Origin of the sequence: Fischerella thermalis PCC 7521 (genome assembly GCF_000317225.1) — a bacterium.
Taxonomy (GTDB): Bacteria; Cyanobacteriota; Cyanobacteriia; order Cyanobacteriales; family Nostocaceae; genus Fischerella; species Fischerella thermalis.
Genome location: NZ_AJLL01000010.1, coordinates 1 through 57671 on the forward strand (window position 1 = coordinate 1; position 57671 = coordinate 57671).

40 protein-coding genes and 1 pseudogene (1 of these 41 running past the window's edge) are annotated in these 57671 nt (G+C 40.1%); 16 read left to right on the top strand and 25 right to left on the bottom strand.

Annotated elements, in window-relative coordinates; translation table 11 throughout:
* The first annotated feature begins 189 nt into the window (after positions 1–189).
* A complete protein-coding gene (locus UYK_RS0102620) occupies positions 190–705 on the top strand; it encodes a GNAT family N-acetyltransferase (RefSeq protein WP_016870856.1) in 516 nt (171 codons plus the stop codon).
* 137 nt (positions 706–842) lie between these two features.
* On the opposite strand, the gene UYK_RS0102625 is transcribed toward UYK_RS0102620, so the two are convergent.
* Complete coding sequence (locus UYK_RS0102625; protein ID WP_016870857.1) at positions 843–1739, bottom strand: phytanoyl-CoA dioxygenase family protein; 897 nt, start codon at positions 1737–1739, stop codon at positions 843–845.
* Positions 1740–2280: 541 nt separating this feature from the next.
* Here UYK_RS0102625 and UYK_RS0102630 point away from each other — a divergent pair.
* The 3 genes from UYK_RS0102630 (at position 2281) to metK (ending at position 7874) form a co-directional block, all read left to right on the top strand.
* The gene (locus UYK_RS0102630; RefSeq protein WP_009455660.1) at positions 2281–2685 is read left to right on the top strand and encodes a hypothetical protein; all 405 of its coding nucleotides are present in this window, start codon (positions 2281–2283) and stop codon (positions 2683–2685) included.
* Positions 2686–3581: 896 nt separating this feature from the next.
* Entirely contained in the window at positions 3582–6620 is a 3039-nt protein-coding gene (locus UYK_RS0102635; protein WP_009455663.1) for a cation-translocating P-type ATPase, read from the top strand.
* Positions 6621–6689: 69 nt separating this feature from the next.
* Positions 6690–7874, top strand: coding sequence for a methionine adenosyltransferase (gene metK / locus UYK_RS0102640; RefSeq protein ID WP_009455664.1), 1185 nt, complete (start codon positions 6690–6692; stop codon positions 7872–7874).
* Positions 7875–7958: 84 nt separating this feature from the next.
* Here the strand turns inward: metK and UYK_RS0102645 are convergent, their stop codons facing one another.
* Positions 7959–8384, bottom strand: a complete 426-nt coding sequence (locus UYK_RS0102645) for a hypothetical protein (RefSeq protein ID WP_009455666.1) — start codon at positions 8382–8384, stop codon at positions 7959–7961.
* A 138-nt stretch (positions 8385–8522) separates the two neighbouring features.
* Positions 8523–9509 carry a GTP 3',8-cyclase MoaA gene (gene moaA / locus UYK_RS0102650; RefSeq protein WP_016870858.1) on the bottom strand — a complete coding sequence of 329 codons (987 nt, stop codon included), beginning with the start codon at positions 9507–9509 and terminating at the stop codon, positions 8523–8525.
* A gap of 322 nt (positions 9510–9831) precedes the next feature.
* Here moaA and UYK_RS0102655 point away from each other — a divergent pair, with 322 nt between their 5' ends.
* Positions 9832–11013 carry a phosphoserine transaminase gene (locus tag UYK_RS0102655; protein ID WP_009455669.1) on the top strand — a complete coding sequence of 394 codons (1182 nt, stop codon included), beginning with the start codon at positions 9832–9834 and terminating at the stop codon, positions 11011–11013.
* A 322-nt stretch (positions 11014–11335) separates the two neighbouring features.
* Entirely contained in the window at positions 11336–12367 is a 1032-nt protein-coding gene (locus UYK_RS0102660; protein WP_009455670.1) for a hypothetical protein, read from the top strand.
* A 122-nt stretch (positions 12368–12489) separates the two neighbouring features.
* Here UYK_RS0102660 and UYK_RS0102665 read toward each other — a convergent pair whose 3' ends face one another.
* The 4 genes from UYK_RS0102665 to UYK_RS0102680 form a co-directional block, all read right to left on the bottom strand.
* Complete coding sequence (locus tag UYK_RS0102665) at positions 12490–12852, bottom strand: DUF2237 family protein (RefSeq protein WP_009455671.1); 363 nt, start codon at positions 12850–12852, stop codon at positions 12490–12492.
* Between the two features lie 348 nt (positions 12853–13200).
* Positions 13201–14064 carry a tetratricopeptide repeat protein gene (locus UYK_RS0102670; protein WP_009455672.1) on the bottom strand — a complete coding sequence of 288 codons (864 nt, stop codon included), beginning with the start codon at positions 14062–14064 and terminating at the stop codon, positions 13201–13203.
* A gap of 196 nt (positions 14065–14260) precedes the next feature.
* The gene (gene pgmB / locus UYK_RS0102675; protein ID WP_009455673.1) at positions 14261–17197 is read right to left on the bottom strand and encodes a beta-phosphoglucomutase; all 2937 of its coding nucleotides are present in this window, start codon (positions 17195–17197) and stop codon (positions 14261–14263) included.
* A gap of 112 nt (positions 17198–17309) precedes the next feature.
* Positions 17310–19724, bottom strand: a complete 2415-nt coding sequence (locus UYK_RS0102680; protein ID WP_009455674.1) for a sucrose synthase — start codon at positions 19722–19724, stop codon at positions 17310–17312.
* A gap of 495 nt (positions 19725–20219) precedes the next feature.
* Between UYK_RS0102680 and UYK_RS0102685 the strand changes: the two genes are divergently transcribed.
* Positions 20220–20594, top strand: a complete 375-nt coding sequence (locus tag UYK_RS0102685) for a hypothetical protein (RefSeq protein WP_009455675.1) — start codon at positions 20220–20222, stop codon at positions 20592–20594.
* Between the two features lie 661 nt (positions 20595–21255).
* On the opposite strand, the gene UYK_RS0102695 is transcribed toward UYK_RS0102685, so the two are convergent.
* The 12 genes from UYK_RS0102695 to UYK_RS0102750 all read right to left on the bottom strand — a co-directional run bounded on the left by UYK_RS0102695 (position 21256) and on the right by UYK_RS0102750 (position 36224).
* Positions 21256–22686, bottom strand: a complete 1431-nt coding sequence (locus UYK_RS0102695; protein ID WP_009455677.1) for a sugar transferase — start codon at positions 22684–22686, stop codon at positions 21256–21258.
* A gap of 145 nt (positions 22687–22831) precedes the next feature.
* Entirely contained in the window at positions 22832–23998 is a 1167-nt protein-coding gene (locus UYK_RS0102700) for an endo-1,4-beta-xylanase (RefSeq protein WP_009455678.1), read from the bottom strand.
* Positions 23988–24740, bottom strand: a complete 753-nt coding sequence (locus UYK_RS0102705; RefSeq protein ID WP_009455680.1) for a WecB/TagA/CpsF family glycosyltransferase — start codon at positions 24738–24740, stop codon at positions 23988–23990. The genes UYK_RS0102700 and UYK_RS0102705 overlap by 11 nt, the downstream gene beginning before the upstream one ends.
* Positions 24741–24878: 138 nt before the next feature.
* Positions 24879–25976, bottom strand: a complete 1098-nt coding sequence (locus UYK_RS0102710) for an exostosin domain-containing protein (RefSeq protein ID WP_016870861.1) — start codon at positions 25974–25976, stop codon at positions 24879–24881.
* Positions 25977–26135: 159 nt separating this feature from the next.
* Positions 26136–27236, bottom strand: a complete 1101-nt coding sequence (locus UYK_RS0102715; RefSeq protein ID WP_016870862.1) for an exostosin domain-containing protein — start codon at positions 27234–27236, stop codon at positions 26136–26138.
* A gap of 110 nt (positions 27237–27346) precedes the next feature.
* Positions 27347–28513 carry a glycosyltransferase family 4 protein gene (locus tag UYK_RS0102720; protein WP_009455686.1) on the bottom strand — a complete coding sequence of 389 codons (1167 nt, stop codon included), beginning with the start codon at positions 28511–28513 and terminating at the stop codon, positions 27347–27349.
* A gap of 106 nt (positions 28514–28619) precedes the next feature.
* On the bottom strand, positions 28620–29516 hold the full coding sequence (locus UYK_RS0102725) for a glycosyltransferase family 2 protein (protein ID WP_016870863.1): 897 nt from the start codon (positions 29514–29516) through the stop codon (positions 28620–28622).
* Positions 29517–29570: 54 nt separating this feature from the next.
* Positions 29571–30824 carry an O-antigen ligase family protein gene (locus UYK_RS0102730; RefSeq protein ID WP_016870864.1) on the bottom strand — a complete coding sequence of 418 codons (1254 nt, stop codon included), beginning with the start codon at positions 30822–30824 and terminating at the stop codon, positions 29571–29573.
* A 110-nt stretch (positions 30825–30934) separates the two neighbouring features.
* The gene (locus tag UYK_RS0102735) at positions 30935–31888 is read right to left on the bottom strand and encodes a hemolytic protein HlpA (protein WP_016870865.1); all 954 of its coding nucleotides are present in this window, start codon (positions 31886–31888) and stop codon (positions 30935–30937) included.
* A gap of 146 nt (positions 31889–32034) precedes the next feature.
* A complete protein-coding gene (locus UYK_RS0102740) occupies positions 32035–33396 on the bottom strand; it encodes a flippase (RefSeq protein WP_009455694.1) in 1362 nt (453 codons plus the stop codon).
* Positions 33397–33472: 76 nt separating this feature from the next.
* Positions 33473–35671 (bottom strand): GumC family protein, encoded by a 2199-nt coding sequence (locus UYK_RS0102745; RefSeq protein ID WP_016870866.1) that lies wholly within the window; start codon positions 35669–35671, stop codon positions 33473–33475.
* A gap of 127 nt (positions 35672–35798) precedes the next feature.
* Positions 35799–36224: a hypothetical protein gene (locus UYK_RS0102750; RefSeq protein ID WP_009455696.1), complete on the bottom strand. Its 426-nt coding sequence runs from the start codon at positions 36222–36224 to the stop codon at positions 35799–35801.
* A 1961-nt stretch (positions 36225–38185) separates the two neighbouring features.
* On the opposite strand from UYK_RS0102750, the gene UYK_RS0102755 reads away from it, so the two are divergent.
* On the top strand, positions 38186–40096 hold the full coding sequence (locus UYK_RS0102755; protein ID WP_016870867.1) for a bluetail domain-containing putative surface protein: 1911 nt from the start codon (positions 38186–38188) through the stop codon (positions 40094–40096).
* Between the two features lie 273 nt (positions 40097–40369).
* Here the strand turns inward: UYK_RS0102755 and aspS are convergent, their stop codons facing one another.
* From aspS to UYK_RS0102770, 3 genes are all read right to left on the bottom strand, one after another.
* Positions 40370–42157 carry an aspartate--tRNA ligase gene (gene aspS, locus UYK_RS0102760; RefSeq protein ID WP_009455698.1) on the bottom strand — a complete coding sequence of 596 codons (1788 nt, stop codon included), beginning with the start codon at positions 42155–42157 and terminating at the stop codon, positions 40370–40372.
* Positions 42158–42455: 298 nt separating this feature from the next.
* Positions 42456–42854 carry a hypothetical protein gene (locus UYK_RS0102765; RefSeq protein ID WP_009455700.1) on the bottom strand — a complete coding sequence of 133 codons (399 nt, stop codon included), beginning with the start codon at positions 42852–42854 and terminating at the stop codon, positions 42456–42458.
* Between the two features lie 70 nt (positions 42855–42924).
* Positions 42925–43800: a zinc metalloprotease HtpX gene (locus tag UYK_RS0102770; RefSeq protein ID WP_009455703.1), complete on the bottom strand. Its 876-nt coding sequence runs from the start codon at positions 43798–43800 to the stop codon at positions 42925–42927.
* A 578-nt stretch (positions 43801–44378) separates the two neighbouring features.
* On the opposite strand from UYK_RS0102770, the gene UYK_RS0102775 reads away from it, so the two are divergent.
* Positions 44379–45233 carry a hypothetical protein gene (locus UYK_RS0102775; protein ID WP_009460377.1) on the top strand — a complete coding sequence of 285 codons (855 nt, stop codon included), beginning with the start codon at positions 44379–44381 and terminating at the stop codon, positions 45231–45233.
* Here UYK_RS0102775 and UYK_RS0102780 read toward each other — a convergent pair.
* The gene (locus UYK_RS0102780; RefSeq protein ID WP_009460376.1) at positions 45225–45443 is read right to left on the bottom strand and encodes a hypothetical protein; all 219 of its coding nucleotides are present in this window, start codon (positions 45441–45443) and stop codon (positions 45225–45227) included. The two genes, UYK_RS0102775 and UYK_RS0102780, sit on opposite strands and share 9 nt — an antisense overlap.
* 228 nt (positions 45444–45671) lie before the next feature.
* Positions 45672–45826 (bottom strand): annotated as a pseudogene (gene psb34 / locus UYK_RS25890) (photosystem II assembly protein Psb34).
* A gap of 241 nt (positions 45827–46067) precedes the next feature.
* Between psb34 and bchH the strand changes: the two are divergent.
* The 4 genes from bchH (at position 46068) to psb28 (ending at position 53410) form a co-directional block, all read left to right on the top strand.
* On the top strand, positions 46068–49802 hold the full coding sequence (bchH, locus tag UYK_RS0102785; RefSeq protein ID WP_009457817.1) for a magnesium chelatase subunit H: 3735 nt from the start codon (positions 46068–46070) through the stop codon (positions 49800–49802).
* 497 nt (positions 49803–50299) lie between these two features.
* Positions 50300–51076, top strand: coding sequence for an RNA methyltransferase (locus UYK_RS0102790; RefSeq protein ID WP_009457814.1), 777 nt, complete (start codon positions 50300–50302; stop codon positions 51074–51076).
* 372 nt (positions 51077–51448) lie between these two features.
* On the top strand, positions 51449–53038 hold the full coding sequence (locus tag UYK_RS0102795) for a serine hydrolase (RefSeq protein WP_009457812.1): 1590 nt from the start codon (positions 51449–51451) through the stop codon (positions 53036–53038).
* A 6-nt stretch (positions 53039–53044) separates the two neighbouring features.
* Positions 53045–53410 (top strand): photosystem II reaction center protein Psb28, encoded by a 366-nt coding sequence (gene psb28 / locus UYK_RS0102800; protein WP_009457810.1) that lies wholly within the window; start codon positions 53045–53047, stop codon positions 53408–53410.
* 130 nt (positions 53411–53540) lie between these two features.
* Here psb28 and UYK_RS0102805 read toward each other — a convergent pair whose 3' ends face one another.
* A complete protein-coding gene (locus UYK_RS0102805) occupies positions 53541–54425 on the bottom strand; it encodes an alpha/beta fold hydrolase (protein ID WP_016870868.1) in 885 nt (294 codons plus the stop codon).
* Between the two features lie 169 nt (positions 54426–54594).
* On the opposite strand from UYK_RS0102805, the gene UYK_RS0102815 reads away from it, so the two are divergent.
* The 3 genes from UYK_RS0102815 to UYK_RS0102825 form a co-directional block, all read left to right on the top strand.
* Positions 54595–55902, top strand: a complete 1308-nt coding sequence (locus UYK_RS0102815; RefSeq protein WP_016870870.1) for a protein kinase domain-containing protein — start codon at positions 54595–54597, stop codon at positions 55900–55902.
* A 183-nt stretch (positions 55903–56085) separates the two neighbouring features.
* Complete coding sequence (locus tag UYK_RS0102820; protein WP_009457804.1) at positions 56086–56355, top strand: Ycf66 family protein; 270 nt, start codon at positions 56086–56088, stop codon at positions 56353–56355.
* Between the two features lie 10 nt (positions 56356–56365).
* Positions 56366–57671, top strand: partial view of a CIA30 family protein gene (locus tag UYK_RS0102825; protein WP_009457802.1) — the 5' portion only. The gene runs 197 nt beyond the window's last position; the window shows 1306 of its 1503 coding nt (coding positions 1–1306); its start codon is at positions 56366–56368; the stop codon falls past the right edge of the window.

The window sequence follows — 57671 nt, forward strand, 5'->3', positions numbered from 1 at the left end:
GAGGGGTGTCCGATAGGACGGGGTGAGGTTAATTTAAAGTCAGACGAGTGGAAAAAAACTTAACTATATTAGAAAAAGTAAATACGGACAAAACTTTTTTACCAATGACAAATGATAACCCTAACTAGTAGAGACATGCCATGGCACGTCTCTACATTCGTGCCCACCTAATTTATTATTGAAAGGTTAATGATTGATATTATTCCAGAAAGTAAGAAAGAAATCTTAGCAATTCGCCAATTAATCACAGAAGCTTTTGAGCAAGCTAAGGTAGCTGAACTTGTAGATATTATTCGGAAATCGGAGAATTTTATACCTGAACTATCATTAGTAGCAGTAGAAAAAGAAGAAGTATTAGGACACATTCTTTTTAGTCAGATTATCATTAAAACACCCAATCAAACTATTCCAGCACTAGCACTAGCACCTTTAGCAGTAAAACCATCACACCAGCACCAAGGTATTGGTAGCAGATTGGTGCAAGTGGGTTTGTCAAAATGTCGCGAATTAGATCATGCGATTGTTATTGTTGTTGGCGATCCACGTTATTATCAACGCTTTGGTTTCAAAACAGCAGGGAACTTTGGCTTACAATCATCATTATCTCTTCCTGATGAAGTTTTTATGGCGTTAGAGTTGCAACCTGCTGCTTTGAAAAATATTAGTGGTACTGTGCTATATCCTGCGTATTTTCAAAATCTTTAATTAGTAAAGATAAATCTAAGTTCAAACCTCAAAAAAGAACCTATTTTCTTTACATTTTTAATTTACTAGCCCCAAGTCCTAATCTCTGCTGTTGTGTGGTGGAGCGTATGCAGCAGATAATAGCTAAAACTTAATTTTTACAGACTTGGACGCCAAAAAACACACTGCTTTTGGTGTTCGGAAAGATTTGCTTTTGCTGCTAGTGATAGTAAGTCTTCCCAAGGCAGGGATGACTTGCAATAGAATGGATATGTAGGTTGTCTACTTGTATAGTCAAAAAAGATTGTGAATCTATCTTGATCTATAGGAATTTTCCCCCTGTGAAAAACTTTGGAAGTAGCTGCAAAAACTACTGTACCAGCCGAACCAGTACATGATTTCCAAAAAGATGGGGATAAAACATTTTGCAATCTTTTTTCTTGAATGTAACCATGTTTATATCTTAAAGAATGAGCTACAGTCGAAGTTAAAGATTGTGGAATATATTGAAAAGAACCACTATTTTCATCTACATCATTTAAATACACGATTATCTTGAGAATTTTTCTGTCTTCTACGTCTATATGCCACAGTCTAGATTTTCGCTCAACAGAGTTAGCAAGATCTCTGCGAAAATATGCTCCATGGTAGGCTACAGGTAGACCAATATAATTCTCAACTATATCGAGTAAACGTTTTTCCAGCCCCCATATAAATATTTCTGGATGCTGCATCATTTGTTCAGAATTAGCATGAACAACATATTCATGTTCTTCTGCACACACACTCTTTGCTACTTCTGGTATCAACTTTTGTGCAGCCAAAAACATTTTCCCTGTCTGTGGAATAGATAAAGCTTCTAGTGAAGTTACTACTACTCCTTCACGTCTGATAGATTCAACTAAACTAAAATCAGCTACTGAAAGAACAGGTAAATTTACTGAGTGCTGCTTAACAGCAGCTTCATAAGTCTGCTCAGCTTGATTTTGCAAGAACGAAATTTGATACAAATTCTTTAAAACGTGATTTCGTAGCTTTTTAACAAAAGTACTCATATTTTCAGTTAATTTTTTTGATGAAACAGTGAGTAATGCATAATGTTTTTTTGTGAAGGTTGTCACCAGGCAAAGCATAAGCATTTTTTTTAGTTCAATACCTACTTTATAGGCTGGTGTTTATTTTTTCGTTCTACTTAGTTTTGATGTATTGTAAGTAGTATTAAGTGTACTTGTCTAATCAATCATAATGGTTTTCATGAAAAATTTATCGTTACTTTACAAAAATGAACTAGGTGATTACCGTATCATGTAAAGATGAGTATTAGTATCTGCAAAATTAATATTGTGAACTAAAGTTTTAGAAAGATTTTATACTCATCAATGCATATTTAAGTGTACGGTTAATATCATGCTAACTGCTGTCATAGGTGTTAATTTTTCCAGGAGAAATAGCAATTAAATTCATTAGAAAGAGAAAATTAATACGTATGGATTTGAGTTCAGATTCAGTCTGTAGTTTGGTATATCCTACAGGAAGAGTAGTATAAATTCCTGATTTACCCCTAAAACTTTGTTTTTGGCAGTTATACGGCAAAAAATGCGGCTAACAATCATTGTCATTGTGCTATTGGTACTGACTGCATGTACTACCAGCGTACTTACACCACCTCATGAGTTAGTGGAAAAAGCGATCGCACTTCAGTTGGAGAAAACCCAACAGCAACTCAACCAACAGTTGGATCTTGATTTTCAGGGATTTCAAATTAACCACCTGTCAATTACCCAAGAAAAACCTTTGACTATTGAAAATCTGATTACCTACCAAGTTCGTGGAAGCTACGATTTCACCTTCAAGCTACCGAAACGAAAATTAACACAACTAAACAAACCGTTTGAAGTGTATCTGCAACTGCAAAAAGAGGGTAAGACGTGGCGGTTACTACTTCCAGAACAGAGTCGTAAAGATACTGAAGCCGTTTGGCACAGTTATCTGATTGAGTAGTGTTTCGGTAAAGCATCGGAATAATATATTTTTTAACGCAAAGGAACGCAAAGGTTCACGCAGAGGGACGCAGAGTTGAGATATGTTTTGGAAGAAAAGTTTTTTTATCTTTTGGGGTAGAAGGGGTACGCACAGATAAATTTTAAGTTAACAAAAGGTTATTAATGAGTAATCTGATTTTGAGCAGTACCTGAAAAATTTCATCACACATTCTTTATTTATCGGTTCTTTTACCTTTACGCATAACTTTAATTTTGCCTAATATCAAGTTCGGCTAATTGCTTACGATATTATGCTTAGTTGTTGGGCATTGAGCATTGAGCATTGGGCATGGGAAAATGATTAGTCAGTATCTTTATTACCTATTACCAATTACCCATTACCAATTACCAGCCTACGCAACAGTATAAGTATTCAAGTGAACATGATATAACTACTTGGTGTGATAATTTCTAAAATTTGAAGTTAAACCTAAAGGCTGATGGATTAAGTATGAAACCTGATTAATCTTTTATATGATTGGTGTTTGTTTCAGAGTAAGTTTTCAGATGGCATCTACATTTGATTGGGAACAAATTAATCTACGGAAGTTGTGGAGAGTATCACGGGGTTAATTTTTTTCACCCGTAATTATTCCTCTAGCTGCTGGGATTAAGTGCGATCGCTTTACGGCAATTGTTGGTTAAAGGGTTGCAAATCGATGAAATACCTTGGTATACGTTGGCTTGCTATGCTTTTGATTCTTTTGTCAAGTTAAATTCCACAAATGAATCACAAAGTAAAAATTAAGAAGAAATCTTCAATATTTTTTTGCTAATAGCTAACTTATTGGTTATAAAAATCATGCTGTTGAAAGTTCTCTTTATACTTGTGAAGTAGCAGGAGTGAGTATTTCTGTGGTTAAAATTATTCACAATCAAGTCAAAGGCAGAGCTAGATATAAAGTTAAAGAACTTTACCGCTCAGAATCTCTCAAAAAATATCTTGAGCGATCGCTATCAGAAATGTCAGGAATTAATTACGTATCTGCCAATCCATTGACTAGCAATATTCTGGTTATTTTTGAAAAAGAATATAGTGCTGACAAGGTAGCATTATTAATTGAGCAAAATATTTCCCAATATCAAAAATTAGCTAATAAATCATTAGAAAAATATTCATCGAAAACTAAAAAAGAATTAACAAAAGCAACACAAAAGCCAATTGTTAATGCCCAAGCACAAAGAATAAAGAACTGGCATCTCATGGAAACAGATGCTGTTCTAACTGCATTTAATACTTCAAAACAGTCAGGATTATCTAGTAAGTCTGCTGCTGAAAATTTAAATAAATATGGTCCGAATTTTTTAGCAACAGCAAAAACTCGTTCTGATTTGAGTATTTTGATTGACCAATTCAAGTCTTTGCCAGTTGCTTTGTTGGGGGTTGCTGCGGGTGTTTCTGTTTTCACCGGAGGACTGATTGATGCCTTAGTGATTCTGGGTGTTGTTGGTTTGAATGCTGCGATTGGTTATAGAACAGAAAGTCAGTCAGAAAGAATTATTCACTCTCTCGGCAGTCATCAGGAGACCTCGACTTGGGTAATTAGAAATGGTAAGCAAATCGAAATTCCCATAGAAGATGTTGTTATTGGCGATATTTTAGTTCTGAAAACTGGTGGTTACATAGCAGCAGATGCCCGGTTGCTAGAGGCAGAAAATCTCAGTGTTGATGAGTCGGCTTTGACTGGGGAAAGCATACCTGTAACTAAATCAACATCATCCTTAACAGGTGAAGATATTCCTTTGGCAGATCGTACAAACATGGTCTACAAGGGAACTCTGGTAACTGGTGGTCAAGGCTTGGCTGTGGTAGTAGCAACAGCCAAATTTACGGAGATGGGCAAGATTCAACAATTGGTAGGCGAAGCAACTACAACCGAAACTCCCTTAACCAGACAACTCAATCAAGTAGGTAGCCAACTAGTAGCAATTGGTATGGGAATTTGTGGTCTGGTTTTTGGCATTGGGGTATTGCGGGGATACGGTTTGCTGCAAATGCTGCAATCATCTATATCCCTAGCGGTTGCTGCCGTTCCGGAAGGATTACCCACCATTGCCACTACAACCTTGGCTTTGGGCATCCAAGATATGCGCCAGCGTAATGTCCTCGTCCGCAGTCTCAGCGCTGTAGAAGCTTTGGGTTCGGTGCAAACGATTTGCTTGGATAAAACCGGAACAATTACAGAGAACCGCATGTCTGTCGTCGAAGTGCATACAGACAGCCAACAAATTAATGTGTCTGAGGGAGAATTTATTGCCAACGGCGAGAATATCAACCCCTATGCTTGTGATCAACTATTAAAACTGATTCATGTATCGGTTCTCTGCAATGAAAGTGAAGTGAACCAAGACCAAGACGGCGAGTATAGCATCAAAGGATCAGCAACAGAAAATGCCTTGATTCACATGGCGATCGCTGCTGGGGTAAATGTCACCCAACTCAGACAAAAGTATAAGTTGCTGCAAACTAATCTGCGTTCAGAGAACCGGAATATTATGAGTACGGTTCACACAACTGAGAATCACCATAACTTGGTAGCTGTGAAAGGTAGTCCCGGAGAAGTTGCCCAGATCTGCAAATTTTGGTTCAAAGACGGAGAAATCACAACTTTAACAGAACAAGACAGGCGGGCAATAGAAATAGAAAATGACCGCATGGCAGGAAAAGCACTGAGAGTGCTGGGTATAGCTTATACAATTCTCGATGAAAACAACAACAGGCAAAATCCGGAGCAAGACCTGACATGGCTTGGTCTTGTGGGTATGGCAGATCCAGTTCGCAAAGGTGTCAAAGAGTTAATAGCTCAATTCCACGAGGCTGGTATTGATACGGTGATGATTACCGGGGATCAAAGTCCTACTGCCTATGCGATCGCTAAGGAATTAGAATTAAGCCGAGAATCACAACTAGAAATTCTTGATTCTACCGACCTCAATAATCTTACCCCAGAAGCACTGACAGCACTCGCTGATAAAGTAGATGTCTTTGCCCGCATCAGTCCCAGCAATAAACTGCAAATCGTCCAAGCATTACAAAGCGCCGGACAAGTAGTGGCGATGACAGGCGATGGTATTAATGATGCCCCAGCCTTGAAAGCAGCCCAAGTCGGTGTAGCAATGGGCAAAGGCGGAACAGATGTAGCGCGTGAAGTTGCAGATATCGTCCTGGAAGATGACAGGCTAGAAACAATGATTGTTGCCGTTAGTCAGGGTAGGACAATTTACAACAACATCAGAAAATCGGTGCATTTCCTGCTTGCTACCAACATCAGCGAAATCATTGTCATGACAACCGCCACCGCCGTCGGTATTGGTGAACCACTGAACGCCATACAACTGCTTTGGCTGAATTTAGTCACCGATATTTTCCCTGGTCTTTCTCTCGCCTTGGAAGCACCAGAACCAGATGTTCTGAGTCAGCCTCCCCGCAACCCAGAGGAACCAATCGTTAAGCATTCCGATTTTGGCAGAATCGCTTTTGAGGCTGGAAGCATATCCCTCAGCACTCTAACAGCTTATGGATACGGCATCCGCAAATATGGCATTAGTCCCCAAGCCAGCACCATTGCCTTTATGAGTCTGACATCAGCCCAACTATTACATACAATTAGCTGCCGTTCGGAAAAACACAGCATATTTAATTCAGAAAAAATCCCCAATAATCCTTATTTAAATGCTGCCATTGTCGGTTCTTTTGCGATCCAACTTCTGGCGATTGCTCTTCCACCATTGCGGAGTCTTTTGAAGCTTACGCCTATTAATATTGTGGATGGTCTTGTAATTGGTGCTAGTGCTTTGTTGCCCTTGTTGGTAAATGAAAGTACGAAGAATATGAGCTTAGGTGAAAATCACAACACGCTGCCTTACCTGCACAAACACAGCTTGCCTAAATAAGCTTTTATACTCTTAGTCAGCCTGCGCGGACTTTGTTTTTTTAGCTGCGACTTCTAGTCGCCAGGAACTATGAAAAAAGACTTCATGTTTACATCAGAATCTGTAACAGAGGGACATCCTGATAAACTTTGTGATCAAATTAGCGATGCGATCGTAGACCGTTTTCTTCAGCAAGACCCTTATGCGCGGATCATTACAGAATGTGCTGTATCTACGGGTATTGTGTTTATTGCAGGTAGATTTGAACCTAGTGCCAACGTAGATTTTACTAATGTTGCCAGAAAAGTAATTGATCAGGTAGGCTACGAACATACAGAATTTAATGGCAGAACTTGCAGTATTTTGACTAGTCTTTCGGAATTGCCAGTAGATCAGACTTATTCTTTTCGTGAACAGGAATTATCTGATGAACAGATAGAGCAAATTCCTGTGAAAAATCAAGCTACAGTTTTTGGTTTTGCCTGCAATCAAACTTCTGTTTTAATGCCTTTACCAATTTGGTTAGCTCATAAACTGGCAAAGCAAATTAGTGAAGTCAGACGTGAAAATATACTCTCTTATCTCACTCCCGATGGTAAAACTCAGGTAGGAGTTGAATATCGCAATCGCCGGCCTTATAGAATTCATAGCCTCACAGTTATTGCCAGCCAAAATAAAGCTAAATATCCTGATTTACAACAACTTCGTGAGGATATTTACGAAACAGTAATTAAACCAGTATTTGAAACTGAAGAAATTAAACCAGATGAAAAAACAAGGATATTTATCAATCCTGATGGGCAATTTATTAGAGGTGGCCCTGCTGCTCATTCTGGGTTAACAGGCAGAAAAAATGCCATAGATACTTATGGAGAATATGCACAGCATAGTGGTTCTGCTCTGAGCGGCAAAGATCCAATTAGAATAGATAGAGTCGGGGCTTATGCTGCCCGTTATGCAGCTAAAAATGTTGTAGCAGCAGGTCTTGCTGATGAATGTGAGGTGCAGTTAAGTTATTCAATCGGGATTTCTCGACCAGTTAGCATTCAGGTAGAAACTTTTGGCACAGGCAAAATTCCAGATGAAGAAATTACACAACTGCTAGAAAAACATTTTGATTTTCGTTTAGCAGGAATTGTTAAAGAATTTAATTTGAGATTTTTACCTTCGATGCATAAAGGTGGTTTTTACAGAAAATTAGCTGTTTATGGTCATGTAGGTAGAAATGATTTGGAACTACCTTGGGAAAAAATAGATAAGGTTGGTGTGTTTTAAAAGTTCATAGTCCAGAGTCAATAGTCCATAGTCCATAATCCATAGTAGTAACTATTAACGATTGACTATTGACCATTGACAAACTTAAGCAGGTTGTTGCTCTTTTTGACGATAAATATAATCGCAATATACTGCCCAAGTAGCGCCAAATAAACCTGTTAAAGAACCTGCGATCGCTGCTGCAATACCCCAACCGGCTGGCCCAAACCAGTCTGTAATTTCACACAATATTGCTGTGGTTGCTTTGGAAACAATATAAGCTGTTCCTACTGCTGCTACTGTTACTAAACCTAACTCTGCCAACATGTCTATTAATTGTTTGTTGGATAATTCTTCCTGAAAATAGATTTTCCAGATCGAAGTGTACATGGCAATATCAGAGGTCGTTAAGACAACCTGCTTCGGAACTTCTACGCCAGGAGTCGGCGCAGCTGAAATACCACCACCACCAATGGCGCAAGCAGCGATCGCAATCGCTACATCTAATCTTTTTTTGCCCAAACTACTCACCGCATGATCTCCTGTAAATTTTGTCTAGTTTCTAGAGTAGATAAAAACAAGTTTGAGTCCCCCAGATCCCCGACTTTTCTAAAAAATTGGCAATCTTGAAGAGATTAGAATTTGAATATATCTTGAATATATCAACGACTATCCACCTATTTGCGACATGGTACGAGTATAGGCGCCTGTTGTGCCTGAATCACGTGACTTAAAGTTGATTTCTGGCTTAATGGCTAGTAACTCTCTCACCTTTTGCCGAAGTTCAGTGGTACTAACTCCAGTTCGTAAAGCTGTTTTTAAATCTATTTGCCCAGTTTCATTTAATAAACACGGACGTAACCAACCATCAGCAGAAAGACGCATCCGATTACAACGATCGCAAAAACACTCGGACATCTGACTGATAAAACCCAACGTCCCCTTTGCTCCCGGAATTTGAAATATATCGGCTGGACCGCTACCACGAACTTGTGATTCTGTCAATCCCCAGCGTGCGTGGATGCGTTGCCTGAGTTCGGCAGAAGATATCCAACCGCGATCGCCAAATAATGACAGATTACCAATTGGCATAAACTCGATAAAGCGGACATGCCATTGTTTGTCAATGGTCAATGCTGCTAGATCCAAAATTTCCTGGTCGTTAACATCAGGGATAACCACAACATTTATTTTCAACGGGTCAAATCCGACACTATAAGCCGCTTGAATTCCATTCCACACATCTTGCCAACGAGAACGACCACGATTGCCAATAATTTGGTCAAAAACCTCAGGATCGAGAGAATCCAAGCTAATATTAATCCGCCGTAATCCAGCATGGTAGAGACTTTGCGCCATCGGGGCGAGTAAAAAGCCGTTGGTTGTCATCGAGAGGTCTTGTGTTTCCCGAAAAGAAGCGATCGCCCTCACCAATTCCACCACACGCGGACGTAACAAAGGTTCTCCCCCTGTTAAACGAAACCGGGTAAATCCTACAGGTATAAAAACTTTTTGAATGAGGGTGAGCAATTCCTCATCAGTCAATAAATCTTGCTTGAGGATATAGTCTAGTTCTGTCCCCTCTGGCATACAGTATTGACAGCGGAAATTACAGCGATCAATTAAACTAATCCGGAGGTAATCAACCTGGTTCATGATTTAATAGAGTTATCTGATTGTCTCTATAAATAAAGACACAACTTTGTCAAGATAAAATTTCTAGTTATTTTGTAAATTTTACTGACTTTCTTTTAAGCTAGCTTGAATTTGACTAGTTTGCTAATTGAGCTTTGCTCAATAAAAATACTAATTATGCGAACACCGCATACTTTTGCCTATATTCTTCTAAACAAACGTGTATTTAATCTGGCATGATCGTTCCATTAGTTTCTGATTTTTTATTGAATATGTAGAGACCCGGTTTCCTTATAGGAACCGGGTTTATTGTCCCCCATTTGTGATTTTGCAACTTCAACCAATGTCAGCACCTCTTACTCCTCCAACCACCAAGCCTCGCCGTCCGCATTTTTCCTCTGGCCCGTGTGCCAAACGTCCTGGCTGGTCTGTTTCTGCTCTACAAGATGCTTATGTAGGGCGCTCTCACCGTTCTGAGGGTGGGAAAGCAAAGCTCAAAGAAGTCATAGAGCTATCTAAGAAAATTTTGGGTGTACCCGCAGATTATCGTCTGGGTATCGTCCCTGCTTCCGATACAGGTGCAGTGGAAATGGCTCTGTGGTCAATGCTGGGAAAACTGCCCCTAGATATTTTGGCATGGGAGAGCTTTGGTCAGGAATGGGTAAAAGATGTGGTGGATGAACTCCAGTTACCCGATACTCGCATTCTGAAAGCACCTTACGGAAGTTTACCGGATTTAGAGCAAGTGGATTTTAGCCACGACGTAGTATTTTTGTGGAATGGAACAACTTCCGGTGTTCGTGTCCCAAATGGCGATTGGATTGCTAGCGATCGCACTGGGTTAACCATCTGCGATGCTACATCAGCAGTTTTCGCGATGGATATACCTTGGGATAAGTTAGATGTAGTCACTTATTCTTGGCAAAAAGTCTTGGGTGGAGAAGCGCAGCATGGCGTCATCGTCCTTTCACCCCGCGCTGTGGAACGTTTGGAAACCTACAAGCCACCCCGTCCCTTACCAAAGTTATTTCGCTTGGCGCAAAAAGGCAAATTAATTGAAGGTGTCTTTCAGGGAGATACCATCAACACACCATCAATGTTATGTGTAGAAGATGCACTAGATGGGCTGAAATGGGCAGAAAGCATTGGCGGACTTCCTGGTTTGATTAGCCGCAGCCAAGCTAACCTCGCAGCCATTGCCAAATGGGTAGAGCAAAGTAGCTGGGCAGAATTTTTAGCCCAAAAGCCGGAAACTCGCTCTTGTACATCAATTTGTCTCAAGATTGTTGATCCTTGGTTTACAGACTTAAGTCCAGAAGCACAAGGACAATGTGCAAAAAAAATAGCTAAAATCCTGGAAAAACAAGAAGTAGCTTATGATATCGCTGCCTATCGATCTGCACCTCCTGGAATCAGAATCTGGGGTGGTGCAACAGTCGAAACCACAGATATTGAAGCTTTGCTACCGTGGTTAGATTGGGCGTATGCGAATGTAAAAGCAGAAATGAAAGTAGCAGCATCATAACCCAGAGCTTTACTAGGAAGACCTGGTAGAGCAAACAAGGGGAGACACAGAAATTCTCTGTGTCTCTCTGTAAATAGTACTTTAGAATATTGGACACCTGAAGGGCTGAAAAGTTGGAATTTTCGTAACTGTCAGTAGAAAATCTCTATGCAAGAAATGCGATCGCTACAAACAACCCCTAAAACAATTAATGCGAACTAGCGATCGCACCTCCTGTAATCAAAAAAATATGCGGTGTGATGTACAGCCATAACAAGCAACACTTAGTGTTCGCAGATTGTGTAATAATAAACCGATCGCATACACTATTACGTTCCCAACCGTGCAAGCAACCGATAATTTTGATGACTTAGCCGCAGCCTTACAACAGCCGGCAGATTTGGATTTTGAGATACCTGATCCAGAGGATGAAGCAATTCCGGAGCAGGAATTTCAACAGCAGGTAGATATAGCTTGGCAAGTGTGCGATCGCTTTGATTTGCAAACAGAAATTTGGCGGGGGCGAATTTTAAGAGCAGTTCGAGATCGCGAGAAAAAGGGGGGAGACGGAAGGGGTGCGGGATTTCTCAAATGGCTCAAAGAGCGGGAAATCAGTAAAAGCCAGGCTTATGCTTGGATTCAGCTTGCCAATAGTGCTGATACGCTTTTAGAAGAAGGCAAGCTAGATCCAAGTGCGATTAAGAATTTTAGTAAACGCGCCTTTGTAGAAACCGCCAAATCAGCGCCTGAAGTGCAAATCATGGTGAGTGAAGCAGCACAAAAAGGCGATCGCATCACCAGAAGAGAAGTACGTCAACTCACTGATGAATGGACAGCGATGTCGTCAGAATTGTTACCCGAACCAGTCAAGCAAAAAGCAGCAGAAAATGTTCTTCCTCCCCGTTATATTGCACCTCTGGTCAAGGAAATGGAAAAACTGCCAGAATCGCATCAAAAAAGCTTACAGAAGGAAATCGCTCAAAATCCCGACCTCGATACTCTCAAACAGGTAACTTCAGAAGCGCGGAGTCTGGCAAAATATCTCAAAGCTGCTGCTCAAGTCCAAGCGTTGAACGAACAAGAAGTTGACATCGAAACCGCACTCATAGAAGCACAAAGAGTCGGTTGTTTAAGCATTGCTGCTGACTTAGTAAATCAAGCGTCCCAGTTAGAACAAACCATCGGTAAATTGTACATGACTTGGAAACGCATCGGTAATTTAGCAGACAGATTATACGTAGATACTGGTGCAAGTACACCAGAGTTGCGATCACTCTTGGATTGCTTAGAACCCCTTGGTAGTGAAGTGATGGAATTAAAACTTGGTGGTGCAGGGGAACGTACTATTCGCCTGCAAATTCAGGAAACAAGTTAGTTGGTTGTTGATTGTTGGTTGTTAGTTGTTAGTGGTTAATGGTTATTCCCATACTCCACCCTTACGGGAAGCCTATGAGTGCGTCTACACACTCTCCCCATCGCCCCATCTTCCCATCTTCCTCAAAGCGCGTGTTGCTTCAATTCACTCAAAGAAACATATTCTAAAGCTGACGCATGGGTTGCTGACAAAACTACGGGTGGTGCAACTCCAGCGTCTAGGGCTTCTTTCCAGCGAGAAGCACACAAACACCAGCGATCGCCTGGTTTTAAACCCGGAAAATCAAACGCAGGAACGGGTGTACTTAAATCATTTCCTCTGGACTTAGTGAATGCCAAGAATTCTTCAGTCACTTGGGCGCAAACTACATGGACGCCCACATCACCTGCACCTGTGCTGCATAGTCCATCACGATAAAAGCCTGTCATTGGTGAGGTACAACAAACTTCTAAAGGTTCTCCAAGAACGTTTTTAGCCTGGGTCATGGCAATAATTTATTAATCACTTCCTTTAAGATAGTATCTTCTCAACAGGGAAGTCATCTCTTTACTCTACCCCGATCAAGGTATAAGTGTTGAAAATTTTTTCTTAGTGTCTTTGTGTCTTTGTGGTGAAAAATTAATTTTTGAAACACCAAGACACTAAGACACAAAGAGGAAAATAGTCTTAGGGCTACTTTTGAATGTTAGAGAGCGTTCGTAATTTAACGTGGTTGGATAAGTATATTATTAGACTAAACAATCAACTTGCCCGCAAGTAAATTGCGCTCTTATAGCCGAAGTCTACTTAAAGTATACTGAATGAATAAGCCTTTCAACCTACTCTATCTCACGTTAATTTAAACAATTAATTTCGCGTAACAAATCTCCTAGTAGTCCGCGATCGCGAATTACGACTAAATCAGGATCATTCTTTAATGATTCCTGAAAATTTGGATTGATGAGTAGGGTTGACTCTAGGTATTCCATCGCCAGGGAAATATCCCCAATTCTGGCTGCACAACAGGCGCAATTATACCAGGCATACTCATCATTGGGTTTGATTTCGATGGCTTTTTGATAGTTCTTCAAGGCTGCCGCAAAGTCTTCTGTGTATCTGAAAGTATCTGCTAACTTGTAATAAGACCAAAAATCTTGTGGATGAATGGCTTGGGCTTGTTCATAACTGTTAATGGCATTTTCGTAGCGTTTTAAATGCCTACAAGCATCTCCACGACGTAACCACGCCCAGTAATCATTTGGACGGATTGATAGAGCCTGATCATAGTCAGAAATTGCGTCTTCATAGCGTTTTAAGTGCCTTTTGGCATCTCCACGCCGAAAATAAGCCCAGTAGTCATTTGGGCGAATTGCTAAAGCTTGATTGAGAGTTGCGATCGCATCTTCAAATTGATCTAAATCTTCTATTAATATGCAAGCTTGATTGTAATAAGCCCAGTAATCATTTGGGCGTAGTGCGGATGCCTCTTTAAAACTAGCTACTGCGGTTTCATACTCACCTAATTCTCGTAAAGCACAACCTTTGTTATACCAGATCCAGTATGCATTCGGGCTATTGATTAAAGCTCTGTCATAACATGCAACTGCTTCTGCATAACACTCTTGATCATCAAATCGTTTACCCTGTCGATACCAATATCTGCTGTCTTCTGTAATCAGCAGTGGAATATCTGCTTTAGCCCCTGCTACTTGACTCATAATTTTTGCCCCAACCAAACAGTTACTACTGCTACAGACACACACTCTCTTTTATATTAAGGCGTTAGGGCATAATTGGGTAGCGGGAGTGTGGGGGAGTGTGAGACACGGGAGAAATGCTTCCTAGTCCTCCTAGTCGTCCCCCTTGTCCCTGATCCCCGTTGTCCCTTATCCCCAGAGGGAACCCCACCTTCCCCTATCCCCGATTTCCGATCACCAACTCATTCAACTTGGCGTGTAAATCACTCCAATGCACGCCTGCTAAACTGGGTAGGACAATGTGAGCAGCACCAACTCGTGAAGCGGGACCGAGTCCGATTGCCCACATCCCACCAGCTAAAGCTGCCTCAATGCCTGCTTCTGCGTCTTCCACAACTACAGACTGGGCTGGTTCAAGTCCTAATTGTTTGGCAGCATACAAAAATAGGTCAGGGGCTGGTTTGGGGCGTTGTACACTATAACCATCAGCGATCGCATCTATGCGGTTGGCAATACCCAGTTTTTCGATCACAGTTCGAGCATTTTTACTGGCTGAGCCGAGGGCAATTTTAATTCCTGCTTGTTTTAATTCATCAAGTAAAGTGACTACACCAGGTAACAAATCTTGTGGTGAGATGTTCTGGATAGATTCTACATAATAACGATTCTTCCGATCCATCATCTCTTGCAATTGTGCTTCTGAGTACTTTCTATCTCCGACTATATACAGAAGTGACTCCCGACGAGATACACCACGTAAAGCTTCGTTAGCGTCACGGCTGAAGGGTAATCCTTCTTCATCTGCCAGTTTTTGCCAAGCAAGATAATGATATTCAGCTGTATCTGTTAATACGCCATCTAGATCAAAGATAAAACCTCGGATATCTGGTGACATGGTTGTTGGTGGTTGTTTGTTGGTTGTTATCCATTTTCCTTGTCCCCTTATCTCCTTGTCCCCAGTTCGCAAGTCAAACTCATGCCATTTACCACGCCACATTAACTTGAACTTCAGGCGTGTCCATCCAGGAGGTAGGTGGGGATGGGCTATGGGTTCACTGTTTCCCATTTGAATACCACCAAAACCTAAAACTACTGCTTGCCAAATGCCACCAGCACTAGCCCCATGAATACCTTCATGGGCATTACCTCGGACATCTTCTAAATCGACTAATGCTGCTTGCATAAATCTTTCGTAGGCTTCTGCTGTTTTGCCCAAGTCTGAGGCCAGGATGGCATGAATTGCCGGGCCGAGGGAGGAACCATAACTGATATCAGTACGGGGTGCGTAATAATCCCAGTTGGCTTGCAAAGTGTGGGGGTTGTAGGGAGATTCCTGTGATTGTCGCATCAGGTACAACAACATTAACACATCGGGTTGCTTGAGTACCTGCCGTTTGTTGCCTTCCTCGATACCTAAGATCGCTTGGATGGATTTGGTGCGTGGTTCGTAGTCTTCTAGATTAATATCTTGCAACTGGAAAAATCCCTCAAATTGCTCAATTAGCCCATTTGACTCGTCGTAGGGAATCCAGATGTTGGTAATAATATCACTCCAACGCGATCGCCTGCCGGCACTTAGTTGCAGTTTATCTTTTAGTTCTGTGGCTTTGCCGGGGAAATTTTTGTCTAGCCAGTCATATATATAAAGTGCTTTTTCTAGATGCCATTGCACTAGTCGGTTGGTAAAGGCGTTGTTGTGGACGAATTCATGATATTCGTCAGCACCAATCACATCCCGAATTTCGTACCGTTCGTGTTTGGTGTTGTACTCTACCCGACTACCCCAGAATACTGCTGTATCGAGAATGATCTCAGCGCCGTAGTCTCGCATCCACTCGTCGTCGTTGGTAGCCTGCCAGTAGTACCATATGGCATAAGCCACATCGGCGCTAATATGAATTTCGCGATCGCGACACCAAATCCGAATATCCTCTCCGTAAGGATCGTTAGGGGGTAACCATCGAGGTGTTACTTCATCACCACTATCAGCACTTTCCCAAGCATACATTGCTCCTTTATACCCGTAATGTACTGCCTTCCGCCGCGCTCCCGGCAAGGTGTGATAGCGATAAGTTAATAAATTACGTGCTAGTTCTGGTTGGGTGTAGATAAAGAAAGGAAGTATAAAAATTTCTGTGTCCCAGAAAATATGACCGCGATAACCAAACCCCGAAAGTGTTTTAGCTGGGATACTGACTTTATCATTATTGCGTGGGGCAGCGATCAGTAACTGAAAGAGGTTGTAACGTACAGCTAACTGGGCTGTAATATCTCCCTCAATCACTATGTCACTTTTTTGCCAAGCTTCTTCCCAAGCTTGGGTATGGGCTGTTAATAAGAATGAGTATTCAGGCAATTGAGCGAGTTTTTCACAAGCAGCTGTGACTGGGTTTTCCCGGTGTTGAGAGGTAAAAACTGTCACAAATTTATCTACTGTCACAGTTTGTCCAGGGGACGCGAGGAAGGATGCACTGAGTGTAGGATAACCAGGTGGACTTGTGACTTGCAGCGAAGCATCTACCCCAAGGATTTTGATTCCAGTAGCGATCCCTAGCTGGATACGGGAAGAACGGGTGCGCAGGTTTAACCATATTCCTGCTTCTGTCTTTCCTTGATCTAACCATTCCCAGTGGTTAAAACCCTGATTTTCTGGGTAGCCGTTAATACTAGCTTGTACCTCGATCGCACCTGCAAAATCAACTGGGGTGAGTTGACAACGCAAGACAAGAACGTGTTCATCTGCGAGGCTGGCAAATCTTTCAAAATGGATGTCTATTGTCTTGCCATTGGGACTGCGCCAACGTACGCTACGGTTGAGAATTCCCCGACGCAAGTCTAAGATTCGTTCATAACTTAATATCTCGCCTTTTTCCAGACGGAAGCGATCGCCATCAATGGTGATTGTAAATGGCAACCAGTCAGGACAGTTGGCTAGTTCGGTATAGACAATCGGAACTTCATCGTAAACACCGTGGATAAAGGTAGCTGGTAAGGCATAAGAATAGCCTTCTTCAAAGCTACCCCGTGTTCCCAAATAACCATTACCGATGGTAAAAACTGTTTCTCGGTAGCGAAACTGTTCGGGTTCAAGCTGGGTTTCCCTGACAGTCCAATCTGTATAGGTGAGGTGCTGGTAACGTCCTGTTGTATCCATCGTCGCTGCTGTTACTTAGGAGACTGAGGGGTGGGCAGAACAAAAACTGTTGGTAGTTGGTAGTTGTTAGTTTTTGGTTGCAAACAACTAACAACCAGCAACAAATAACTATTTATCGTTGCATATGTTCTTCCAGGATTTTTTCGGCTCTGGGTTTAAAGACCAGATGATATAAAGTATCCACGTAGCGTAGTAATGCTTCACGGTTTTCTTTATTCAAAAAGTCCCAGAATCTATAAATTTTAGCGAGTAATAACAATTGTTTGGTATGCATTTGCCAATTATATTTGTTACGGACTCGCTGGATGACCCGTTCTGAAATTTCGTGCCAGTGTTCGGGGTGAGTATTGCACTGGTCAAGAAATTGCAGAATTTTTTGAGCTGTACCTTCTAAGTCTGTGGGGTTGATATGAAATTTACACTCTCCATCATCAATTAATTCTGCTGCACCACCAAATTCAGTAGCAAAGGTGGGTAAACCAGAACTCATTGCTTCCAGGATCGGTCTGCCAAAGGCTTCAAAGCGGGCAAAATGGACAAAAATACCCTGACGCTCTGCTATTACTCGGTAAATTTCCCCAAGTTCAGGTTTAGGAAGGCGCATTCCCACCCAGCGAATTTGGCTCTGGAGATTGTACTGATTAATTAAGTTGTGGATTCTTTCCAGTTCTGTTGCTTCTTCTGAATTAGTAGCTTCAGATAAATGCAATTTATTGGTAACAATAATCAAGTTACATTGCTTCTGCAAAGCCTGACTTTTACCAAAGCATTCTACCAAACCAGAAAGATTCTTCACTGGGGTGATATGAGCGATCGCACAGATTGGCCGTTTGTTAGGGTCATCTAAATGACCAAATACTTGTGGATCTGAACTACTAAAAAGTAGCTCGTTAACCTTTTTACGTAGACTTTCATCACGTTTTTCTATTTGGTTGTAGGGGAAAAAGATATTTTCATCTACTCCCGGTGGCACCAAATTGAACTTGGAACTAAATAAATTAATGCCATCAACTACGTGATATAGCTGAGGCATGGAAAATGTTTTATACGATTCGTATTGCCCAAGAGTGTCTGGTGTGCCAACAATTTCTTGATAAGACGAGGTAATAATAAAGTCTGCCGCATTCATGCTGATCAGATCAGCAGTAAATTGAGCTGAAAAGTGATACTGTTGTTCTAGTTCTTGCCAGTAGAGGTTACTAAATAAATGTTTGGGTTTTTCTAAGGAATGGGCGATATTGCATTGCGTTACCTTTAAGCTACGTGCCAGCAAAAAGGCAACTAAATTACCATCACTGTAGTTACCAATTATTAAATCAGGACGGTCCCCTAATTGAGCTAGGAGTTCTTTTTCAGCATCAACAGCAAATGTTTCTAGATATGGCCAAATCTCATATTTAGAAATCCAGTTTTGCGTGACTTTGGGATTAAATTCTCGGAAAGGAACACGCAATATCCAGGCGTTTTCGGTTCCCTCTACTTTTTCCAAGCGGAGGTTACACTGGGTTCCTTCACAGTTGGGGATGAGACGAGTGAGAATAATTACTTGCGGTTGAATATCTAGTGAATCGAGTCCTGCTAATTTAATTTCTTCACGAATTTGATGTTCTAAACTCCGGGCTTGTTCCAGGACGTAGACGACTTGACCCAGAGTTTCCGGTCTACCTACAGAATCATCTTGACCGATCCAGCCGTGGATGGAAACGAGAACAACGCGAAAAACTGCGGGAATACGAGCTACAAAGGCTTCAAGGATTGCTGGTTCTGGAGTCTCAATCAGCCGATCAAATAGTTCCAGAGTTTCACGCACTCGGGAGGCGGTGTTACCCCAACCTGGTTCTAAGCCAAGGGCTTGTAGTTGTTCGTGAAACTTTTCGTAGGGTTCTTCCGGTGGTCTTTCACCGATGATTTTGATGGCTTGTTTAATTTCTTTGTATAGTTGTATGCCTGATTTGATGCGATCGCCAATCAGTAACTGTTTATGATCATATTCTAATCGGTGTAATGTATCGTATAATACATCTAACCAATACTCGCGATCACTTAACACTTGACTGCACAGATAACGATTGAGGAAGGCTAGACCTTGACCAATGTTTCTGGGGTCATCTATTGATGGAATACCTCTATCAAAAGCATGAAAGTTGATTTCGAGAATTGGAGATTGGTAGCGATTGACAAAGCGATCACACACATCAAGCAGTGCTTGTGCTGTTTGCAGTTCAAAGTTACTCGTGTCTGCTGATAACAAACGCCAAACTTCTTGACTACCTATCCTGGGTCGCACCAGCAACCAAATATCATCTCCTTCCAAGATTATTTCATGAGTATAGTGAATAAGTGTTCCTAAGGAAGAAGAATGAAAAAAGTAGGCAGGCTTTTGGAATTGGTGACAGTAGTCAGCAAAAGCGTGCAGAATTTCATTTCTCAGGAAATAACGTTTACCCGAGGCGCTTAACTTGGAGATTAATTGACGCAGAATCGTTTTTTCGTCACTACTTAAAACAGTTTGAATCAGTTCATACATGGCAAATACCTGCACTCGAGCTTGCCTACGACCTCATTGATTTCTCCTCGACAAATTTCAAGGGGCAGGCTTGAAAAGCTTTATCTACTTTCTAAGGTTAGCGCATTATTTGTCTATATTCCTGTAAATAGCTAAAAATGGAGTCCACTAGCGGTATGTCTGAAGAACCCAATTAATCTAGATACAATTGAGTAAATAAAAAACGCGTATGAATCGAGAAAAGTATTCTATTTGAAGTTTTGATTGACAGGACTTCTTATTTTTTCTTTTTAATTTTTATTAATTTGACTCATTCATACTTTATTTTTAAGTTTTAATTTTTACCACTTGCGGACTAGATTGTGTGATATTAAATTTTTTTAAAAACAATCAATACTTAATAAAATAAGTATGTAGAAATACAGTTTTATATTGATGTCATATTAGAATTGAGCTAAAAATCATCACACAGGCACTATCTAATACAAATATATATGTAGAGTTTGGATAAACATAATGAATAAAAGAATTCTTGCTGTTTTGGTAATTGCGGTAGCTGTGGCTGGCTTGTCTACCAAGGTTCAAGCTCAATCATCGAGTTCTCATCAACAGGGGTATACCTTATCTGGTGATTCGCTGACTGGAATCACTGATCGAACAGCTGAGAATGACTTTGCAATATTTTTTGACCAACAACAAAATTTAGCTGGTCAAATTAACAACAATACGAATACTGGGCAGGCTGTTCAACAAATCAACAATCCCGTGCAGTTACAGAGAATTCTCAAACCGCGATCGCAGACAAGTGGTTCAGAGCTAATCTTACAACCTGCCCAGTCTAATACTAACGGTAATGACGGATTGCAGTTACAGGTGGATGTGCGGGAGTAAATGAATTGTTGCGAAAACAGAATGAATTATTCAGGTTGATTTTCTCTTACCCATCACTAGCAATCGTAAATTTACAATCTTACGTGTTTAAATTTTTTATTGTCAGAAAATTAATCCATTCTTATCAAGATTTTAAAAGCAAATTAACAAAAGGTTAAGGTGATAAAAATGACAGTAATTATTGGCTTTTCCATTTTGTGCTTTCTTTGGATTATTGGCTTGACACTTTTAGCAGAGTTTTTCTTCTACGAAGAAGAACAACAGTTCTAGTAGTGTTCAATGTTAGTGTTCGCTCTAAGTAGTGTCACAAGAGGTATTTTTAACACGGATGTACTGATTTAGTATCTGTTTATCCCTATAACCGTGCTACCTGTGTCGCGCTGTGAGGAGAGAAAGTTTCCCTCATCCATTGTTGGAAGCAGCAGCAGCAAAAAGAGATTCCCCCTCCCCTCTTTTTTTGCTCTGTATCCCTCCTCACATACCCAGCTTTAAAACTTGCAAACACGGGTTTAGATGAGGTTTGAAAAGTACTTGTCGATATACAAAGCAATTAGATATTCCCCTAACTTTCCTTCAAAAAAGCTTAGGGGGATAAACCAAAATTTTTAATATTTCTCAAACTTCATCTGAGGAAACAACAAATCTTTTGATTTAAAGTTATTTAGTAAGCACCAGTCTTGTGCAGAACTACATTCACCGTTTGAAGTAAGATCTTTAAATCTAGCCAGACTGACCAATTTTCAATGTAAGCGAGATCTAGTTTGACAGCATCTTCAAAGTTGTCGATATCAGAACGCCCAGAGACTTGCCATAATCCAGTGATACCAGGAAGAACTTCTTGTCGGATAAAGTGCTTTGTTTTAAACTTTTCGACATCTCTCATAGGAAGGGGTCGAGGACCGACAAGGCTCATTTCTCCCAGAAAAACATTAAATAGTTGTGGTAATTCGTCCAGACTGTAACGACGCAAGAATTTACCAACTCGGGTGATGCGGGGATCATCCTTCATTTTGAAAAGTACACCATCTTTAATTTCATTCTTGGCTTCTAAAGTTGCTTGTAACTTTTCTGCATTAGTAACCATTGTCCGGAATTTCCAAATTTTAAACTTCCGGCTATGTAAGCCAATGCGCTCTTGTCTAAAGAAGACTGGTCCAGGAGAATCTAATTTAATTAATATGGCAATTAACACGTAAATGGGAAAGAGTAGCAACAGCAAAATTACAGAACAACAAAGGTCAAAACACCGTTTTACCCAAAAATCACTACCCGTAATAATGGGTGCTGGAATTGTCATACAGGGAACTTCACCAATCATCCAAAAAATAGATTTAGGATGACGCACTTCGCTGTCGGTTGGTAGGATTCGCAAGGTAATACCAGCTGTATGGAAATTCCAGCAAACATATAAACGATTTTTTATCGCACTCCAAGAAACAAAAGCCTCTACTATTCCCTGCTGACGCAGATATTCAAAAGTTGACTCTCGATTACATAAATCCAAGCAGCTAGAGTCAGCAATACCTTGGATTGTGTAGCAATTTTCTTTTTCTATAATTCTGATGTGATTTTCTTTGTCTTCTTTTTCTGTAATTAAAAATATGGGATGACGAATCGCTCCTTTTTGACGCAATAATTTAGTAGTAACATCAAATAAATAGCGGTCAATACAGATAAACAGCAGAGATGACAACCAGAAAATCAAAAAAGTTGAACGGGAGACATAGTGATTTGGTTCGTAGAGAAAAGCGATAAATAAAAGTAATACCTGTGACAGAGTTATGGCTTTGACTAATCCAGGATAGTTGCGACGTTGAATACCTGCTTTGTATAGACCTTTGGTGGCAATCATGCCTATTACCAAAACCAGAGTTAGTATTATAAAAGAAGGTTTTTGTGTCCAAGGAGAATTTAATGGTGTTCCATAAATTATGGCTAAGCTCCATGCTGAGATTAGGGCGGTAATGTCAAGAGAAATTAGTGTTACGACTCGCCAAAGTCTGATAGCTAGTCCTCTCTGTATCCTCGTAGCTTTTGCGGAGCGTAAGTCTGGTTTGAAGCTAACTACTGGCACGAAAGATTTAGTAGTCATAGCTGCTTTTCCTCCTCATAATTGATTAGACCACTCTGAATATAAAATTTAGGATTTTTGACTTAAAAAATGAAACTAGGAATAGACTCACTCATTGACTTGTTATGTCGAACCTAACTTTAAATTTTTGAAAATTTGATTTTATTTAGCGTTTTGATGCTTGATCGAAAGCCCTTGCGATCGCATTCCATGCCAACTTGGGTTTGAGGTTTGAGTCAAAGGGCAAAGGACGTACTGGCGCATCATCCTTGCGGGGAGCATATTGTGCAAGCCAAGTGTGGCTATCACTCAATCCCCAATTTAATACTGCAATCACAGCTTTTTCATCTAGAACCGCTGAAAGATAGTCTTCATAAGCAGCAGCCACAATGCGATCGCGAGTTTTTAAATCTTTGGGTAAATTTTGATCTCTCACATCTAGTTCAGTAACCAAAATTTTCAGATCAAGACTTGCAACATCAGCTAAAAATTTCCGTAATTTTTTAGGATTGAAACGAGTTTCGTGACCATATAGATGTGATTGAATACCAAAACCATGAATTGGCGTTCCTCTGGACTTTAAACGCTCTAGCAGTTTCAAAATTGCACCTCTTTTTGCTTCATGTTTGGGGATGTCATATTCTAATTCGGTATCGTTATAGACAAGCATGGCTTTTGGATCTTGTTCAGCAGCAATCCTAAAAGCAAGCTCTATGTAATTTGGTCCAAGAAACTCTAGCCAAGGTGAGTTTCGTAAGCCGTCAGAGCGTTTGTGATCTATTTTTGTTGCTTCATTGACCACATCCCAAGAATGGATTTGTCCGGCATAATGTTTTGTAACCGTTGTAATGTGTTCTACCAAAAATTTTTCTGCATTCTGGCGGTTAACAACTTCCTCAAACCATTCAGGTAAAGCTTCATGCCAGACTAAAGTGTGTCCTCGGAAAAGTATCCCATGAGTGCGGGCAAATTTAGCTAACCAATCACCAGCAGTAAAGTCAAATCTATTAGGAGTAGGGCGTAAAAAATTCCACTTGAGTTCCCATTCTGGGACTAAAATTCCACACTGTTGAACAAAACTACTTGCTAATTTTGGATTTGATTCCAAAAGATCCCGTCTTGTTGCTGCTCCATAAATGATTCCCTTAGCCGACGCACGCTTTTTTAAAGGCGTATAGGTAGTTAGTTTAAAGTTTCTTTTTGAGTTATCGAGCGATTGGATCTGGTGACTTTCGTATCCAGCCTTAGCTGTTGCGATCGCTCCTATGCTTGTCAGAGTACCTAAACTTAGCCATAAGGCTTGTCGCCTAGTTACTAATCTTCTATTTGGCATTGAGAATCTCCCGTAAGAATAGTCCAGCTACGAACCAAGGTTCTACTAGGTAACGTCTCCAAAGCCTTTTCGGCTCACTAAATAGGCGATACAACCATTCCAAACCCATCTTTCCCATCCAGCGAGGTGGAGTCGGAATAGCTCCAGCAACATAATCCATACAAGCGCCACTAGTCAAGATAGCATTGGTATGAATATGCTCTAGGTTGTCTAAAATCCAGTATTCTTGACGTGGCATACCCATTCCCACCATCAACACATGAGGTTGGTAAGTATTAATTGCAGCCAAGGTTTCAAGATTTTGCTGACTTCCTTTATTTATATAGCCGTGGTGAACAGCAATTTCTAAACCTGGAAACTTCTCACGTAAAATCTTAGCTCCTCGTTCTGCAACTCCTGGCTTAGATCCTAAATAAAACACACGCCAGCTTTGATTAGCTGCTTCTGCCATTAGAGACCACACCCAGTCAGCATAAGTGACTCTTTGCTCTCGCTTGAGTGGAAAACCTAACAGCTTTCCCAAGAAAACCAATGGCATACCATCTATATGGGCGTAATTGGCCTTTGCATAGAAAGCTCGCATTTTTGCGTCGTGATGGTAAAGATAAAGGCTATGCAAGTTATGATTGGCAATAATCCATTTTTTATTTCTTTGTATAGATTCTGTAACTAATGAATTGAGTTCTGAAATAGAAAGTGGATCTAATTGTACACCTAGAAATTTGTAGGGCAATTGCTTCATGATTACCTCTATAAATATTTACTCGCTATCTAAAATTAGAAGTATATCAAAATATATTTTTATTATAAATAATAACAAAAACTGATTATTTGTGTTTAAAAATAAGCCATTTTGACTGACAAATACAATAGATTAAAGTCATTTTTTGAAATATTTCTCCGGAAAGTGCTGCCAAAAATTAGTGAAAAATCCTTGGGTAGATAACCATTCTTTCCATAGCCTCCGACATTCATACTGTAAATCTACAAATTCTTGAGGTGAAAGATTGTTGTGAAATTCCAGAACTCTTCGTGCAATCTGCGGTAAATCTTTACTATCTATCCAAACACAATACTTTTTCCAGTCAATTTTGAAGTCATAAGGTAAAACACAATCAGTATCGACGAAGATAGGAATGCGTCCACAGCATAATGTTTCAAAAAGTCGTATAGAAAAGTTTCCTCGACCACGACAGCAGAGAATATAATCGCTCTCAATAATGTTACGTAAATATTCCATACGGAATTTTAGCTTTTGCTCTAGGTCATTAGCTTCAAAGAATGCCATATTTTCTCGAACTACAAAGTTTGTCTCAATTTCTGGACTTTTGCTGAGATACTTCATAGCCTCCATTCGTAGGCTATGTCCTTTATATGGTGAAAATGATGTTCCACCGTTTTTCAAAACTACACCCTTATGGACAATTTCCTTAAGCTTAACTTTCCAATTAGTTTTATAAGCATAACCATTAAACCCAACGACGGGCTTTGCTTTTTTTTGGCGAATGGGAAGCTCATTTTCGTGATAATGCTCAATCAAGTCTTCATAAACTGCATTCATGGCGAAGTCACCAGAACGCCTTTGAGAAGCTAATAGCGATTGACGGAAGACAAAAGCGTCTTTAATTGGAATTTCTTCATGGGAACAATCGCTAGCAAAAAAGACAATCAAGGGCTTTTTTGCTTGCTTTACCATTTCTGCAAACTGAATACCTAAAGACATGACCGAGCTATTAATTTTGGCAGTCCATGTATTTCCTCTAACATCTAACCAGTCGAAAGGCAAAATGGCAAAGTCTGCTTTTTCTAGTGAGGTTATTTCAAATAAAGAATGACTAATTTTGGCATAATGAACTATAGACTTTGACCAAGGAGATACATCATTGTCCGCAGGAGAAGACCAAAAGGGTTGAAGTATAGTGACAGGGCGTGAAGCTTTGGGCAGGTAATGTAAATCTGAGAATATCTTTAGCTTCATAACTACTTCTATTTTTTCAGTCGATTTATATTTCAGAATGAATTAATCACATTTTCAAAAATAAAGCCGTGAAGTAATTAAATTTAATTACGTCACAGCCTCAACATTCATCTTATTACCGTCTTTGTAGAATGGTGTAACATTCCTTAGTAAGAAAAGCTAAAAATGTTGCCAAAAGTTGTTAAAGAATCCTTCATAAGATAACCAATCTTTCCATATCTGCCGACAATCGTATTGCAGTTCTACAAATTGTTCAGGTGAAAGATTATTATGAAACTCTGCTACTTTTTCAGCAATTTGCGGCAAGTCTTTACTGTCTACCCAAACACAATATTTTTTCCAATCAATTTTGAAGTCATAAGGTAAAACACAATCAGTATCGACAAAGATAGGAATGCGTCCACAACACAATGTTTCGTAGAATCTGAGAGAGAAGTTTCCTCGACCACGACAACAAAGAATATAGTTACTCTCCACCATATTTTGCACGTATTCGAGACGCACTTTTAGTTTTTCCTCAGGTTCTTTAGCTTCAAAGAACGCCATTTTGTCGCGAATTTTAAAATTAGTCTCAACTAAAGGGCTATTGCTAAGATACTTCAAAGCTTGATTTCGCAAGCGATGTCCTTCGTAGGGTGGAAAAGTTTCTCCGTTAGTGGCCAGCATTGCTCCTTGACGAATTAAGTCCTTAAGCTTTATTGACCAATTACCTTGATCGGCACAACCATCAAATCCCACAATAGGCTTTTCTTGCTTTTGGCGTATGGTCAGCTGGTTTTTGAGATAATATTCTACTAAGTCTTCATATAATGCAGTCATGACAAATTCCTTGGACTGCCTTCTAGCACCTATGAGGGACTGACGAAAAATAAAAGCATCCTGAATGGGAATATGTTCATGGGAGCGATCGCCACAATAAAAAATAATAATTGGCTTACGAGCTTCCTTTACCATTTGGACGAAATCAATCGCTAAAGCATATGCTGATTTATTTCTCTTCGCTGTCCATGTGTTTCCAGAAACCTCTAACCAATCAAAAGGTAAAACAGCAAAATCTGCTTCTTTTAACGAAGTGATTTCAAACAAAGAGTTACTTATCTTTGCATAATTAGTAATTAATTTATCCCAAGGGGGAATATAATAGCCTCCCCTTTCTATTTGAAAATTTTTTGTATATTCTGGCCAAAAAGGTTGGATGAGAGAAACAGGATAAACTCCTTCAGGAAGATATTCCGGATCTGAAAATATCTTTATTTTCATCCTATTGTTTTATTAATTTTATAGTTCTTGCACAATTAAGTAACCATATTTTAAGACTTCTAATATTCCCATTTATAAAGTTTATACAATCTTATCAAGCAACTAGCCTTTTATTTAGCTATGTTGAATTTATCTCTGGTTGCTTCCAAAATTTCAGCAACTGCTCTTGCTCTTGCTGACCACGAATATTTTTCTTTAATTAGAGTATATGCAGCTTCTGTAAGTGGTTGATATTTCTCCATGTTGGATGTTGCATCTAGTATCGCATCAGCCACCTCTCCAGTCGAGAATCCTGTTACAATCAAATGCTTTTGATTACAGAATTCTTCTAGTCCCCTCAAACCCTCTGGAGTTGATACAACTAATTTTTTGCTAGCGAAAAAATCTAATGCTTTATTGCGAGCGCCACCTGCAACAGCTTGTTTAGGAAATGGTAGCAATCCTATATCTGCATACTTAATATAATTAACAAAATCTTTTCGCTCTGGTAAAAAACCAACAAAAGTAATATTTGCTGGTAATGGTTGGTCAACATCACTCACATCACGACCAATCACCACAAAGTGAACCTTTTGCTCATGAGATTCCAGGTGTTTGGCAATTTCGATCGCCATCGATACAGACATATCGTTACTCGGAAATTGAAAAGTTTTAGGAGCAACAACAACTACTATCTTGGCTGGCCGCTTTTGTTGGTATGGATCAGTAGTATCAGAAAATTGATCGTTGATTAAGTCTTCAGCAACTCCATTGCCTATACAGTAAATCTTACTGGGTTGTCTACCATACCATTGCTGGATCAGTTTGGGAGTTGATTCACCTGCGGCAATAATAGGATTACCAGAAAATATCAACACTCCCTGAGCAATATATGTCTTAATTAATTGCAAAAATTCCTTCAAAGGATTAGGAACAGAAGATAAGCGACTCCAGTATTCATAGGCAGAAAAAGTGTGAAAATCCAAGACAAGAGAGCAATTTTTCTGCTTTGTGGTAGTCAATGCAATCAAAGATGTTATTCCAGGTAGTGTTTCTTGTGCATATACAACATCAGGATGAAACTCTTCTATGCATTTTTTAATTGTCTTGACATACAAAGGAATACTTCTTGAGCCAATAGAGACTGAAGGTGCGTAGTTAACTGCTGAACAATCTAAGCCAACTTGATAAAGCTCAAACTCTTTACTAAGATATTGTCCAAGGTAAAATGGTCTTGTAAACGCACCAAAAGGCTGACTAGAATCAAGAGTGGAAACAATTAATAAGCGTTTACTCATAATTTTATGGTTGATAGATTTGCTCAGCTAATCCAATACCCCTGAGTCTTAATTGATTGAATTTTTATAGAGTTGTGAATATTGTTAACCATGAGAGCAAATCTTTTTAGATTTTCGGTTGAACTTCTTCACAAAAAGCAGGAGATGCAGTTAAATCTCTGTAACCAATAACAGCACGTAGATATGGTAAGAACCAATAAATAAACCAAAATGGGCCAGAATGTCGTTTGGTAAAAACAGTCCATGCTTTAATTGGATAACCCTTAGGTTGGAGCAGTTTTGTTAAGCGTTTATGAACCGGAAGCTTGGTATCGACCCAACTCCCGCTAACAGAATTTTTAGAGCAAGTACCTATGTACCCAGGTGCTATCCATACTGAACATCCCAACTTCCGCGCTCTGAGTCCATAATCTATATCTCCTAGTGTATGGATGAAAGCAGAATCCAAATTACCTACTTTTTGGGCAACAGAATTAGGAATAAGTACACAATTGCCAAACATCGTATCGCACTGTTGAAGTTCCTCTGTTGGCTCTACAAACTCATACTTATTTGAGTACCAACGCTTTGAACGCATAGCACCACCATAAGTTGCTTTACCTGTTAATGGATCTCGAGTCGAGCCAACAATTATGGCATCAGGATGACCTTGTTGTGTAAGCTCATAATGATTAGTAATTAACTTAGTCAGGGCATTAGGATCAAGTAAGGTGTCGTCATTCAACCAAAGATAGTAATCGTAACCCTCTTGGAGAGCTGCGGCAAATGCTAAGCGCATTCCACCTACCCAAAACAAATTTCCATTGCCTTTTATAATTTTTACTGAAGAATACTGTTGTTTGACTGCATCCGATGTACCATCAGAACAACCATCATCAACCAAATAAACATCAAAAGTCACATTTTGTTGATAAAGTTTTTGCAAACATGTCAAGGTTGTATCTCGCCTGTTGTAACAGGTAATTAACACAGCCAGTTTTGTATACTCTATTTCACGTATCATAATGTATTTATTATTCTGATGATTGCTAATAAAGAATGCTAGCTAAAGTAGCAATTATGCTTGATTTAAAGAACTAATTAACTGAACTCGTTTGATTTGCTTGTACTCAACTGCTGATGAAAAGGCTATTGATACATAAATAATCCAGAATACGCTGTTAGTTGACATAAATGTAATCACTTCACTAGTATTAACTAGGACATTAATTCCCAAAAACATAAACATCCAAAAGGTTTCTATTTTTCTAGTCATAAACAAGATATTGACTACCCTGTATATTACTGTCAATAAATGAAATACAAAAAGTGATAACCCCAAAAAACCCAGTTGCACAAATAGGTCAATAAAGCCATTGTGAGCCTGAAACGGACTGTCAGGATCTATATCTTCATACCGTAGCCACGTATTACGGATGACATCATAAGAAGCATCACTAGTCCAAAACGCATTATAACCATAACCTAAAAAAGGACGTTTTAAACCTTCCTGTATAGTTGATACCCACAGTGGAATACGTCCGTTAAACTCAATGTCCTTGCCTAAATAATTAACTACTATTGATTCTAAATTTACTAAAATCAAAGCAGATATAATAGTGAATATCAGTACTGCGAGCAATAGAATAAAAAATCTATTTTTTCTTTGTTTCACAATTATGTAAATTGGAAAAGCAAAGATAGGATAAAGAAAAACTATTAATCCTGTTTTACTATTAGAAAGGACAAGCAGAATTAATGAAACTAACAGTAAAATAAAAGCGAACCAGCGATTACAACGTTTGTCTAAAATATTAATCAAAAAAATTGAGGCTAAAAAACCCATGAAGCGACCCATGTGTTGCTTGTGAGCATATATACCTCTCCAAGATACAACTCCATTGACAACATGAGTGCCAACAGAAGGTACAGCGAAGCCAACAATTGTACATAAAAATATAGATATAATTCCTACCCAAGACAACAAATTTATCTGCTCTCTTGGTGTGTATCGCGAAGCCAAATATAGACCAAATATAGTTGAACGTACTAAAGCTCTGACTTGTTCTACTGTATCACCTAGACTGTAAGACCAGAAAACTGAAAATACACCAATTATAGTCAACAATATTAGAGTTTTGTCTGTGGTAGCAACATATGCAATACGCTGCCATTGCACACTAACTAAAAGAATTACAATTCCATAACTCAAGATATTTGTAAGAGTTCTGACTGCATCTGGTACTACTACTGTTTCAGCAAAGAAAAGCAAGAAAATAACGCTTGCTATTTCTAGCTTTAATAGCAGAGAAGTCAATAATTTGTTTTTCAATTGATAAACTCCGACTGTTGTCGTTAGATTACACAAATTTCACGATTTACACATTTTTATATTTTATTTAAGCATGTGAAAAGACCAGTTATTTCATAGTGCTTTTATGTTTAAGTTTTTGACTCAGTTTTCATAATTTTTTTCTTAATAACCGACTTTATAGTTGTCAATAAATTGCCATACTCAAAGAAGGTTTTTTGCATGAATCTGTCAGATTTTAAATCACGAATTATGTATGGTGGATGTTTTAGAGGAAAACTAATTGGTTCTGTGGGCATATTAGCATAAGTCTTCACAAACCTACCCTTGGTATGTTTTGTATGAGTTGCATTATTGCCAAAACCAATATTAGAAATCAGATTATTATTTGGGACAATACTTAGTTGGTTTTGAAGCCAGCAATTAAAAGTCCATTGATAATCCCATACAGTATTAATACGACCGTCGTATGTATCCTGAAAGATTTGTTGCCAAAACTTAACAGATTTTGAGTCTATGAGTATATCATCCAGGAATCGACTTTCTTTAATTTCTGGCCAGAGTTTCATGTCAAAATCAAAGTTTTGCCATGCTCGTCTCCAAGTTGCCCAACCCCAACAGCGATTATAAATAGAGAAATAATAGCTATAGTCTGTTCTTTTTCGTCCTAATTGTACATTTTGACCAATAATTGTACAAATTCTTTGATCGTATCTATATCTCTCAAGCAAGGTTTCACAAAATTGAAAAAAGGTAGAATGAGGCAAACAATCATCTTCTAAAACTATTGCCTCTTCCACTTGATTGAATACCCAATCTAAACCACTAGGAAGACGCTTTGCACAGCCGATATTCACCTCAGAATAATTTTTGATAACTTCACATTCCCAATCAACACGGTCAATAATTGCACGAGTAGCTTTGCATTTTTCTGATTCATCAGCACGGTCTTCCCTGGGGCCATCTGCTATGACAAATAGTTTTGGTGGTTTCGCTTGGCGAATTGCTTCAAACACACGTTCGGTGGTATGTGGGCGTTTGAAGATAATAAAAGCTACTGGAGTTTTCAGACGAAAATCAGACATTATAACTCTCCCCAAAGTTTTTATCTGAATCTATTTGGATATAGAAGTACAATATTATTTTAATTATTTTAAACCTTCAAAATAAAAATAACTAAACCATAGGCATTTTCATCCCTTAAATATGCATTTAAAATACGAATGACTATCTAATTAAGCTCATTTTTTCTAAATACTCTGGTGTAATTCAATAATCTTTTAAACAAGCTTGGTAATACAAGTGCTTTTGTTTGTTGAATAAAAATGATTCTTGTTTGTGGTAAAAGTAGATATGAAAAATATGAAGCTACACATTGAGCAACTAGTGAAGCCATCGCTGCTCCAACACCACCATAACTTTTAATTAAGAAGTAGTTCAAAACTATATTTATGACTGCACCGTTAGCACTGGTTATAAATGCAAAGGGCATTAAGTTTTCTGCTGTTGTCCATAGACTACTTACCAAGCCCAAGGAAACGAATATTCCAGTCCAAATATGGATCACAAGTATAGCACCTGCGTCTGAATATTCTTGACCATACATCAAATTGACAATTTGATGAGATAGTAATGACACAATTACACCAACTGCCAAAGATAGTATCGTGAGAAAGTCCAAAACTTTTTGTATCTGCTCATAGTATGACTGTTGACTTTCTTGTCTGGCTTTCACAATTGATGGGAATACTGAATTTGTTATGGCCATTGGTATGAAATACCAAAGCTCTGATATTTTTACTGCTGCTGAGTAGATTCCTACTGCTTTATCACCAATCATTTGACCTAACATTAACTGATCCGTTCGCATATAAATCATGATGACAAAACTCGAAAGAATCAGCGTCCAACTATCTTTAAGTAGTTCTATTGCATATTTCCAGCTAAAATGCCATGCTTGTATAAAATAGCCTTTTATACGGTACGCAACTACAAGCCCTAAAGCACTCAAAGCAGTTTCAGCTGCATAAGCCCAAGCAAACATAAGCAATGGAGCTTGGATTTGGATTAATACAATCCGCATACTACTAGCTAACACCAAACCTATGTTCTTAGACCAAACCGTATATTTTGACTGAATTTGGGATTGGAACCAATAATCGATTACATAATAAGATTCAAAAAACGTTCCTACAGTAATGATTCCAACCAGTTGGTGGGTAAGAGTCTCAGTAGGACGAAGGATGATAATTGTTGCAATTGACACAAATATGATTGTAGCTTGGGCAAAGACCTTCAGGAAGAAGGCTGTACCCAATATTTCATCTTTACTATTTGGTTGGCGGACAATGTTACGAATAACAATGTTATCAAGCCCGAGATTGGCAACTGTGTTGAATATTGCAGTAAAAGCGATCGCATAGTTGAAAATACCAAAATTTTTTGGACCGAGGTAGCGAGCTACCCATACTCCTACTAATAGTCCTGTACCCATTCGCAGGACTCTATCAGCTAACAGCCAACCTGTATTACCAATAATCTTTTGTAGGTTAGGACTGAGTTTATGGGTAATTTTTTCTATTTTTTTGAGCATTTTTATGCTTTTCTAACACTGTAAGCCAATACCTCAAAAGCGATCGCACCTCTAATTAAGTATTGCAAAAAGAACTTTATCGATGATTTCTTACCAAAATAGATTTTCTAGACACACCCGTTGACTCCACTGAATCTTTTGCATAATAGAAATAGCTATCTGGTTCGCGCTTCACACTTACGCCATTCATCACCATACCTAATACTGTTTGACCTGACTGAGTTAAAAACTCTTTAGCTGCATTAGCACTTGCATAGTCAACTACTTCTGGACGCACCACCAGCAAAATGCCGTCAGCTAATTTACCCAAAACTGCTGCATCTGCTGTCCCTGCTAGAGGTGGAGCATCAAAAATCACACAATCATATTTTTGGGTAAAGCTAGCAACTAACGTAGCCATACGGTCAGAGTCTAACAAAGCAACTGGATTGGGAGGTATCACTCCAGAAGTCAGAACATGTAAATTAGGCATTACTTCGTGAACAATTGTCTCCAAGGGCACTTGGTCAACAATGATATTGCTTAAGCCCTGATTATTACTTAGTTGCCAAATATGATGCTGAATGGGATGACGCATATCAGCATCTACCAACAGCACCCGACGTTCCACTTGTGCCATAGCGACAGCTAAGTTAGCAGAAACCTCTGATTTTCCTTCTTTAGGAATGGAACTAGTAACTGTAATTGCTTTTAGCTGCTTATATGAAAGAAATTTCAAGTTTGCTTGCAGCATTTGATAGGCGTCCCCAACCGGGAAATGAGGAATGTCCCTACCAACCACTCTAGGAATTGGTCTATCTAACCCTTGTACTGAATAGCTGTTTTTATTATTCCTACTTACATTAGGAATCACCCCTAGTAATGTGTACTGGAACAGTTCTCTAGCTTCTTTAACAGTCTTGATAGAGCGGTCTATCAAATCAACAGCAAGGGCAGCAATTATTCCTAGCATTATACCTAAAACTCCTCCACCTGCTGCAATCAAAGCTTTTCTAGTACCACTTGGCTCATCTGGTACTAATGCAGGGGAAATGATCCGGGCATTACTAACATTCTGGTTTTCTGCTACGTTAATTTCCTGTATTCTTGTCAATAGAGTTTCATAAGTTGTTTGAGCCGCTTTCAGTTTTCGCTCTAGCTCCCGCTGAGTTTGTTCTAACTTAGGTAGAATGTTGGCGCGTTGTTTGTAAACAGACCACGTATTAGTTAACTCAGCGATTCGTCTTTCCAAACCGACACGTTCTTTATCTGTATTGGCTAAATCTTCAATCAGCTTTTGTCGCACCTCTCCCATCTGCAAATTTGCTGTAGAGATTTGCTGATTATTGCCACCTACCTGCTGTATTCGCTGTTGTAGTAAGCTTCTGAGAGCAGAAACTTTTTCTTCCAAATTAGCAACTGTGGGATGTCCGGGTTGATAACGGGTTCGTGCTACTGTCAATTCCGACTGTGCTTCCTGAAGTTCAGTCAGTACTTTTTGAGTTCCAGGTACTTGACTCAAATCTACTGCCGATACAGCTTCTTGTGAATTGACCCTAGCCTGAGTTTGTAATTTCTCCAAACGAGCATTAACATCAACAAGTTGGGCTTGTGCTTGGGCAATTTCATCTTCCAACCTGGAAATTGTATTAACTGCTGCGGTTGCTTCTTCTTGCAGGACAATTATCTTATTTCTCTCTTTGAATCTACGTAAGGCTAATTCTGCTTTTTGAACGGCTTCTTCAGTTTTGGGTAATTGCTGCAACATAAATTTGCCAGCAGAGATTGCTTCTTCTCTGTTGGCCTGGATGTTCTGCTTGGTATATTCTTCAACTATTTTATTGATGACTTTTGCAGCTAATTGGGGATCTTGATGTGTATAGGAAACTTCCAGAACGTCTGTACCTTTGACACCCTCTACCTTTAATTTTTTCTGAAGATCCTCGACTTTTAGAGGTTCACCTTCATCATTTTTGAGACTAAGGGATGTAATGGTTGCTTGAAGGACAGGAACAGATGTAACGATCTTTGCCTGCGTGTCTACAGGGCTGTTATTCTGCACTAATGATTCCAGTCGTCCTAAATCTTCTCCTAATCCTGTGAGTGAGGAGGTGCGACTTGTCTTAATCAACAGACTTGCTTGCGCTGTGTATGTAGGTTTAATTGATAATGCATACAGCAATGCAAGGGTGAAGACTACTCCAAAAACACCTACTGCCGTCATCCAACGTCGTTGCAGGACAAGCAAGTATTTTTGAAAATCTATCTCTTCAACATGAAATTCTGATTCCTTCATGGCAGATATTGACCTTAACTAATCACACATTCATTTAGATCTGCAAGTCACTTATACCAAATTTCTATAAAACTGCATATAATTACACAAGTTAGCTTCTGTACAGGTTCAAAAATAATTATTGATATTAACTGATAAATCCGAAATCCTTGCTGGATTTACAACCAACCATTCTTGCATGTCTGCGAGTAAATTCTCCTACAGAGGGATTTCCTTCAGGGTAAATTACACCGATTGCTTGTTGCCAAAGTTCTGGAGATGCTACGAATACTTCATAAATCCGCTCACGCTTTTTAAGGTGATACCACTTTGTTTGTTGGCACTGATCACACCAGAATGCTTCTAACCATTCTCCTTCTAAGGGTACTGCTGTTTTATTCGCTACTAAAAACAGTGCGGTTTGCCGTCCTATTCCTCGCTGCTGGAGTTGCCCTGGACGATCAGCAAATAATTGATACTTTTGACTGACACTATCGAGATAGCATCCATGAATTGGACAATAGATGGCTCGCCGCTTTGAACGCTTGCGATTTCGATCACATCTTCTTTGCACTTTGACCTCCCTTATTGGGTAAATGCACAGCAGAGCAAGAAGTTGGAACTGGAGGAACTGAGATCAAGTTAGACCGTCTAAGTTCATATCCACTTTGGTTTCAGTGTTTAGTTTAAATTTACTTTAGTTAGTCGATTATTTAATCATTTTTTTATAAAGATTCTGCAAAGTATTTTCCTTAAAAATACAAATCAAACACATAGTAATTATCTCTTTTGTCCACAAATTCAAAATGAAATCTGGCGATGAGCGATCGCTAAATCTCCTTAGATCATGAAAAGCTTAGGCAATTTCTTTAATTGTAGTTACAATTTCTCTGCTAATTCAGCCATCTTTCTAAGATCTACAAATAAATCATTCAGCAAGATGGTTTAGTTGGAGGGACTGAGATCAAAATCGACCATCGAAGCCCTACTCCCTAAAATCAAAATCATTTATTCAATTTTTTTGATTATCCCTTCACGGGATTAAAGTCGCACTGTTTTTGGCATGGAATGCAAATCGTGCCACTTCCCTTGGTCTTTGAGCTTAAAACTGTGTCATTACAACAGTAAAATTCAAAAATTCTAATATCTATAACTCGGCAGATGCTTTGATCATTTCATAAGTTGTTGTGTCTAATATGTTTCACTCCTCTAGGTTTACAAGTAAAAATTTTTACATTGTTTTGCTTTTATATAGCATAGATATATCAAATCTTGCAGCGACCGCAAAATTAGATTTAAGTATGAGAATCTTGGTCAAGTAATAGAATTTTTGTATAGCTACCTCGACTTTTGATAACTTCATTGTTTACAGGTAATTAATGTTACTTTCAGTATACAGTGATTCGATTTTTTCATAACATCTACGTTTGGATTTTACATCTTGGAGTATACAGCATATGTATACAAAAAATATTAAAACATTATACAGAATTATTTAAAACCAGTACAATTTATGCCTCTAGGTATATTCATAGATATTATTTTACCATAGTTAATTATAACTATATTATTTAGAACTAGTATAATCTACGCCTCTAAGTATATTCATAGGCATGATTTTACCAACGTCAATTATTAGGAGCTTTGTGGAAGATCACAGATGAAATGTAATAGCATAATATATGCTCAATTAGCAAAAGTGACGCTTCAGCAAATTTGAAAGAGAGTATGTTTTGACACTAGCAGATATGTAAAAAGAAATAGACATAACCTATATCAATATTAATTTGAAAAATTTATTGGGTAAATTGTTACCTTAATGTTAAAAGTTTTAATTAACTTAAATTTTTATACATCTAGACTAGTATAAAAGTTTATACCGAGAGAAATGTTATTGATGTATCTATCTTCTATCCTAAGTAAGATAAAAGATTTTAATCATTGAGCAGATCAAAACCTTACCTGAGGCAAACATCTACAGAGTTTCATGAATTGGCGATATAGCTTCAGCAAGAAACAAATAATTTGAAAATAAGTGAAATATCTGTATAATGTTCAAGAATATTCAAATATTTGAATTTCATTTGCGATTGAAGACTAAATTTAGGCATCTGCCATTATTCAGTTGCTCTTGATTGATGTAACTGTAAACGTAACTTTTCATGCTCAGTTACGTAAAGGGTTTGAATTACCTCAACTGAAAAATTTGAATCTTTAGCTACCTGAAGTTAAGGTGTAAAGTCTACCAAGTTTCATCAAAAATTCATTTCGATAACCACACTAGATAGTGGTCTAGGTTTAAGATTTGCGATCGCCATTGCTATATGTGCAAATGTGATTCGTTTATCTTGTGAACCTAGCGAAATGAAGAAATTTCCTATGGGACAATGTACTCATTTTGTCCAGTAATAATAGGCATAGGGACTTACACTGATCCGTGACGTAATTTCTAGATGTGACGGGTCTAATACAACTTCAAGGTTTTTGCTAAAGGGACACTACTATCTTCCTCTTACACACCTTGGGAGTTAAATAATGGCTAATACTTACTATGTTAACGCTGAGACAGGTAATGATAGTAACAATGGCTTAAGTGAAAAGGATGCTTTTAAAACTTTGCAAGAAGGGGCAGATCGGCTAGAACCAGGTGATACCCTCTACGTCATGGATGGGACTTACACCACCGATTCTGATCGAGCACTTTTATCAATTTCCAGGAAAAATGGCTCACAGGACAATTGGATAACCATTAAAGCTTATCCAGGACATACACCAAAGCTGAAAGTTAAGGACACCGATTATGGGATTCACATTTCTGGTTCATCCTACATACGCGTTGAAGGACTGGACTTAGAAGGTGGTAAGAATGAAGTGACGCTAGATTATGCCAAAAAAGAGCAATACAACATCAAAAATCCCTTAACTAATAGTTCTGGGATTGCAATTACCCCATCCTATGATGGGTCTGGGATAGATGGTTACTCTCACCACATTGTCATCGCCGACAACAATGTCCGTGACTTTCCAGCTACAGGCATTTCCGCAGAAAAGGCAGACTACATCACCATCGAGAATAACACCGTTTCTGGAAACTCCTGGTATTCACCTCTAGGGACTAGTGGAATTAGCGTTATTTACAACCACAACACGGACAATAACACCAATGACTACAAGTTCATCATTCAAGGTAATACAGTTTATGATAACAAAAATCTGATTCCGTGGATTGAGGTAGGCAAAATCAGTGAAGGAAACGGCATTATCCTCGATAGCACAGATGGTAAAAATTCTGGTGAGGTCTATAAAGGAAAGACATTAGTTGCCAATAACATTGTCTATAACAATGGTTCATCGGGAATCAATGCCTACCACTATTCTAATGTAGACATCATCAACAACACTACTTACCAAAATGCTACTAATATGGATCCGGGTGGTGAGATTGCAGTAGGTAAAGCAAAAAATGTGCGTGTTTACAACAACATCATGTACGCCAGATCTGATCGCCGTCCCAATAGCCTCTTTGAATCTGAAAACGTGGTTTTTGATCGCAACCTGCTTTACAACTATGACGATTATTATGAATTCAAGGCTTCAGATGATCCAAATGCTAAGGGATTGGAAAATATCTTGGGTTACGATCCACAATTTGTAGACCCTTCCCAGGGTAATTTTACACTCAAATCTGACAGCCCCGCGATTGATGCTGGTTCTGGTGCTTTCAATAGCATCACAACTTTGAAGAAGGATCTACAAGGTAACACTCGTCCCCAAGATGGTGATGGTAATGGCAGTGCGATCGCTGATATTGGTGCTTTAGAAGTAGTGGTGTCAAACTCTAGCGACAATAGCGAAGTCAAGGGTGTCAGTAATGCTTCTCCCATCCCCAAGGAAACAAATAATGACAATCTTGTTACTACTTCAGAAACGGATAAAATCTTAACTCAACAAGCAGAGAAACCCCTGAAGCGGGATGTGAATGCTGATATCCTCACAGGTGGATCTGATGCAGATAAGTTTCTCTATGCTGGTAGAAATCAACAAGAGACATTTGCGCAATCAACAGTAAATGCGCCTGATCAAATCACCAACTTTAACCCTATTGAAGGCGATCGCATCCAGATAGATAAAGACGGCAAATTATCTACCCAAGAAAGACTTAAAGGAGCAAACCTATACAATGCAGGTTTGGTGAAAGGGAATAATCTGTCTGCTGCGATTCAAGCAGCCTATAAAGATAAAGACCAGCAAACTCAAGGTGATCAGGTATTGAATAAAGACGAATCTGTTTTATTCAAATGGCGAGGTGGTACCTATTTAGCCATGAATGATCAGAATAAATCCTTTGACCCAAATACTGATTTTGTTCTGAATGTGAGCGGTATAAAAATGCCAGGCAAGGATATAGTAGCAGGAGTTCTCCGGGCCAAGAATTATATTTGCTAGAAAGTTTTCCAGACTCTGCTGAGAAATATCAGGTTTCCTTAAACACTAATATTATCCCTTTGGGTAGGTAATAGGTAATCGGTAATGGGAAAGACTTGATATAACCAGCACCCCAAAGGCGCGATCGTGCGCCCCTTCTCAGGTGTACACAAGTTATATTTACCCCCCTTAATCCCCCCTAATATCGGGGGGAAACAATAAATCCAGTTCCCTCCCCGTAAACGGGGAGGGTTAGGGTGGGATCTAATCTATTTAAGTACAAAGTGCTGTATGTCACGCTTTCGGCTTATAAGTCGAAGTTACGTGTAACTCCTTGAGTTGCTTGGCGTCCACACCCGAAGGCGCATCTGTCATCAAGCAACGTGCTTGCTGTGTCTTCGGAAACGCCATGACATCTCGAATTGATTCTTCTGCTGCTAACAACATCACCAATCGGTCTAAACCGTAAGCAATACCACCATGAGGTGGTGTACCGTACTCAAATGCTTCTAAGAGGAAACCAAATTTATTCTGTGCTTCCTCACTAGAAAGTCCGATCGCATCAAAAACTTGTTGTTGAATTTCCCGTTGGTAAATCCGCAAGCTACCGCCGCCAACTTCAAAGCCGTTGAATACCAAATCATAAGCTTGGGCGCGTGCTGTTTTCAAGTCGTCCAAGTCATCAGGATGGGGTGCAGTGAACGGGTGATGGAGTGCTTCCAGGCGCTTTTCCTCTGCATTCCACTCAAACATCGGAAATTCTGTAATCCAGAGTAAATTGATTTTATCTGGATCGATGAGTCCGAATTCTCTGGCAATGACTTGCCGTAATCTATCTAGAGTTTTATTAACAGTAGCAGCGTCCCCAGCACCAAATAATAATAGATGACCGGGTTTGGCACCTGTGCGACGCAAAATCTCCTGTTTTTGTTCCTCTGTGAGGTTATCTTTAATCGCCCCAATTGTATCGATTTCGCCGTTATCTCTGACACGGATGTAAGCTAGACCTTTGGCACCGGCTTCACTAGCCTCTTTGAATAAGTCGCCACCTGGTTTAATCCGCACATTAGAAATGGCTTCGTTACCATTGGGAATGGGCAGAATCTTGACGATCCCGCCGCTAGTGACAGCATCCCGAAAAACTTTGAAACCGCAATCTTTGATCACATCAGAAACATTAACTAATTCCAATCCGTAACGGGTATCAGGCTTATCACTACCGTAGCGTTCCATCGCCTCAGCATAGGTAAGACGTGGGAAGGGACGTTGTAACTCAATTCCTTTAATTGTTTTGAAGACATGACAAACTAAATTTTCATTGAGTTCGATAATTTCTTCTTGGGACATGAAACTCATTTCCATGTCCAACTGCGTAAATTCCGGTTGTCTATCAGCACGCAAATCTTCGTCGCGGAAGCAACGGGCAATTTGATAGTATCTGTCAAAGCCGGATACCATCAACAACTGTTTAAACAATTGCGGAGATTGGGGTAAAGCAAACCACTCACCAGGGTTGACACGACTGGGAACTAAATAATCCCGCGCACCTTCTGGGGTGGAACGGGTAAGTATAGGGGTTTCAACTTCTACAAAACCTTCTATATCTTCCAAATAACGACGCATCGCTTTCACAACTTGATAGCGCAATTGTAAATTACGCGTCATTTGGGCGCGTCGCAAATCTAAGTAACGATACTTCAACCGCAAGTCTTCTCGTACTGGATCTGTCTCGCTGCTAGAAACCTGAAAGGGTAATTGCTTACGCACAGCGTTAAGCAACTCTATGTTATCTGCGTAAATTTCAATTTCACCTGTAGGTATGCGGCTATTGAGAGATTCCTCTGGACGTTGCGATACCCTACCTATGACTTTAATTACGTACTCATTTCTTAAGGTATTCGCTTGTTCATAGGAATCTGGGGTACGTTGTGGATCGCTAACGATTTGCACAATCCCAGAGCGATCGCGTAAATCTAAAAATATTACACCCCCATGATCGCGGCGACGGTCTACCCATCCGTACAAGGTGACAATTTCTCCAATATGTTTTGTTCGGAGTTCGCCGCAATAGTAAGTTCGCATAGTTGTTAGTTCTTAATTACCAAGCTAGACAATATTAAGTAAAAGTCAAACCTTCTAATTATCTAGCATCATTTGCAATTGTTGTGATTCCGGTAAAAAAAAGATGAAATTTTTTGAAAAAACTAGGGGCAGGTTTTCCCACCCGCCCCTCAAGGGTAACAAATACTTACTAGATATAGGGCGATTAAACAGACTAACTAAAAAATTGCATGTAACCAAACTCTGCGTCCCTTTGAGTTCTCCTTTGCGATCCTTTGCGTTTCAAAACACTACAAATGAGTACAAACCAGTACTAATATTAGGAACGTGGGGCATTAAAAGCATCCCAAGCAGCTTTAGCAGCGTCTTGACAGCGAGAGCCAAATTCTTCTAGTTGTTTGAGCAATAAATGCCAGTTTTTCTCAGCTTCTTGCTGCAATACCAACCAAGAATGTTCAATGCGATCGCGCTCAATCAGTTTATCACCTTCAATTGCTTGGCGTGCCTGACGTACCGCATTCAGATAAGTTTCGCGAGTGAGAGTTCCTGCGGATTCTGCTTCGGCTTGGGCGCGTCTTTTGATGGCTTCAATTAATGCTTTGGTTTCACCCTTAACTTCGTCAGTCTCGCCAGCCATTTCATTTTCTACTATTTCTTCGGTTTGAGAACTGACTTGTACAACAACCAAGTTTTCTTCATTGTTAGGATTATAAGTCATTTGCGCTTCTCCTTATATCTTGTGATCAGGGATTGGGGAGATGGGGTGATGGGGAGATGGGGTGAGTGATCTAAAAGACTCTTTGTGGTGAATTTTGTTGTTGTTCTAATCGCAGTAATGCTTCCACCCGTACTTCTGTAGGTGGGTGACTAGAGAACAAATTGCTCATAAACTGCCCTGAGAAAGCATTTGTAATCAACAGTGGCTCAAAAGCAGGGTTAGCATTGAGAGGTATTTGTCGTGCCGTCGCATCTAAACGTTGCAGCGCTCGGGCTAAAGCGCGGGGATTGCCTGTAATTTTAGCAGAACCAGCATCTGCTGCAAATTCTCGGGTGCGGGAGATAGCCAGCTGTATCACTGTTGCCGCAATCGGGGCAAGTATCACTGTTAATAATAACCCCAAAGGATTAGGCCCGTTGCGATCATCCCGTGAATAGGGTGAAAACCAAAGGCTGTAGCTCAGCATTTGAGCTAAGAAAGATATTGCACCTGCGATCGTTGCAGCAACGGCTTGGGTAAGAGTGTCACGGTTGGCAATATGAGTGAGTTCGTGAGCAATCACACCTTCGAGTTCGTCTTCTGGTAATATCTGCAAAATACCTTCAGTGACAGCAATGGCAGAATGTTGTGGATCGCGCCCTGTTGCAAAAGCGTTAGGATTTTGGGAAGGAACGACATATATACTGGGCATTGGCAGATTCGCCCGTTGGGACAATCTTTCTACCATCGCATATAGCCCTGGTGCTGCTTGTGGTGATACAGGTTGCGCGCCATAAGCAGCTAGCGCAATTTTATCTGATTGATACCAGGAAAATAAGTTGGTAACTGCTGCTATAACAATACCTACAATTACACCTGTACTACCACCAATTACCCAATAACTAATCGTAATTAAAAGACCGCTTAATAAAGCAAGCAAAGCGGCTGTTTTCACTTGATTTATCATAGTTATTTACTCTTGATTACAACTACATAACATTAGCTCGAGCCGCAATTTGATCTTATCGATATCAACACAGATTTTTCAGGTAGAAATATAGCTCCTGTTTTGTACGGTTTTCTCTCCTATTATTAAAGGTTGTTGAGTAATTTATACAACTTTTGATATGAAGCATATATCTTTCCGAGAAAGGAAAAATAATATTTTCAAATAAAGCGCATCTATCAAAAGTAAGAAAATTTATAAAACGGTAGAATTTATGTGACACTTGGCACAAGCGAATGTATAGCTGTGCGAAATATCATGATGTGTAATTGCGCTTTACTAATAGTGTCGGTAGAATTTCTGGAAAACTAAATATTGGTCATTAACAATACTTCAAAAGACTAGTAATCTATCACACCAGTTTTGCATGATTAGCCGAGACAATATTAAAAGGTAAAAGTTGAGAGAGACCGCTGAACCTTCCACTGTTTCTCTTACCCTTTACCATTCGGTGACTCGAAGTTGATACAAATGTTTTCTAGTATACAAACTTTGAGTAATTTTACTCTATAGCACTGTTCTTCTGTAAGGATAACCCCATGAGGGAAAATACGAAAAACATTGGAGTTTTGCACAAAGTTGGAAAAACTTTGCACGAATTGGCAGAGTTCATTTTTAATCCCTGGTTAAATAGCACATCTGTTCACCCCTTAGAACGAAGATTACAACTGTTAGAACGCCGGGTATATCAGGGAATGCTGGACAAGGAAGAGTCTCAAGACTTAGTGATGCATGACTTGCAGCAACAGATAGATTGTTTGCAAGAGAGTACAAATTCTCGGCTAGAAAACATAATTAACTACGAACTGCGTCACCAAGTACTAGAAGTGCTGAAAGAACAGGCGCATATCATTAACCAAATCATTAAACCAGCTGTTGAAGATGTAATCTATGAATTAGAGCATAAAAAGCAGTATTCTCAACCCAGTATCAACACTGCTGAAATTGAAAAAAAACAAGACAAACTCCGTCAGTCTTTGGCACATATTGAAAATTTGAATGCATCTATTCCCCATATAGAAGCACAAAGAGCAGCCTGTATTGAAGCGGGGCGATGGCTATTGTCTCGGCGATTAGAATTGGCGCAAGCAGTAACAAGTAAATTATTGAGTCCACAGCATCCGCAAGCAGAAGAGTTTTGCCGGAATATCTGCAAATATATCAAACTACTTGGCTGCTGCATGGAAAACGAGATTGAACCACGTCTGTTGTATAAAAAAGTTATTACTCATCAACAGCCACCAGTTCAGACATATGTGAAAGCATTTCAGCTCATTAAAACCAGATACATCTATGATTGGGAATCTTCACAGCAAGTATCAAGTCAAGCCGCAGAAGAATTAAGAGGTTACTTTAACTACCTACTTCACTATTTAATGACTGCCTTAGTCTGAGTCAAGAGCATTCTTGATTTCTGTCTCAATCACAGTAATAACTCGCTGTTTATAATTCTCTGCTTGCAACAAAATCTTCACTGTATTCTCAATTAACTTGCCTTGTCGCCAGCATTGCTCCTCCTCTAACTGCATTGCAAGATTTTGCAGCACCTGAATCATAGCAGTATTATATTCCTGAGCACGCTGGTTTAAAAATAGATGTTTCATACAGCAAGTGAGATTTAGCACATTTCATATTTCTCTAGGTTAGGCAGGAAACCAGGAAGATAAAGATAAAAGTTTTCTGATCCACTGGAATATTTATAATGTCGCGTAGGCTGGTAATTGGTAATTGGTAATTGGTAATTGGTAATTGGTAATTGGTAATTTATAACCAAGGGAATTAGGAGAAATTGCGATGTTGATGGGAGATACCGATACCGAAATCAGACAATTTTAGCTAACCGCAAAAGCAAGCAAAACTAAAGCGCTAACAAATATAGTTGCAACTGCACCATTGCAGGGTATTCAGCGTAGTAAATCTGGGGTTCAGTTGCGTAGTTATTCAAAATACCTTCTTCATTAACTGTGGTGTAGTTGTGTAAAGAAATATAACTATTTTGTTACAAAAAATCAACAGGACTTGACATTGAAAGGCTGATAGCCGCGATAAGAGCGACTTATCAATAATTTTTCGGATGCTTGACAACAAAAGGATTTTTTGGAGCTAAACGTGAGTATTTGGAGTGGTATTACCAAATAAAAGAGTGGTAAAGCTGAAGTCGGTTATTTACTTTATATTGAGCAGCAAGATTAAAATCGAGATGAAGAAACATTTCGTAGCTCAAGGACATGAAACGGATCGTCTTAGTAGCAGGGTTTGAATCTTTCAACGCCGACTTGTATCGCAAAGCGGCTGATATGGCGATCGCTAGTTGTCCAGAGTTGGATATCAGGGTTTTTAGCGATCGCGACATTACCAGTAAGCGCCAAGAAGTAGAAGCCGCACTTGGTAATGCTGACGTATTTTTTGGTAGCTTGCTGTTTGATTACGATCAGGTGTTATGGTTACGCGATCGCATTGCGAATATTCCCATCCGCCTTGTTTTCGAGTCTGCATTGGAATTGATGAGTTTTACCAAGTTGGGTGCGTTTGCCATTGGTGACAAACCCAAAGGAATGCCCAAACCAGTAAAATTCATCCTCGACAAATTTAGCCAAGGACGAGAAGAAGATAGACTCGCAGGTTACATCAGCTTTTTGAAAATCGGGCCAAAACTGTTAAAGTTCGTACCAGTACAGAAAGTCCAAGACTTACGCAACTGGCTAATTATCTATGGTTACTGGAACGCAGGCGGGCCGGAAAACGTTGCTGCCCTATTCTGGACACTAGCAGAAAAATACTTGGGGTTAAAAGTTGGTGACATTCCCCCACCCATCGAAACCCCCAACATAGGATTACTCCACCCGGATTATCAGGGATATTTTACATCTCCCCGTGAGTATTTGGAGTGGTATTGCAAAAGACAGGGAGAACTTCCCGATGGGGAGGTGGGGAGATTGGCAGATGGGGAGAAACCTTTGTCTCAATTATCCCATCTTCCTGTAGTGGGAATTTTACTCTACCGCAAACATGTCATCACCAAACAACCCTATATTAATCAACTAATTCGCCGTTTTGAGAAAGCTGGATTAATCCCCTTACCGATATTTATCAACGGTGTGGAAGGACACGTTGCTGTCCGTGACTGGATGACAAGTGATTACGAAACTCAGCAACGCCAACAGGGTAATATCGAAACTCCATCTTTGTCTGAGGAAGCAGTCAAAGTAGATGCGATCGTCTCGACAATTGGTTTTCCTTTGGTGGGTGGTCCTGCTGGTTCAATGGAAGCTGGACGGCAAATCGAAGTAGCAAAACGCATCCTGACTGCCAAGAATGTTCCGTATTTTGTTGCCGCACCTTTATTAATTCAAGATATTTATTCCTGGACACGTCAAGGAATTGGTGGATTACAGAGTGTAGTTTTATACGCACTTCCAGAACTAGATGGAGCGATCGATATTGTTCCCCTTGGTGGTTTGGTGGGAGAAAAAATCTATCTAGTTCCCGAAAGAGTACAACGCTTAATTGGCAGAGTCAAAAGCTGGATTAAACTGCGGCAAAAACCCGCATTTGCAAGAAAAATTGCCATTATTCTCTATGGATTTCCACCTGGTTATGGTGCAGTGGGAACTGCCGCCTTATTGAATGTACCTCGTAGTCTGCGGAAATTTCTGCAAGCGCTGAAAGACCAAGGTTACACCGTCGGAGATTTGCCAGCAGATGCAGAAGAATTGATTCGGCAGGTGAAAGAAGCAGATGAGTCTTTTGGCGATGCGGAGAATTCTTCTATCACCCTATCCCGTCCTCATGTCCCCGCGTCTGTGAATGCTAAAACCCTAGAAAAATGGTTGGGATATCTCCGCACTTCCCGAATTGAAAAGCAATGGAAATCCCTTACGGGTACTGGGATTAAAACCTATGGCGATGAATTTCATATTGGCGGTGTGCAATTAGGAAATGTCTGGATTGGTGTCCAACCACCCTTGGGGATACAAGGCGACCCGATGCGGTTAATGTTTGAACGAGATTTAACGCCTCATCCCCAGTATGCTGCTTTCTACAAATGGCTGCAAAATGAGTTCCAAGCTGATGCTGTAGTTCACTTTGGTATGCACGGCACGGTGGAATGGTTGCCGGGTTCGCCTTTGGGTAATACGGGGTATTCTTGGTCAGATATTTTGTTGGGAGATTTGCCTAATTTGTATATATATGCGGCGAATAATCCTTCGGAATCGATTTTGGCGAAGCGTCGCGGTTACGGGGTACTAATTTCTCACAATGTACCACCTTATGGTCGTGCAGGTTTGTATAAGGAATTGGTGGTATTGCGGGATTTGATTGCGGAGTATCGCGAAGATCCACAGAAGAATTATGCTCTCAAGGAAGCGATTTGTAAAAAGGTTGTTGATACTGGTTTAGATGCAGATTGCCCGTTTGAGGATGCGAAACGTCTGGGGATTCCTTTTACGCCAGAGAATGTGCGGATGTTTAGCGCCCATGCTTTTAATGATTATTTGGTGAAGTTGTACGAGTATTTGCAGGTTTTGGAGAGTAGGTTGTTTTCTTCTGGGTTGCATACGTTGGGTGAAGCGCCGGATGAGGAGGGGATGGCGGCGTATTTGCAGGCTTATTTTGGAAATGAACCGCCAAGGCGCGAAGATCGCCAAGAGGAGGAGAGGCTGGTTCGAGAGTTGTTGATGCAGACAACTGATGAGTTGATGAATTTGTTACGGGGTTTGAATGGGGAGTATATTCCGCCTGCGCCTGGTGGCGATTTGTTACGGGATGGGCCTGGTGTGTTGCCTACGGGTAGGAATATTCATGCTTTAGATCCTTATAGGATGCCTTCTCCGGCGGCGTATGAGAGGGGAAGGGAAATTGGTCAACAAATTATTGCCCAGCATTTGCAGGAACATGGTAAGTATCCGGAGACTGTGGCGGTGATGTTATGGGGTTTGGATGCGATTAAAACTAAGGGTGAATCTCTGGGGATTTTGTTGGAGTTGGTGGGGGCGGAACCTGTGAAAGAGGGGACGGGACGGATTGTGCGTTATGAGTTGAAGCCTTTGGCAGAAGTGGGACATCCCCGAATTGATGTGTTGGGGAATTTGTCGGGTATTTTCCGGGATAGTTTTGTGAATGTGATTGAGTTGTTGGATGATTTATTTCAACGGGCGGCTGAGGCTGAGGAACCGGAAGACCAGAATTTTATTAGAAAACATGCTTTGGCTTTGAAAGCGCAGGGTGTGGAGAATGCATCAGCTAGGTTATTTTCTAACCCGGCGGGTGATTTTGGTTCAATGGTGAATGAGCGTGTGACTGATGGAAATTGGGAATCTGGCGACGAGTTGGCAAATACTTGGCAAAGTCGCAATGTGTTTAGTTATGGCAGGCAAGATCGGGGTCAAGCAAGACCGGAAGTATTAACGCAGTTGTTAAAAACGAGCGATCGCATTGTGCAAGAAATTGATTCGGTAGAATATGGTTTAACTGATATTCAGGAATATTACGCCAATACGGGTGGTTTGAAGAAGGCGGCGGAAAAAGTCGGTGGTAAGAAAGTGACGGCTAGTTTTGTCGAAAGTTTCTCGAAAGATACCACACCCCGCAAATTAGATGATTTGTTGCGGATGGAGTATCGCACTAAGTTGCTTAACCCCAAGTGGGCAGAAGCAATGGTCAATCAAGGTTCTGGCGGTGCGTTTGAAGTTTCCCAACGGATGACAGCGTTGATTGGTTGGGGCGGTACTACAGATTTTACTGATGATTGGGTATACGATCAGGCAGCAGATACTTATGCTTTAGATCCAGAAATGGCAGAGAAATTGCGAAAAGCCAACCCGGAAGCCTTTAGGAATATTGTCGGTAGAATGTTGGAAGCCCACGGGCGGGGTTTTTGGCAAGCTAACGAGGACAAGTTACAAAAGTTACGGGAATTATATGAGTTGACAGATGAAGAGTTAGAAGGAGTAACAGTTTGAAAGTCCACAACACGTGAAAGTTCCGGGAGCTTGGTAGCCCCTCGGTTTTAACCAGGGTGCGACCCGTGCAGATTTATCTGCATTTAATGTCTTTCGTGATGTGGGTCATTTATATAAGCCATTACTTTACTTGTGCTGACTTTTCCTATGGTAGTTAAACAATCATCTCTTACACAGATTTAAAGGCGCCAAAAAACACCTAGCGCCTTTCTTAAACTTACTAACCACAACTCAACCACCAACGAAAAATCTATCTGCGTTCATCGGTGTCCATCGGTGTTCGATTTCTCAAAATATTTTCGTCGGCAGAGTGATTTCATACAACCAGGAAAATAAGTGATATCATGTCCGTTTAAAGACTTATCATATCTGTGAAGGCCGGTAATTGGTAATTGGTAATTGGTAATGGGAAAAATCAATGCCCAATGCCCAACTGCATCACAATAATATCGTAAGTAATTAGCCGGACTTGATATGATATTTCCAAAAGGCAACAAATGACATTGGCTGGAGTAAAAATCATACTGGTAGAACCAGCTGGCCCCTTGAACGTGGGGTCTGTAGCACGGGTGATGAAAAATTTCGATCTCAATCAACTAGTGTTAGTCAATCCCCAATGTGACCCTTGGGGAACACAAGCAAGACAGATGGCAGTTCATGCCCAAGATATTTTAGATGGGTTGGTATCAGTGGAGACATTACCCGCAGCCTTGCAGGGATGTAAAAGAGCGATCGCTACAACTGGTGTTATTCATGATTGGGATGCACCTCTAGAAAGCCCTCGGACAGCACTACCTTGGTTATTAGAAGAAATTGGACAACCCGCAGCGCTAATTTTTGGCAGAGAAGACCGCGGGTTAACTAATCAAGAATTAAACTATGCTCAACGATTTGTTCATATTCCCACTAGTTCTAGCTATTCCTCATTGAATTTAGCTACAGCTGTGGCCATTTGTTGTTATGAATTGTCACAAATTCAGGACATAGAACAGAAGAGTAAAGGGGAAGAGGTAAAGGAGAATGGGTCTTCTGAAAATACATCTGATTCCGAAATTGCATCTATAGAGCTTATGGAAGGATACTATCAGCAATTAGAATCCCTACTGTTAAAGATTGGCTATCTTTATCCCCATACAGTGGCTAGTCGGATGGAAAAATTCCGGCAACTTTATAACCGCGCTCAACTACAAAACCGTGAAGTTGCTATGTTAAGAGGTATCTTACGACAAGTAGAATGGGCGCTCTCAAGTCATAAAAATCATGAAAACTTGTGATTTTTAAGTACTATATACGCAATTACCCCACAATTACTAATTATGCCTTAAACTAAACACAAAAACATGTCTCACAACAGAGGAGGACACAATTAGTTAGTACTTTCTGGTAGACCAGTGTCCGTATATACTTATTTTTTGGTGAAAATTGGGAGTAAAGTTTGACTTGGAATCGACAGAACAATTTATATCTGTCTATCTCTGGTAACTGGTCATGTTAAACATCACACAACCAGGACATGAAAATTCTTACCCCTTCTGCCGTCTGCCTTATTTTCAAGATAAAGAATAAATAAATACTCTGCCCTACTTAGTTAAACTTTCATCGCTAATTGCTAGATTATACACTTCCTATCATCATCATAAAATCTTATGGAAACCAGAACACAAATACCAGGTTTCTCACGACCTCAACCTGTTAGCGGACGCCAAAAACCTCCCCGGAAAGTGCAGAAGTCGAGCCAGCAACAACGTCCCTCTGCTGTCGGGACAAAGCTGACACGTGTCAAAGCTAGTTCTACTACTACCACTGCGACTGTGGCAAAAAAACGACCCAGTATAGTAGTACCAGCAGCCATCAAACCTCTGCCTGCGAAACCGGGACAAATTCCACCTTTTAAGCCAAGCAATGCCAAAGTCAAAACTGTAAAATCCCCCAAGCAGGTACCGCCTAAAAAAGTCAGAACATCCCGAAAAACAAGGTTAAAGCCTATGGCTAGAACCATGCTCTACGCCTTACGGTTATTAATAGTGGGAATTGGTATTGGTGCGATCGTGGGAACTGTTTTGTCGGCACTAGATCCTGCTAATCAAATGACCACAACAGAGACATCTCCTCAGGATGCCAAATCAGGGCAAGGACAAATCCAGACTATCCCCACTCCCACACCTGCTGCTGTTTTATCTCTATCACAGGAAATTACTTCCTTAAAAACTAATTTGCAAAGCTTAACGTCTGCTAACGCAAATCTCACACCAGGAGTTTTCGTAGTCGATTTGGACAATGGTAGTTATGTAGATATCAATGCCTCTGCCAGTTTTCCCGCAGCCAGCACTATTAAAATCCCTATCCTAGTAGCTTTTTTCCAGGATGTCGATGCAGGTAAAATCCGCCTGGATGAAATGCTGACTATGCAGAAAGAAATGATGGTTGGCGGCTCTGGAGATATGCAGTATAAACCCGTCGGCACTCAATTTAAGGCGCTGGAAGTTGCTACTAAGATGATGACTGTCAGTGATAATACAGCAACAAATATGCTCATAGCCCGGATGGGTGGAATTGAAGCTTTAAATCAGCGTTTCCGGAGTTGGGGTTTAAATACTACAGTCATACGTAATCAACTGCCTGATTTGCAAGGTACAAACACAACCAGTCCCAAAGAATTGGGAACCTTGATGGCGATGGTTAGTCAAGGCAATTTGTTGAACATGGCATCGCGCGATCGCATCTTGGATATTATGCGTAATACTGTCAGAAACCATCTGTTACCAACTGGGTTGGAACAAGGTGCAACCATTGCCCATAAAACCGGTGATATTGGCACTATGTTGGCAGATGCAGGTCTAGTAGACCTCCCCACTGGCAAGCGTTACATAGTTACGGTCATGGTACAACGCCCCAATAACGACCCCCGTGCCGAAAAACTCATTGCGTCTATATCCAAGGCTACGTACCAACAATTTACCCAAACAGCCCCCACTATACAAACTCCTGCACCAACACCTGCACCAAGTATTACTCCAAACCCAGCCCCGACAACCAGCTATCAGCCACAGGTGATAACTCCTGCACCCCTACCAACAAATACTCAACCCACAATCAACTATCAGCAGTATCCTCTGATCAGTCCGCCTCTGCCGAACAGTATGAGCAATCCTCTACCTGCAACTGGTTATCAATACCAACCACCCCTAACCAATCAGCCACAGTATTATTATCCTCCTTACACCTATCCCAGGTAATAGATCATGGCATCTACAACACCCACGATTCAATTTTTTAGTGGTATTTACGAAGAACTAGGTAACGTCAGCTTGCGACGTGGTCGTTCTGGCAAACGTATTATCTTGATGACATTTAACAAGTTGCAAGCCTTAGAAGGATTCAATAGCTTCACAAAACAATCCTTAAATACCATGCTGTTAAGTGACGAAGAAGGCAAAATCAGTATCACACCTGCGTCTGTGCAATTTATTTTTGGGGGTGCAGAAGGTGATGAGTTACAGAGGGTAGAGTGCAAATTGGAAATTGAACAAGACGATCATTGGGAAAGAGTGATGAGATTTATGCATCGCTACGCTCAGGCCAATGGTATGGCCTATGGCGAATCTTAATTTTGATAGTGATTAGATACGGAGATTTCCCCTCAGCGTTGGGCAACATTAGAAGGAGAACTGCTACCGACATTAGAGGAAATTGCCCAACAGGAAAGACAAAGAGCAGAACAAGCAGAGTCTAGGTTATCTACAAATATCGCTCTAATAACCCAATCACCACCTCTGGCTGCTCTAGATGTGGTAGCACTCCCGTATTTGGAATGACATGAAAATCTCGAATTGCCGTGGAATTCAATTTTGCCAATCGTTGCCCTAATTTCACAGTGGTAAATTGTGCCTCTTTGCCCCAAAAAATTACTGTGGGAATATTTAGCTGTTGAATATACAAACTTAAATCAAAATAAAGGTCGCCCCGCAAAAATGCCAAAGCTGCAAATTTGGCATTTGGCTGTTGAGCAGAAAATAAATATGCCTCTACTATTTCGGGTGAAACTCGTTCTGGTTTGGCAAACAAAAAACTTCGCAAAAAGTTATTTACTGCAATTTCATTCTCAGCACCCAGAGCGTAAATTAAATTATCCAACAGTGGAGTGTTAATCACCTGAAGCGGTAGCCTGCGTCCTGCACCTTGCCCAAAGTCATCAAAACCAGAAGGACAGACTAAATACAACTCTTGAAATAAAAAAGGTTGAGCAATAGCCAGTCGAATCATCAAAGCAGCAGTTAAGGAAGACGCCACCACTTTTACAGGTGGGCAACAAGTATGTCTGATAAATTCTGTGATCGTTGTTAAATAATCATTAATTCGATAATCCCGTACTGGATGAGTAGAATCTCCCCAACCAATTAAGTCTGGCGCGAGTATGCGGTGAGAAGCTGCAAAAGCAGGATAAACTTTTGACCATTCATAAGCAGAAGACCCACCACCAAAACAGTGAAGAAATATTAGTGGTGGTAAATCTTCGGTCTCGACATCACACCAAGGTGCAGCAGTTTGGGTGTAGTAAACCATTGACCCTAAAGAGGTGTTAATTGTTTTATGCCCGAAGCCTGGAGGTTGAAACTGAAGCATATTCATCAGTTATTAGTCATTGGTCATTAGTCAATGGTATTCTTTACAATTAACCATTCCTTTTTATTACCCTTTATCTTTTCCATTCTCGCTTTTCCCTTATTATTTCCGCTAGTAAACATTTTGTCATCGTGTGGCAAGATGAATAAAAACACTCCATCAGCCCACCATGTTAGGAAAGCTACTAGACGGTCGTTACAGAGTTATCCAAGTCCTGAGTGCCGGAGGATTTGGTGAAACTTATATTGCTGAAGATACCCGCCGACCAGGAAACCCTAAATGCGTTCTTAAGCTGCTGAAGCCTGCGAGTTCCGAACCTTATTATTTGCAAACTGCCAGACGCTTATTTAATAGTGAGGCTGAGATACTTGAACAACTGGGAAATCATGACCAAATTCCTCGTCTGTTAGCTTATTTTGAAGCCAGCGAAGAATTTTGCTTAGTGCAAGAGTTGATTGTTGGACACCCACTCAGTGCAGAAATGCGAAGTGGTCAACCTTGGACAGAAAGCCAAGTTATTCAGATGTTACAGGATGTTTTGGGAGTGTTGGAATTTGTTCACGGATACAATGTGATTCATCGTGATATCAAGCCTGATAATTTAATTAGACGTGATTCGGACGGGAAATTAGTTTTAATTGACTTTGGTGCTGTGAAACAAATGCGATCGCAACTCGCAGCTTCTCCTAGTCAAATGACTGCGACTGTTGCAATTGGCACTCCTGGTTATATGCCGGCAGAACAGGCCCAAGGCAGACCACGCCCAAATAGTGATATTTATGCTATTGGGATCATTGCCATCCAAGCACTAACGGGAATGTTACCAACTCAGTTGCAAGAAAATCCTGAAACTGGGGAAATTCTCTGGCCCAACCAAGCCAAAGCTTCCCCCAGACTCATAGCCATTTTACAGAAAATGGTGCGCTACCACTACCGCGATCGCTATCAATCTGCGACAGAAGTCTTGCAGGATCTTCAGCAGTTACAACATCCGTTTCCATCAACACAACCACAAATTTCATCTGCCAACGCCCAATCAACTATGCCGCAGATGATGAATATGTACCCACAAACATCAGTACCTCCTTCTGATGTCACTGACTACTCCACACCTTCTTCTCAAGTTACACCGCCACCCCTTTGGATCAACAAAACTCTTTCTGTAGCTAGATTCTTACCTTTTGTCGGTGCGGCAGGATTATTTTTATTTAAAGCACCCACCTGGATTATCTTGTTAGGTATTGGTTTAGCAACTTTTGGAGTTGGTTTGTTCTTCCTGCGTTCTTCATATCCAAGATTAGCAAAAGATTACGACGCTGTTTTTGCCGTAGTTTTCTGTTTGTGTGGCATACTGCTGCTATTTCAAGAATATCAATCCTATGGCAATCAAGAAATACCAATTACCCAGTTTTTACTAGCAGGAGCAGGTATATTTTCTGCTGCGGAGTGTATTCGTTCACGTGGCATCAATAAATAATCAGTAGTTAGTAGTTGGTAGTTAGTAGTTAATTTTGTTGTATTTTCAGTTTGTTACTGATAGACAAGCCAAATACTCGACTACCTTCTAATAACCTAAATTAAAACTAATGAATAAAAATCTATTCAAACCCATACTAACTACTAACCACTCACCACTAACCACTCATTAACTTATAGATAAATGTTTAAAAACCCACTTAATCTAATTGGCACAATTTTAATTATTGCAGCCCTTGCTTTGTCGGCTATGCCTTTTGTACGTCCCAATTTATTTCGTCGTCAAGATATAGTATTAATAATAGTGTTTTTTATTGCTGGTTTTATTCTGTATTTTACAGACAGATGGTATGGCAAAGAATTAATCCAGTTTAATTTAATCCTTCTGACCATATCCGCTATTTTTTACACTGTTGAAAGTATCCGATTACGAAGTAAAAATCCACAACAGTAAGGATACAATTATGGCAAATAAAAATCGCTCTCAATGGGACTTAGGAAGATTTATCGAAACCCTTACTTATTTTGAAGTTGTACCTTTGATCAACTGGATACAAGATTTATTCCAAGGTCGTACCAAGGATAATCAAAATCAACCAAACGGAGCAAAGCAAGTGGGTGTAATACTAGTAGCAGGTGCAACGGGTGGTGTTGGGAAGCGAGTAGTACGGCGACTAGCGGAACGAGGTTATCGAGTGCGATCGCTTGTACGTGATATTGAGAGAGGGCGGTCAATTCTTGGTGATAATACTGAATTAGTAGTTGCAGATATTACTAATCCAGAAACGTTAACACCCCTAGTAATGGCTAACATCCAAGCCATCATTTGTTGTACAGCAGTGCGGGTGCAGCCAAAAGAAGGAGATACACCAGAACGAGAAAAATACTATCAAGGTGTGAAATTTTATCAGCCAGAAATAGTCGGCGACACTCCAGAAAATGTGGAGTATCGAGGCGTGAAAAACTTGGTAGAAGCAGCTGCGAAATATCTACCTGCTTCCGGAGAAAAAATATTATTTGATTTCACCAACCCATCCACAGAAATGAAAAATATCTGGGGTGCAGTAGATGATGTAGTCATGGGTGGAGTCAGTGAAAGTAATATTCAATTAGTAGAAGGTACAGCTCTATTTGCTGGTAATGTTTCCACTGCTAACTCTGGTGGCTTTGCTTCTGTCAGAACTAAAAATTTCTCTCCTGCTTTTAATTTATCTGGCTACGAAGGTATAAAATTACGTGTGAGAGGCGATGGCAAGCGTTATAAATTCTTTCTCCGTGCAGACACAAAATGGGATGGTATTGGTTACAGTTATTCCTTTGACACCATAGCAAATACTTGGATAGATGTTCGCATCCCGTTTGCGGATTTAGTTCCTGTCTTTAGGGCAAAAACTTTACAAGATTGTCCACCAATTGCCACGAATCAAATTTCCTCATTCCAGTTAATGTTGAGCAAGTTTGAATATGATGGTGAATTAAATCCACAATTTTCTCCTGGTGGTTTTGCCTTACAAGTTGAATCAATCAAAGCTTACGGAGGAGAAACTTTACCACAATTTATTCTTGTTAGTTCCGCAGGGGTGACTCGTCCAGGACGTCCAGGAATTAATTTGGAGGAAGAACCACCAGCAGTCAGATTAAACGATCAATTGGGAGGTATTCTGACTTGGAAATTAAAAGGCGAAGACAGTTTACGGGCAAGTGGGATTCCCTATACAATTATTAGACCTTGTGCATTGACCGAAGAAGCAGGTGGCAAATCACTGATAT

Bases quoted from the DNA above. Each gene is read 5' to 3' on its own strand.
- UYK_RS0102620 (WP_016870856.1), top strand. From the start codon at position 190: ATGATTGATATTATTCCAGAAAGTAAGAAAGAAATCTTAGCAATTCGC.
- UYK_RS0102625 (WP_016870857.1), bottom strand. From the start codon at position 1,739: ATGAGTACTTTTGTTAAAAAGCTACGAAATCACGTTTTAAAGAATTTG.
- UYK_RS0102630 (WP_009455660.1), top strand. From the start codon at position 2,281: ATGCGGCTAACAATCATTGTCATTGTGCTATTGGTACTGACTGCATGT.
- metK (WP_009455664.1), top strand. From the start codon at position 6,690: ATGAAAAAAGACTTCATGTTTACATCAGAATCTGTAACAGAGGGACAT.
- moaA (WP_016870858.1), bottom strand. From the start codon at position 9,509: ATGAACCAGGTTGATTACCTCCGGATTAGTTTAATTGATCGCTGTAAT.
- UYK_RS0102655 (WP_009455669.1), top strand. From the start codon at position 9,832: ATGTCAGCACCTCTTACTCCTCCAACCACCAAGCCTCGCCGTCCGCAT.
- UYK_RS0102665 (WP_009455671.1), bottom strand. From the start codon at position 12,852: ATGACCCAGGCTAAAAACGTTCTTGGAGAACCTTTAGAAGTTTGTTGT.
- UYK_RS0102670 (WP_009455672.1), bottom strand. From the start codon at position 14,064: ATGAGTCAAGTAGCAGGGGCTAAAGCAGATATTCCACTGCTGATTACA.
- pgmB (WP_009455673.1), bottom strand. From the start codon at position 17,197: ATGGATACAACAGGACGTTACCAGCACCTCACCTATACAGATTGGACT.
- UYK_RS0102680 (WP_009455674.1), bottom strand. From the start codon at position 19,724: ATGTATGAACTGATTCAAACTGTTTTAAGTAGTGACGAAAAAACGATT.
- UYK_RS0102685 (WP_009455675.1), top strand. From the start codon at position 20,220: ATGAATAAAAGAATTCTTGCTGTTTTGGTAATTGCGGTAGCTGTGGCT.
- UYK_RS0102695 (WP_009455677.1), bottom strand. From the start codon at position 22,686: ATGACTACTAAATCTTTCGTGCCAGTAGTTAGCTTCAAACCAGACTTA.
- UYK_RS0102700 (WP_009455678.1), bottom strand. From the start codon at position 23,998: ATGCCAAATAGAAGATTAGTAACTAGGCGACAAGCCTTATGGCTAAGT.
- UYK_RS0102705 (WP_009455680.1), bottom strand. From the start codon at position 24,740: ATGAAGCAATTGCCCTACAAATTTCTAGGTGTACAATTAGATCCACTT.
- UYK_RS0102710 (WP_016870861.1), bottom strand. From the start codon at position 25,976: ATGAAGCTAAAGATATTCTCAGATTTACATTACCTGCCCAAAGCTTCA.
- UYK_RS0102715 (WP_016870862.1), bottom strand. From the start codon at position 27,236: ATGAAAATAAAGATATTTTCAGATCCGGAATATCTTCCTGAAGGAGTT.
- UYK_RS0102720 (WP_009455686.1), bottom strand. From the start codon at position 28,513: ATGAGTAAACGCTTATTAATTGTTTCCACTCTTGATTCTAGTCAGCCT.
- UYK_RS0102725 (WP_016870863.1), bottom strand. From the start codon at position 29,516: ATGATACGTGAAATAGAGTATACAAAACTGGCTGTGTTAATTACCTGT.
- UYK_RS0102735 (WP_016870865.1), bottom strand. From the start codon at position 31,888: ATGTCTGATTTTCGTCTGAAAACTCCAGTAGCTTTTATTATCTTCAAA.
- UYK_RS0102740 (WP_009455694.1), bottom strand. From the start codon at position 33,396: ATGCTCAAAAAAATAGAAAAAATTACCCATAAACTCAGTCCTAACCTA.
- UYK_RS0102745 (WP_016870866.1), bottom strand. From the start codon at position 35,671: ATGAAGGAATCAGAATTTCATGTTGAAGAGATAGATTTTCAAAAATAC.
- UYK_RS0102755 (WP_016870867.1), top strand. From the start codon at position 38,186: ATGGCTAATACTTACTATGTTAACGCTGAGACAGGTAATGATAGTAAC.
- aspS (WP_009455698.1), bottom strand. From the start codon at position 42,157: ATGCGAACTTACTATTGCGGCGAACTCCGAACAAAACATATTGGAGAA.
- UYK_RS0102765 (WP_009455700.1), bottom strand. From the start codon at position 42,854: ATGACTTATAATCCTAACAATGAAGAAAACTTGGTTGTTGTACAAGTC.
- UYK_RS0102770 (WP_009455703.1), bottom strand. From the start codon at position 43,800: ATGATAAATCAAGTGAAAACAGCCGCTTTGCTTGCTTTATTAAGCGGT.
- UYK_RS0102775 (WP_009460377.1), top strand. From the start codon at position 44,379: ATGAGGGAAAATACGAAAAACATTGGAGTTTTGCACAAAGTTGGAAAA.
- UYK_RS0102780 (WP_009460376.1), bottom strand. From the start codon at position 45,443: ATGAAACATCTATTTTTAAACCAGCGTGCTCAGGAATATAATACTGCT.
- bchH (WP_009457817.1), top strand. From the start codon at position 46,068: ATGAAACGGATCGTCTTAGTAGCAGGGTTTGAATCTTTCAACGCCGAC.
- UYK_RS0102790 (WP_009457814.1), top strand. From the start codon at position 50,300: ATGACATTGGCTGGAGTAAAAATCATACTGGTAGAACCAGCTGGCCCC.
- UYK_RS0102795 (WP_009457812.1), top strand. From the start codon at position 51,449: ATGGAAACCAGAACACAAATACCAGGTTTCTCACGACCTCAACCTGTT.
- psb28 (WP_009457810.1), top strand. From the start codon at position 53,045: ATGGCATCTACAACACCCACGATTCAATTTTTTAGTGGTATTTACGAA.
- UYK_RS0102805 (WP_016870868.1), bottom strand. From the start codon at position 54,425: ATGCTTCAGTTTCAACCTCCAGGCTTCGGGCATAAAACAATTAACACC.
- UYK_RS0102815 (WP_016870870.1), top strand. From the start codon at position 54,595: ATGTTAGGAAAGCTACTAGACGGTCGTTACAGAGTTATCCAAGTCCTG.
- UYK_RS0102820 (WP_009457804.1), top strand. From the start codon at position 56,086: ATGTTTAAAAACCCACTTAATCTAATTGGCACAATTTTAATTATTGCA.